This window comes from Enterobacter cloacae complex sp. GF14B, assembly GCF_004136805.1.
Lineage (GTDB): Bacteria > Pseudomonadota > Gammaproteobacteria > Enterobacterales > Enterobacteriaceae > Enterobacter > Enterobacter hormaechei_C.
The window spans coordinates 1-57,671 of sequence record NZ_QFRV01000016.1 but is presented as its reverse complement, the minus strand read 5'-3'; the positions used below and the strand labels follow the sequence as shown (position 1 = coordinate 57,671).

General features: G+C 56.4%; 48 protein-coding genes (1 of these 48 running past the window's edge). 19 read left to right on the top strand and 29 right to left on the bottom strand.

The window, feature by feature from the left end; translation table 11 throughout:
* A protein-coding gene (gene ilvA / locus DD606_RS08185; RefSeq protein WP_032660750.1) for a threonine ammonia-lyase, biosynthetic crosses the window boundary here: on the top strand, window positions 1-130 show its end. The gene continues 1,415 nt to the left of window position 1, outside the view; only the last 130 of its 1,545 coding nucleotides appear in the window; the start codon falls outside the window, past its left edge; the stop codon is at window positions 128-130.
* Here the strand turns inward: ilvA and ilvY are convergent.
* Window positions 127-1,017 (bottom strand): HTH-type transcriptional activator IlvY, encoded by an 891-nt coding sequence (gene ilvY, locus DD606_RS08180; RefSeq protein ID WP_022652050.1) that lies wholly within the window; start codon window positions 1,015-1,017, stop codon window positions 127-129. The two genes, ilvA and ilvY, sit on opposite strands and share 4 nt — an antisense overlap.
* Window positions 1,018-1,169: 152 nt before the next feature.
* On the opposite strand from ilvY, the gene ilvC reads away from it, so the two are divergent.
* Window positions 1,170-2,645, top strand: a complete 1,476-nt coding sequence (ilvC, locus tag DD606_RS08175; RefSeq protein ID WP_109948951.1) for a ketol-acid reductoisomerase — start codon at window positions 1,170-1,172, stop codon at window positions 2,643-2,645.
* Between the two features lie 38 nt (window positions 2,646-2,683).
* Here ilvC and trmL read toward each other — a convergent pair whose 3' ends face one another.
* The 5 genes from trmL to lldP all read right to left on the bottom strand — a co-directional run bounded on the left by trmL (window position 2,684) and on the right by lldP (window position 8,333).
* Window positions 2,684-3,157, bottom strand: coding sequence for a tRNA (uridine(34)/cytosine(34)/5-carboxymethylaminomethyluridine(34)-2'-O)-methyltransferase TrmL (gene trmL / locus DD606_RS08170; protein WP_003860178.1), 474 nt, complete (start codon window positions 3,155-3,157; stop codon window positions 2,684-2,686).
* A gap of 45 nt (window positions 3,158-3,202) precedes the next feature.
* A complete protein-coding gene (locus tag DD606_RS08165; protein WP_023315025.1) occupies window positions 3,203-4,543 on the bottom strand; it encodes an aromatic acid/H+ symport family MFS transporter in 1,341 nt (446 codons plus the stop codon).
* Window positions 4,544-4,723: 180 nt separating this feature from the next.
* Complete coding sequence (gene lldD / locus DD606_RS08160; RefSeq protein WP_006808631.1) at window positions 4,724-5,911, bottom strand: quinone-dependent L-lactate dehydrogenase; 1,188 nt, start codon at window positions 5,909-5,911, stop codon at window positions 4,724-4,726.
* Window positions 5,908-6,681: a transcriptional regulator LldR gene (gene lldR, locus DD606_RS08155; protein WP_006808630.1), complete on the bottom strand. Its 774-nt coding sequence runs from the start codon at window positions 6,679-6,681 to the stop codon at window positions 5,908-5,910. Before lldR ends, lldD begins: the two co-directional genes overlap by 4 nt.
* Window positions 6,678-8,333, bottom strand: a complete 1,656-nt coding sequence (gene lldP / locus DD606_RS08150) for an L-lactate permease (RefSeq protein ID WP_003860175.1) — start codon at window positions 8,331-8,333, stop codon at window positions 6,678-6,680. Before lldP ends, lldR begins: the two co-directional genes overlap by 4 nt.
* A 1,099-nt stretch (window positions 8,334-9,432) precedes the next feature.
* Here lldP and DD606_RS08145 point away from each other — a divergent pair.
* Genes DD606_RS08145 through DD606_RS08130 form a run of 4 tightly spaced genes read left to right on the top strand, consistent with a single transcriptional unit; the run spans window position 9,433 to window position 14,308 of the window.
* Entirely contained in the window at window positions 9,433-10,014 is a 582-nt protein-coding gene (locus DD606_RS08145; protein ID WP_003860173.1) for a fimbrial protein, read from the top strand.
* Between the two features lie 30 nt (window positions 10,015-10,044).
* Window positions 10,045-10,719: a molecular chaperone gene (locus DD606_RS08140; protein WP_129258507.1), complete on the top strand. Its 675-nt coding sequence runs from the start codon at window positions 10,045-10,047 to the stop codon at window positions 10,717-10,719.
* Between the two features lie 4 nt (window positions 10,720-10,723).
* Window positions 10,724-13,204, top strand: coding sequence for a fimbria/pilus outer membrane usher protein (locus DD606_RS08135; protein WP_129258505.1), 2,481 nt, complete (start codon window positions 10,724-10,726; stop codon window positions 13,202-13,204).
* A gap of 9 nt (window positions 13,205-13,213) precedes the next feature.
* On the top strand, window positions 13,214-14,308 hold the full coding sequence (locus tag DD606_RS08130) for a fimbrial protein (protein WP_129258503.1): 1,095 nt from the start codon (window positions 13,214-13,216) through the stop codon (window positions 14,306-14,308).
* Between the two features lie 32 nt (window positions 14,309-14,340).
* On the opposite strand, the gene DD606_RS08125 is transcribed toward DD606_RS08130, so the two are convergent.
* The 4 genes from DD606_RS08125 to DD606_RS08110 all read right to left on the bottom strand — a co-directional run bounded on the left by DD606_RS08125 (window position 14,341) and on the right by DD606_RS08110 (window position 18,506).
* Window positions 14,341-14,703, bottom strand: coding sequence for a YibL family ribosome-associated protein (locus tag DD606_RS08125; RefSeq protein WP_022652042.1), 363 nt, complete (start codon window positions 14,701-14,703; stop codon window positions 14,341-14,343).
* 58 nt (window positions 14,704-14,761) lie between these two features.
* A complete protein-coding gene (gene mtlR, locus DD606_RS08120) occupies window positions 14,762-15,352 on the bottom strand; it encodes a mannitol operon repressor MtlR (protein ID WP_015572766.1) in 591 nt (196 codons plus the stop codon).
* The gene (gene mtlD / locus DD606_RS08115; RefSeq protein ID WP_017382581.1) at window positions 15,349-16,497 is read right to left on the bottom strand and encodes a mannitol-1-phosphate 5-dehydrogenase; all 1,149 of its coding nucleotides are present in this window, start codon (window positions 16,495-16,497) and stop codon (window positions 15,349-15,351) included. Before mtlD ends, mtlR begins: the two co-directional genes overlap by 4 nt.
* 101 nt (window positions 16,498-16,598) lie before the next feature.
* Window positions 16,599-18,506 carry a PTS mannitol transporter subunit IICBA gene (locus DD606_RS08110; RefSeq protein ID WP_023315019.1) on the bottom strand — a complete coding sequence of 636 codons (1,908 nt, stop codon included), beginning with the start codon at window positions 18,504-18,506 and terminating at the stop codon, window positions 16,599-16,601.
* Window positions 18,507-18,942: 436 nt separating this feature from the next.
* On the opposite strand from DD606_RS08110, the gene DD606_RS08105 reads away from it, so the two are divergent.
* The 3 genes from DD606_RS08105 (at window position 18,943) to selB (ending at window position 22,875) form a co-directional block, all read left to right on the top strand.
* Window positions 18,943-19,551, top strand: a complete 609-nt coding sequence (locus tag DD606_RS08105) for a glutathione S-transferase (protein ID WP_015572763.1) — start codon at window positions 18,943-18,945, stop codon at window positions 19,549-19,551.
* Window positions 19,552-19,654: 103 nt separating this feature from the next.
* Window positions 19,655-21,040, top strand: a complete 1,386-nt coding sequence (selA, locus tag DD606_RS08100; RefSeq protein ID WP_022652040.1) for an L-seryl-tRNA(Sec) selenium transferase — start codon at window positions 19,655-19,657, stop codon at window positions 21,038-21,040.
* Window positions 21,037-22,875, top strand: coding sequence for a selenocysteine-specific translation elongation factor (gene selB, locus DD606_RS08095; RefSeq protein ID WP_058648337.1), 1,839 nt, complete (start codon window positions 21,037-21,039; stop codon window positions 22,873-22,875). Before selA ends, selB begins: the two co-directional genes overlap by 4 nt.
* A 3-nt stretch (window positions 22,876-22,878) precedes the next feature.
* Here selB and DD606_RS08090 read toward each other — a convergent pair whose 3' ends face one another.
* Window positions 22,879-23,763, bottom strand: coding sequence for an ROK family protein (locus DD606_RS08090; protein ID WP_003860164.1), 885 nt, complete (start codon window positions 23,761-23,763; stop codon window positions 22,879-22,881).
* 166 nt (window positions 23,764-23,929) lie between these two features.
* Here DD606_RS08090 and aldB point away from each other — a divergent pair, with 166 nt between their 5' ends.
* Entirely contained in the window at window positions 23,930-25,468 is a 1,539-nt protein-coding gene (gene aldB / locus DD606_RS08085) for an aldehyde dehydrogenase AldB (RefSeq protein ID WP_006808612.1), read from the top strand.
* A gap of 137 nt (window positions 25,469-25,605) precedes the next feature.
* On the opposite strand, the gene DD606_RS08080 is transcribed toward aldB, so the two are convergent.
* The gene (locus tag DD606_RS08080) at window positions 25,606-27,555 is read right to left on the bottom strand and encodes a glycoside hydrolase family 127 protein (RefSeq protein WP_129258501.1); all 1,950 of its coding nucleotides are present in this window, start codon (window positions 27,553-27,555) and stop codon (window positions 25,606-25,608) included.
* Between the two features lie 10 nt (window positions 27,556-27,565).
* Window positions 27,566-28,966, bottom strand: coding sequence for an MFS transporter (locus DD606_RS08075; protein WP_045331993.1), 1,401 nt, complete (start codon window positions 28,964-28,966; stop codon window positions 27,566-27,568).
* 226 nt (window positions 28,967-29,192) lie between these two features.
* On the opposite strand from DD606_RS08075, the gene DD606_RS08070 reads away from it, so the two are divergent.
* A complete protein-coding gene (locus DD606_RS08070; protein WP_022652035.1) occupies window positions 29,193-30,011 on the top strand; it encodes a helix-turn-helix domain-containing protein in 819 nt (272 codons plus the stop codon).
* On the opposite strand, the gene araD is transcribed toward DD606_RS08070, so the two are convergent.
* The 8 genes from araD to yiaK form a co-directional block, all read right to left on the bottom strand.
* Window positions 30,012-30,707 carry an L-ribulose-5-phosphate 4-epimerase gene (araD, locus tag DD606_RS08065; protein WP_017382588.1) on the bottom strand — a complete coding sequence of 232 codons (696 nt, stop codon included), beginning with the start codon at window positions 30,705-30,707 and terminating at the stop codon, window positions 30,012-30,014. It abuts the gene before it with no gap.
* Window positions 30,701-31,561: an L-ribulose-5-phosphate 3-epimerase gene (locus tag DD606_RS08060; RefSeq protein ID WP_022652034.1), complete on the bottom strand. Its 861-nt coding sequence runs from the start codon at window positions 31,559-31,561 to the stop codon at window positions 30,701-30,703. The genes araD and DD606_RS08060 overlap by 7 nt, the downstream gene beginning before the upstream one ends.
* A 2-nt stretch (window positions 31,562-31,563) precedes the next feature.
* Complete coding sequence (gene ulaD, locus DD606_RS08055; protein ID WP_022652033.1) at window positions 31,564-32,217, bottom strand: 3-keto-L-gulonate-6-phosphate decarboxylase UlaD; 654 nt, start codon at window positions 32,215-32,217, stop codon at window positions 31,564-31,566.
* Entirely contained in the window at window positions 32,214-33,719 is a 1,506-nt protein-coding gene (locus tag DD606_RS08050) for an FGGY-family carbohydrate kinase (RefSeq protein ID WP_045331999.1), read from the bottom strand. The genes ulaD and DD606_RS08050 overlap by 4 nt, the downstream gene beginning before the upstream one ends.
* A gap of 92 nt (window positions 33,720-33,811) precedes the next feature.
* Complete coding sequence (locus DD606_RS08045) at window positions 33,812-35,131, bottom strand: MFS transporter (protein ID WP_022652031.1); 1,320 nt, start codon at window positions 35,129-35,131, stop codon at window positions 33,812-33,814.
* 45 nt (window positions 35,132-35,176) lie between these two features.
* The gene (locus DD606_RS08040) at window positions 35,177-36,103 is read right to left on the bottom strand and encodes a DUF4862 family protein (RefSeq protein ID WP_022652030.1); all 927 of its coding nucleotides are present in this window, start codon (window positions 36,101-36,103) and stop codon (window positions 35,177-35,179) included.
* A 26-nt stretch (window positions 36,104-36,129) separates the two neighbouring features.
* A complete protein-coding gene (locus DD606_RS08035; RefSeq protein WP_015572753.1) occupies window positions 36,130-36,597 on the bottom strand; it encodes a YhcH/YjgK/YiaL family protein in 468 nt (155 codons plus the stop codon).
* Window positions 36,598-36,607: 10 nt separating this feature from the next.
* On the bottom strand, window positions 36,608-37,606 hold the full coding sequence (yiaK, locus tag DD606_RS08030; protein WP_045350933.1) for a 3-dehydro-L-gulonate 2-dehydrogenase: 999 nt from the start codon (window positions 37,604-37,606) through the stop codon (window positions 36,608-36,610).
* Between the two features lie 224 nt (window positions 37,607-37,830).
* Here yiaK and yiaJ point away from each other — a divergent pair, with 224 nt between their 5' ends.
* Window positions 37,831-38,649, top strand: coding sequence for an IclR family transcriptional regulator YiaJ (yiaJ, locus tag DD606_RS08025; protein ID WP_015572751.1), 819 nt, complete (start codon window positions 37,831-37,833; stop codon window positions 38,647-38,649).
* 3 nt (window positions 38,650-38,652) lie between these two features.
* Window positions 38,653-39,108, top strand: a complete 456-nt coding sequence (locus DD606_RS08020; RefSeq protein ID WP_023315013.1) for a 4Fe-4S dicluster domain-containing protein — start codon at window positions 38,653-38,655, stop codon at window positions 39,106-39,108.
* Between the two features lie 7 nt (window positions 39,109-39,115).
* Here the strand turns inward: DD606_RS08020 and avtA are convergent, their stop codons facing one another.
* Window positions 39,116-40,369, bottom strand: coding sequence for a valine--pyruvate transaminase (gene avtA / locus DD606_RS08015; RefSeq protein WP_015572749.1), 1,254 nt, complete (start codon window positions 40,367-40,369; stop codon window positions 39,116-39,118).
* Window positions 40,370-40,560: 191 nt separating this feature from the next.
* Window positions 40,561-42,591, bottom strand: coding sequence for an alpha-amylase (locus DD606_RS08010; RefSeq protein ID WP_022652026.1), 2,031 nt, complete (start codon window positions 42,589-42,591; stop codon window positions 40,561-40,563).
* Between the two features lie 314 nt (window positions 42,592-42,905).
* On the opposite strand from DD606_RS08010, the gene DD606_RS08005 reads away from it, so the two are divergent.
* A complete protein-coding gene (locus tag DD606_RS08005; protein WP_022652025.1) occupies window positions 42,906-43,730 on the top strand; it encodes a protein bax in 825 nt (274 codons plus the stop codon).
* Between the two features lie 35 nt (window positions 43,731-43,765).
* Here DD606_RS08005 and xylR read toward each other — a convergent pair whose 3' ends face one another.
* From xylR to xylF, 4 genes are all read right to left on the bottom strand, one after another.
* Window positions 43,766-44,944, bottom strand: coding sequence for a D-xylose utilization transcriptional activator XylR (gene xylR / locus DD606_RS08000; RefSeq protein ID WP_003860152.1), 1,179 nt, complete (start codon window positions 44,942-44,944; stop codon window positions 43,766-43,768).
* A gap of 33 nt (window positions 44,945-44,977) precedes the next feature.
* Window positions 44,978-46,159 (bottom strand): xylose ABC transporter permease XylH, encoded by a 1,182-nt coding sequence (xylH, locus tag DD606_RS07995; RefSeq protein ID WP_003860151.1) that lies wholly within the window; start codon window positions 46,157-46,159, stop codon window positions 44,978-44,980.
* A complete protein-coding gene (locus DD606_RS07990; protein ID WP_015572746.1) occupies window positions 46,137-47,678 on the bottom strand; it encodes a xylose ABC transporter ATP-binding protein in 1,542 nt (513 codons plus the stop codon). Before DD606_RS07990 ends, xylH begins: the two co-directional genes overlap by 23 nt.
* Before the next feature lie 72 nt (window positions 47,679-47,750).
* On the bottom strand, window positions 47,751-48,743 hold the full coding sequence (gene xylF / locus DD606_RS07985; RefSeq protein ID WP_006808602.1) for a D-xylose ABC transporter substrate-binding protein: 993 nt from the start codon (window positions 48,741-48,743) through the stop codon (window positions 47,751-47,753).
* Window positions 48,744-49,114: 371 nt separating this feature from the next.
* On the opposite strand from xylF, the gene xylA reads away from it, so the two are divergent.
* Both xylA and xylB read left to right on the top strand, forming a co-directional pair.
* Window positions 49,115-50,437 carry a xylose isomerase gene (xylA, locus tag DD606_RS07975; RefSeq protein WP_026080557.1) on the top strand — a complete coding sequence of 441 codons (1,323 nt, stop codon included), beginning with the start codon at window positions 49,115-49,117 and terminating at the stop codon, window positions 50,435-50,437.
* 59 nt (window positions 50,438-50,496) lie between these two features.
* Window positions 50,497-51,951, top strand: a complete 1,455-nt coding sequence (gene xylB / locus DD606_RS07970; protein ID WP_045337123.1) for a xylulokinase — start codon at window positions 50,497-50,499, stop codon at window positions 51,949-51,951.
* Between the two features lie 52 nt (window positions 51,952-52,003).
* Here xylB and DD606_RS07965 read toward each other — a convergent pair whose 3' ends face one another.
* Window positions 52,004-52,999 (bottom strand): acyltransferase, encoded by a 996-nt coding sequence (locus tag DD606_RS07965; RefSeq protein ID WP_045895513.1) that lies wholly within the window; start codon window positions 52,997-52,999, stop codon window positions 52,004-52,006.
* A 184-nt stretch (window positions 53,000-53,183) separates the two neighbouring features.
* On the opposite strand from DD606_RS07965, the gene DD606_RS07960 reads away from it, so the two are divergent.
* The 3 genes from DD606_RS07960 to glyS all read left to right on the top strand — a co-directional run bounded on the left by DD606_RS07960 (window position 53,184) and on the right by glyS (window position 56,640).
* Entirely contained in the window at window positions 53,184-53,489 is a 306-nt protein-coding gene (locus tag DD606_RS07960) for a YsaB family lipoprotein (protein WP_017693801.1), read from the top strand.
* Window positions 53,490-53,649: 160 nt separating this feature from the next.
* Complete coding sequence (glyQ, locus tag DD606_RS07955) at window positions 53,650-54,561, top strand: glycine--tRNA ligase subunit alpha (protein ID WP_003860141.1); 912 nt, start codon at window positions 53,650-53,652, stop codon at window positions 54,559-54,561.
* Between the two features lie 9 nt (window positions 54,562-54,570).
* Window positions 54,571-56,640, top strand: a complete 2,070-nt coding sequence (gene glyS, locus DD606_RS07950; RefSeq protein ID WP_129258499.1) for a glycine--tRNA ligase subunit beta — start codon at window positions 54,571-54,573, stop codon at window positions 56,638-56,640.
* A gap of 202 nt (window positions 56,641-56,842) precedes the next feature.
* On the opposite strand, the gene fadA is transcribed toward glyS, so the two are convergent.
* A partial coding sequence (gene fadA, locus DD606_RS07945) for an acetyl-CoA C-acyltransferase FadA (RefSeq protein WP_129258497.1) occupies window positions 56,843-57,671 on the bottom strand: 829 nt, incomplete at its 5' end.

Below are 57,671 nucleotides of genomic sequence, written 5' to 3'. Positions count from 1 at the left end.
CGGGCGCGTGCTGGCGGCGTTCGAACTGGGCGAGCACGAGCCGGATTTCGAAACGCGCCTGAACGAACTGGGCTATGAATGTCATGACGAAACCCATAACCCGGCTTTCAGGTTCTTTCTGGCTGGCTAGTGGTTCGGCAATATCGTCCAGAACGCATCAATAAGCGGCTCATGCAGCCGCTTTTTTTGTGCGCACACGCCCAGCTCAAACGGCGTCTTCTCGTCGCTGCGCTCCAGAATCATCACGCGGTTGCGCACCGGTTCCGGGCTGTTTTCCAGCACCACTTCCGGCAGCAGCGCCACGCCGCAGCCAAGCGCCACCATCGACACCATCGCCTCATGGCCGCTGACGGTAGCGTAAATCGACGGGTTGCTGATTTTCTGACGGCGGAACCACAGCTCGATGCGGCGGCGCACCGGCCCCTGATCGGCCATGATAAACGGCACCGTCGACCAGTCCGGTTTTTCTACCGAGACCTGGTTACGCACCGGGCAGGGCAGCGCCGGGGCAATCAGCACCACCGCCAGATTCTCCAGCATCGAGAACGCCACCGCCCCCGGCAGCGTTTCCGGTTTTCCGGCAATCGCCAGATCCGCTTCGCCCGTTACCACTTTTTCCATCGCGTCGGCGGCATCGCCGGTGGTGAGCTTAATTTCAACCGACGGATGTTCCGCGCGGAAGCGGTCAAGAATGGGGGGAAGATGGCTGTAGGCAGCGGTCACGGAACAGAAAATATGCAGCTCGCCGGAAAGCGACGGCCCCTGCTGGTCGATGGTGTGCCGCAGCTGCTGATACTGCAACAAGGTTTGCTGGGCAAAGATGCGCAGCTCTTCACCGGCTTCTGTGAGGGTGACGGTGCGGTTATCGCGCACGAACAACGGCTGGCCGAGGTCTTCCTCAAGGCGCTGGATCTGGCGCGACAGCGTGGAGGGGCTGACGTGCATCGCCCGGGCGCTGCGGCCAAAGTGACGGCTTTCCGCCAGGTGCAGGAACATTTTCAGATCGCGTAAATCCACCGATTCCACTCCCTCTTTTTACATTGCATAAATTGCAATGTGACGTTGTGAATATATCAATTTCCGCAATAAATTTCCTGTTGTAATGTGGGTACATTGTCGCTGAAAGGCGAACCGAACAATAAGACACACAACATCACGAGGTATCACCCATGGCTAACTACTTTAATACACTGAACTTGCGCCAGCAGCTGGCGCAGCTGGGCAAATGCCGCTTCATGGCGCGCGATGAATTTGCTGATGGCGCGAGCTACCTTCAGGGTAAAAAAGTGGTCATTGTCGGCTGTGGCGCACAGGGTCTGAACCAGGGCCTGAACATGCGTGACTCCGGGCTGGATATCTCCTACGCCCTGCGCAAAGAAGCGATTGCCGAGAAGCGCGCTTCATGGCGTAAAGCGACCGAAAACGGCTTCAAAGTGGGCACCTACGAAGAGCTGATCCCGCAGGCGGATCTGGTGGTTAACCTGACGCCGGACAAGCAGCACTCTGACGTTGTGCGTTCCGTACAGCCGCTGATGAAAGACGGCGCCGCGCTGGGTTACTCCCACGGCTTCAACATCGTTGAAGTGGGCGAGCAGATCCGTAAAGACATCACCGTGGTGATGGTGGCACCGAAGTGCCCGGGCACCGAAGTGCGCGAAGAGTACAAACGTGGCTTCGGCGTACCGACGCTGATCGCCGTTCACCCGGAAAACGATCCGAAAGGCGAGGGCATGGCGATTGCCAAAGCCTGGGCTGCGGCCACTGGCGGCCATCGTGCGGGCGTGCTGGAATCTTCCTTCGTTGCGGAAGTGAAATCTGACCTGATGGGCGAGCAGACTATCCTGTGCGGCATGCTCCAGGCTGGCTCTCTGCTGTGCTTCGACAAGCTGGTGGAAGAAGGCACCGATCCGGCATACGCGGAAAAACTGATTCAGTTCGGCTGGGAAACCATCACCGAAGCGCTGAAGCAGGGCGGCATTACGCTGATGATGGACCGTCTGTCCAACCCGGCAAAACTGCGCGCGTTCGCACTCTCTGAACAGCTGAAAACCATCATGGCTCCGCTGTTCCAGAAACATATGGACGACATCATCTCCGGCGAGTTCTCCTCCGGCATGATGGCAGACTGGGCGAACGACGATAAGAAACTGCTGACCTGGCGTGAAGAGACCGGTAAAACCGCGTTCGAAACCGCGCCACAGTATGAAGGTAAAATCGGCGAGCAGGAGTACTTCGATAAAGGCGTCCTGATGATCGCGATGGTGAAAGCAGGCGTTGAGCTGGCGTTCGAAACCATGGTGGATTCCGGCATCATTGAAGAGTCTGCGTACTACGAATCGCTGCACGAGCTGCCGCTGATCGCAAACACCATCGCCCGTAAGCGTCTGTATGAGATGAACGTGGTGATCTCCGATACCGCCGAGTACGGTAACTACCTGTTCTCTTACGCCTGCGTACCGCTGCTGAAAGAGTTCATGACCACCCTGCAAGCGGGCGATCTGGGCCAGGCGATTGCGGAAGGTGCGGTTGATAACGCGCAGCTGCGTGACGTTAACGAAGCGATCCGCAGCCACGAAATCGAGAAAGTGGGCCAGAAACTGCGTGGCTACATGACCGATATGAAACGTATCGCGGTAGCAGGCTAAACACGATGAATCGGGTGGCGCAAGCCACCCGAACTGTTTTAGCTACGCAGTATCGCGCCGGGATAACCCAGCTGGCGCCACGCCTCATACACCACCACCGACACCGCATTCGACAGGTTCATGCTGCGGCTGTCCGGCATCATCGGAATACGAATTTTCTGCTCGGCTGGCAGGGCATCCAGAATGGTGGCCGGCAGGCCGCGGGTTTCCGGACCAAACATCAGATAATCCCCGTCCTGATAGCTTACGGCGCTGTGCGCTGGCGTGCCTTTGGTGGTCAGGGCGAACATGCGCTGTGGTTTTTCGGATCCCAGAAACGCGGCGTAATCGTGATGACGAACGACGGCGGTAAACTCATGGTAGTCCAGCCCCGCGCGGCGCAGACGTTTGTCGTCCCACGTAAAGCCCATCGGCTCAATGATGTGCAGACGAAAACCGGTGTTGGCGCACAGGCGGATAATATTGCCGGTGTTCGGCGGAATTTCTGGTTCGAATAAGACGATGTTAAGCATGCTGCCCCCTTAATTGCGGGGGCAGAATAGCAGAAAAGAGAGGGACTAGGCGACGCCCGGCTCCTGCGCGCGGCTATACAGCATTTTGTAGACGGTTGCCGCCGCGGCCACGAGAGCAGGCACGCTGAGGATCATTAAAATACTGTCTGCCTGCCACTGCATGGAAAGAAGCTGGGCGCTGGTCATGGTGCCCGCCACGCCGCCGAAGCGGCCGATCCCCTGCATCCAGGCGATACCCGTCGCGCGGCACTCGGTAGGGTAAAAGGTGGCGGCCAGGGTCTGCATGCCCGACTGCGCGCCGTTCATCGCGATCCCCATCAGGAAAATTAACCCGCCAAACAGGGCGATATGGTTATGCTCAATGCCGAGTAAAAGAATCAGGCCCATCGTCAGCACGAAACCACACGCGACCACCTTGTGCGCTTCCCAGCGATCCATCATCCAGCCCGCGAGCAAAATGCCAGCGGTGCCGCCGAAGGTGAACAGCGAGGTGAGCCAGGCGGATTCCGCCAGCGCATACCCCATCCCCTGCATCAGCGTCGGCATCCAGCTCAGCAGGACGTAATAAATCACCAGTCCCATAAAGTAGGTGACCCACAGCATCAGGGTGCCGGGCAGCCAGGGCATGGAAAACAGCTGCGACACGCTGCCTTTTTTCGACGCGACTTTCTCCTCTGTCAGGAAAAAGCCCGTGACGCTATCCAGCGTGCTGCGGGCGAACCGGCTGGCGATGCGGCGAACCTGGGCGACGTCTTTCCCGCGCTGCACCAGAAACTTCACCGACTCCGGCAACAGCAGCGCCAGCAGCACCGTTAAAATCAGCGGCGCAATCGCGCCGGTCAGCAGCACGCTTCGCCAGCCATGGTGAGGGATAAGCCAGGACGAGATCGCCCCGCCGCCCGCCGCACCCAGCGGAAAGCCGCAGTACATGGTGTTAATTGCCATGGCGCGGCAGCGCTGGGGGGCAAACTCTGAGATCAGCGTGATGGCGTTAGGCATCGCGGCGCCCAGCCCGAGACCGGTCAGAAATCGCCATAGCGTCAGGGTATTCAGACTTTGCGCCCAGGCCGTGCCCAGGCTCGCCAGGCCGAAGAAGAGACATGAAAAGACCAGCACGCGCTTGCGTCCCATCCGGTCCGATACCGGACCTGCAATCAGGGCTCCCAGCGACAGCCCCAGCAGCGCCGCACTCAGCACCGGCCCCAGATCCTGTTTATGTATTCCCCACTCCGTCGACAGCGTAGGCGCAATGTAACCCATCGCTGCGGTATCAAACCCATCGATCGCCAGCACCAGAAAGCCCAGCACAATAAGAAGCCAGTGAAACCCTGAAAAAGGACTTTCATCGATCACCTGCTGAATATCCACCCGACCTGAATACGTCATACGTTCCCCTCCGATGTGATGTTGTTTTTGTGTTCTTGTATTTGCTTGTCTATACAATTGCGGAGGGGCGGGGTGTGTCAAATTTTCTTATCAAGAATGTTACGCAGGTGTTATTTTCGACAAAAAAAACGCCCGAGGGGAAAGTCGGGCGCGGAAGAAGGGGAGGCTAACCGGGGAAGATCAGGCCGCGTTTCCTTGGGAAAGAGGGGCCAGCGCCGCAGGCAGCTTACTGAGCTCCTGCACCAGAGAGTCTTTGCTGATTTCGCTAATCGACTTCGCCCCGGTCAGGGTCATCGCTACTTTCATCTCTTTCTCGATCAGGTTCAGCAGATTCGCCACGCCCGCCTGGCCGCTGGTGGCCAGCGCGTACAGGTAAGCACGGCCCAGCAGCACGCTGTCGGCGCCGAGCGCAATCATGCGCACCACGTCCAGCCCGTTACGGATGCCGCTATCGGCCAGGATCGCAATATCGCCTTTCACCGCATCGGCAATGGCCGGCAGGGCGCGGGCGGAGGAGAGCACCCCATCAAGCTGGCGGCCACCATGGTTAGAGACCACGATCCCATCGGCGCCAAAACGCACCGCGTCGCGGGCATCTTCCGGGTCGAGGATCCCTTTGATCACCATCGGGCCGTCCCAGAATTCGCGGATCCACTCCAGGTCTTTCCAGGAGATCGACGGATCGAAATTGTTCGCCAGCCAGCCAATGTAGTCCTCCAGCCCGGTCGGTTTACCCAGGTAGGCCGAAATATTGCCCAGATCGTGCGGACGGCCGTTCAACCCGACATCCCACGCCCACTGCGGGTGCGTCACCGCCTGCCAGTAACGGCGCAGGGCCGCGTTAGGGCCGCTCATGCCGGAGTGGGCGTCGCGGTAGCGCGCGCCGGGGGTCGGCATGTCGACGGTAAAGACCAGGGTTGAGCAGCCCGCCGCTTTGGCGCGCTCCAGCGCGTTGCGCATAAAACCGCGATCGCGCAGGACGTACAGCTGGAACCACATCGGGCGCTTGATGGTCGGGGCGACTTCTTCAATCGGGCAGACGGACACGGTGGAAAGGGTAAACGGAATGCCTTTGGCATCTGCGGCGGCGGCGGCCTGCACTTCACCGCGACGGGCATACATGCCACATAAACCGACAGGTGCGAGCGCTACCGGCATGGAGAGCGTCTCGTTAAACAGCTTCGTCTCAAGGCTCAGGTCAGACATATTTTTCAGCACGCGCTGGCGCAGGGCCACTTCCGACAGATCCTCCACGTTACGGCGCAGGGTATATTCGGCATACGCCCCGCCGTCGATATAGTGGAACAGGAACGGGGGCAAAATGCGCTGCGCCGCGGCGCGATAGTCACTGGCTGCTGAAATAATCATGCTTTGTTCTCCCTGGAAATATCACTCTCGCCAGGCAGACGGGTAATACGCGCCTGTCGGGCCTGATCTTCATCGAATCGTTTAATGGTGGTATGCACGAAGCCGAGATGCGCCATCATCGCCTTGCGCGCGGCCTCGGCATCTCCGGCCAGAATGGCGTTGAGCACCGCCTCGTGCTGTTCGGTCAGCTGGGCAAACACCGGCGGCACCAGATACATGCGCTGGCGGCTCTGCTTGACGGAGGATTGCAGCAGGTCGAAGAACCCGCGCATGGTTTGCAGCAGCACCACGTTGTGCGAGGCCTCGGCAATCGCCAGATGGAACCGCACGTCCGCCTGGGAGGCGATGTCCGGGTCGCTGCTTTGCGTGGCTTCAAAACAGGCTTTGAGCTTCTCTTTGTCGGCGTCGGTTGCCCGCATCGCCGCGTGCCACGCGGTGCTGGTTTCGATGGCGTGACGCGCTTCGAGGATGTCGAAGCTGTAGTCCGGGTCGTTTTCCATCAGCGTCTTCAGCGGCTGCACGATGTTTTGTTCGGACCAGTCGTCATGCTGCCAGCGCACGAAGGTGCCGCCGCCGCGACGGCTCAGCAGCACCCCTTCACTAACCAGCGTCGCCAGCGCCTCGCGCAGTGAGTTGCGCGACACGCCAAGCTGAGCGGCAAGCTGACGCTCGGCGGGCAATCTCATGCCCGCTTCCAGCTGTTGTTCTTCTATCAGCGCCCGTACGCGAGTGGCAATCTCGTCGGACAGGCGTCTGGGCATCACTATCATGGAATCATCCAGGTTAAGACATAGGCCTGCAATGTGGTGATCACGCCCACCATGCAGGTAAATATCAGGCTGTGTTTAACGGTAAAGCGGAACAGATCCGACTCTTTGCCTACCAGCCCCACCGCAGCACAGGCAATGGCGATGGACTGCGGCGAGATCATCTTCCCGGTCACGCCGCCGGTGGTGTTCGCGGCGACCAGCAGCACGTCCGAGACGCCAATCTGCTGCGCGGCCGTGGCCTGTAGGGCAGCAAACAGGGCGTTAGATGACGTATCTGAACCGGTCAGGAACACCCCCAGCCAGCCGAGGAACGGCGAGAAGAAGGTAAACGCGTGGCCGGTATGCGCCAGCGCTAACGCCAGCGTCGACGACAGGCCGGAGTAATTCGAAATAAACGCGAACGCCAGCACCATGCCGATGGAGTAAATCGGCAGCATCAGCTCTTTAATCGTCGCCGCAAAGGTCTGTACCGCGGCGGCAGGCTTCATGCGCAGCCACACAACGGAAAGGATAGCGGCAAACAGGATGGCCGTACCGGTGGCTGAGAACCAGTCGAACTTAAACACTGCCGCATACGGCGTGGCGTCGTGCACCACCGGCGGCATACGGGCGACCATTTTGTCGAGGAACGGCACGGAGATATTAATCACCATGTCGTACAGCGCGCCGCCCGGGGCGAACAGGGCTTTAAACGGCGGAATGCTCCACAGCGTCACGGTGGCGGTCAGGAACAGGAACGGTGACCACGCACGCACAATCTGTCCGGCGGTATAGCCGGTGCGCGCCAGCGTCTGATCCACGTGCGATGCGCCCATGTCAGCAAAGCGGAAGATACGTACCGGCTGCCAGCGTTTCAGGAACAGCGTCAGACAGACCAGCGACACCAGGGAAGAGATGATGTCCGGCAGTTCCGGGCCGAGGAAGTTGGAGCTGAGATACTGGGCAATGGCGAACGAACCGCCCGCTACCATCACCGCAGGCCAGGTCTCCTTCACGCCGCGCCAGCCGTCCATAATCGCCATGATCCAGAACAGCACGATAATGGTCAGGAACGGCAGCTGGCGGCCCACCATCTGGCCGATCTCGAAGCTGTCCAGCCCGGTCACCTGACCCGCCACCAGAATCGGAATGCCCATCGCGCCAAACGCCACCGGGGCGGTGTTCACAATCAGGCACAGGCCAGCGGCATACAGCGGATTAAAGCCCAGCCCGACCAGCAGAGCGGCGGTGATCGCCACCGGCGCGCCAAATCCTGCCGCCCCTTCAAGGAACGCCCCGAAGGAGAAACCGACAATCAGCATCTGTAAACGCTGGTCCGGTGTAATAGAGAGAATCGACGAGCGAATAATGTCGAACTGCCCGGTTTTCACCGAGATTTTGTAGACAAAGACAGCGGCGATGATGATCCACGCAATCGGCCACAGGCCGTAGAAGAAACCATACACCACAGAGGCCAGCGCGCGATCGACCGGCATTTTATAGAAGAACAGCGCCACCAGCAGGGCGATGGCAACGGTGTACGTTGCGGCAAGGTAGCCCTTCAGCTTGAGCTTTATCAGCGCAAAGAAGAAGAACAGGATCGGTAGCGATGCGATCAGGCTCGACAGCCAGATATTCCCGGCCGGATCGTAGTTTTGTTGCCAGAGGCTCATGCAGGTCTCCTGAGGACCACACAGGTGTTCGTCGGGTGAGTCTCTGCTCATCTCAGCGTCACACTTAGTGTAAAAGTGGTCCTTCCAATATTGTGATGTAGGGTTAATGGCAATAAATGGTTAACCAAGTGTTGCTATTCAGCAATGCTTTTGTGAAGTGGAGCATCGAAACTGTGAACGATGGATAGCTTTACGCATGATTGGTAGGACCAAAACCGCAAGTTCAACTCACCGCGTGCGTTGGGAGCGGTAGTCAGGTGGAGGGCATTACATTCGCCTTTTGAGCAGATACGGCGCGTAAAAGAAGTTGAATAAAATGGGTATGTGATAATATTGCGTGAATCAAATGAGGTTTGTTTGTTTTATTTATGTTTTTGAAAATCTGTATATGTGTGATCAGAGTGATATATTTCCTATAAATAAAAAATTTTTTTGGTTAAAAATGCGAAATCGAAGCTGTAGCAAAAAATTTTAATTAAGGTAAATTTCACATATAGATTTTAACAGTGTATTACAAACGATCAATTGCTGATCGATAAGGAAATATCCTGTTTAACCGTGATTTTTCAGGATAAAGTGAAAGAATTTTTTGCTGAAGTGACATTTTTTGGCTAATAATATTCTGAAATAAATTGATCAAACAATGATCAGTTAACTCTCTTGTAATTTAGTTGCGGTATTAAAAGCAGATTAATAATTATTAGGGCAATGGAAAGGGGTTAAATTTGTTAGCTGAGTGTTAATTTCAGAATGTTTACAAGCGCGGCGTATTACTTTTCAATACGTAGACGTTAAAAGGCATTTGATTTACTATTTATTCAGAAGCAACGTAACAGAAGATTTAAAATTTATTACTAACCACAACGTATTCAGTGTTATTTTCGGCCAGAAGTCATTCCTCAGTTGAAGGATATCTGTGTATGGCCTTCTGAAAATATACGGATTATCACCATGGGATGGACCCTGCTTTATTCTATAAGGTCGCGTCACCCATTCTGCTAAAACCCTTTCGGTGGCGTTTTTAAATCCTTATAGCGGTTATTGTACCTGGTACAACAAGTCTATATCTGTTTAATTTACAGAGGGGAAAGTGTTCCAAATGAAAATCAAAAATGTGGCGCTGGCGATTGCCGCGGCGGGGCTGCTGTTATCTTCTCAATCGGTACTGGCAAGCAGTGATTCTGGCGTTAATGCTTCTCTGGATACCGGTGCGGGTTCGCAAAGTACGGGCGGGGTGATCAATTTTACAGGGAAGATTACCCTTATTTCCTGTGATATTACTCCGGCCTCTAAAAACAAAACGGTAGACCTTGGGGCGTGGGCAAAAAGCTACTTTGACGATCACAACGAAACGACGCCGCGCGAGTTCAAAATCAACGTGGAAAACTGCCCGGAGACGGTTGAATCGGTTGCGGTACTGTTCGACGGAACCAAAGATACGGTGAATGACACACTGCTTCAGGTTACGCCAGGTGAAGGTATGGCGACGGGTGTCGGCGTGAAGCTTTATAACAGCGATCGCAGCACGGCGATTAAACCGGGTACGGTATCTGAAACAACCGCACCGGATGATGAAGGCAATGCTGAATTAACTTTCTATGCCGCACTTGACAAAGATGGCACAGAAATCAACGCCGGCGATGTTAACGCCGTATCCAACTTCCTGATGGTTTATAACTGATTTCACTGTCAGCCACCTCCAGAGATAATAATGATGAAACGTTTATCGTATATTATGCTCACTGCATTAATGGTTAGTTCTGCGTCAGTTTCCGCTGGCGTTGTAATGGGGGGAACACGGATCGTATACCCACAACACAGCAAGGAGGTGGCATTTTCTGTTTCTAATATGGAAAGTGCGGTTCCCTATCTTATTCAGTCGTGGGTTGAAGGGGATGGGCAGGGTAAAAATAACGCTGCGCCATTTATTGTCACGCCACCTCTGTTCAGACTTGATCCGGAGCAGACCAACACGCTGCGTATTCAATATACCGGCGCTCCGCTGCCCACAAATCGTGAATCTGTATTCTGGCTCGATATTAAAGCGATTGCGCCAAAGCCAAAAGAGAGCAGCAACGAATTACAAGTTAACGTTAAATCGAAATTTAAAATTTTCTACCGCCCGGACAATCTAAAAGGGGACGCTGCAACTGCCTGGCAGAAAATAACGTTTTCGCGGACGGGAAAAGGGCTTAAGGCCGCTAACCCGACGCCATACTACGTCTCTTTTTATCGGCTGACCGTTGGCGGGCATAAAATTGAGCAGCCGGGCATGATCGGTCCAGGGGAAACCCGTGAATGGCCTGTGTCCGCCTCCGGGGGCGTAAGCTGGTCGGCTATTAATGATTTTGGTGCCATCACCGCCACCCACACCCAGCCTCTTTAAGATCATGCCTTTTCGCCTGTTTCGTTACGCGCCGCTTTCAGTGTTGCTGCTTAGCTTCAGCCGTGCGGGGATGGCCGAGGATTACTTTGATCCCGCCGCGCTGGAGCTTTCCTCTATTGAACAGAAAACGGCGGATCTGCACTATTTCTCTGAAAAGGGCGGGCAGATGCCAGGCACCTGGCTCGTGACGCTGGAGATTAACGGACGCGAGGAGCGGCATCAGGAGATCACCTTCGTCAATGAGAAAGGCAGCCTGCAACCCGTTTTTAGCGTATCGCTGCTGGAAGCGCTTGGAGTAAATGTAGGGGCCATTCCTGCATTCTCCCGGTTGCAGGAGGGAGAAACGTTCACGCACCTCGAGGATTTTATTCCGGCAGCGCGAACCTCCTATGATTTCAACCAACAGCGCCTTTTTCTCAACCTGCCGCAGGCGGCGATGAAACACCGCAGCCGTGGCTACGTGCCGCAGTCGCAGTGGGACGATGGTATCCCGGCGGCATTTACTGATTACAGTCTGTCGGGCGGTCAGGCCCGTCATCAGAGCGGGGTCACGACATCCAGCTATCTGAGCCTGCGTAACGGCATCAATCTGGGGGCGTGGCGGTTGCGCAACACTTCGGCCTGGAGCCACAGCGACGCGGGTGGCAACCATTTTCAGTCGCAAAGTAGCTGGCTGAGCCGGGATATTCGCCGTCTTAACAGCCAGCTACGGATCGGCGATGCCTGGACCGCAGGCGACGTCTTCGATAGCGTGGCGTTTCGCGGGGTTCAGCTCTCGTCCAGCGAGAGCATGTTACCCGACAGCCAGCGCGGCTTCGCACCAACCATCCGCGGCGTTGCACACAGCTTCGCTAAAGTCTCCGTTTCGCAAAATGGCTATGTGATCTATGAAACCTGGGTGGCCGCCGGGCCATTTATCATTAACGATCTGTTCCCCGGCGCACAAAGCGGCGATCTACAGGTTACGGTCACGGAAAGTGACGGCTCAACGCGCGTCTTTACCCAACCCTATTCTGCGGTGCCGTTTATGCGACGCCAGGGCAGCCTGAAATACAGTCTCAATGCAGGACGATTTCACTCCGGTTCCGGCGATGCGCGTTCGCCTGAGTTTGTTGAAGGCGCTTTTTTCTACGGTCTGCTCTCCAGGATGACGGTGTATGGCGGCTTTCGTACGGCGAGCAACTACCAGGCCGGTGCAATTGGCATAGGCAGAGGGTTTGGCGCATTTGGCTCGCTGGGCATTGACGATACGCTGGCAAAAAGCCATTTACCCGACGGCAAAAACGCGATAGGGCAGGCGTGGCGCATTCAGTATCAGAAAGATTTCAGCGCTACCGGCACCGCCTTCAACCTGGCGAGTTATCGCTATGCCTCGCGCAATTACTATGAATTTAGTGAACTGAATCAGTCTGACAGCCAACAGCTGCAACTCAATAATCGCCGTAGCCGCTCGCAGGTCACCTTTTCACAGACGCTGGGTCAGTTCGGCAGCCTCAGCGTCTCGGCATGGATGCAGGATTACTGGCATACGTCCGGGCAGGATAAAACCATCCACATTGGCTGGTACACCAGCTGGCGGGGCATTTCCTGGGGCGCGGGATATGACTACACCGACTCAGCGCGTGAGCAGCATCCCGATCGTACCGTGTCGTTTAACGTCAATGTTCCGCTTGGTCACTGGTTACCGGACAGCTCGGTCAGTTACTTCATCAACCACAACAATCGTGGGATGACCACGCAGCAGGTGTCACTCAACGGCAGTGCGCTGGCGAATCGCAACCTTGATTACAGCGTTCAGCAGAGTAAGGCCAGCGAGGGACAAGCCGACAGTACCAGCCTGGCGCTGCAATACAACGGTGGCTACGGCAACGTCAGCCTCGGTTATGACCACAGCCGAAGCGGTAGCAACGCGAGCCTCGGGCTCGCCGGAGGCGTTATCGCCACGCAGTATGGCGTCACGCTTAGCCAGCCGCTGGGCGATACCGTCGCCCTGCTACGCGTGCCCGGCGCGGCGAACGTTGAGCCGGAGGGCTACAACGGGATCCATACCGACAGCCGCGGCTATGCGGTCATGCCAACGCTCTCGGCGTATCGCAAAAATACCGTCAGTCTTGATACGGCGACGCTGGGTGAGAACGTCGACGTTGAGCAGAGCGGTCTGACGCTCATTCCCACCAGCGGCGCGGTGGTGCTGGCCAATTACAAAACCCACATTGGTTATCGCGTTCTGTTTTCCCTGCGCTACCACGGCGAACCGTTGCCGTTTGGCGCGCAGGCTGAAGTGGTGGAGCAGAACCGCCATTCTGCAAACCGAAGCATGATCGCTGACGGCGGTCAGGCCTACCTGAGCGGGGTACCAGAGCGCGGCACCCTGCGCGTCAGCTGGTATCAGGACGGGGAGCAGCAGCAATGCCAGACACCTTTCAGACTGGGGAAAGCTCATATGGCCCCCGGTATCGCCACGCTATCCGTTGAGTGCCATTAGAGGAATATCATGCGTCGTTTTATTCACTGGTTTTTCTACCTGAGCCTTCTTTCGCTTTTTGGCATGCTGAGTTTTCATGCCCATGCTCAGACCTCATCTTGCCGCACCACGCGCGATCAGTGGGTCGTTCAGGTGCCCTACGCCATAGGGTATGCGCCCGGCACGGCGGACTGGACGCCGATATCTGCGCCGATACAGTCTACCGGGGCGGATTTCTACAGCTGTGATGGCGGGAATGATGCCTGGCGTAGTATCGGCTTTGTCGACGTGGATAACCCTGTCGGCAACGTGGTTGGTGAAGACGGTGCGTCACGTCACGTCTATAAAACTCAGATCGACGGCATCGGCTATGCGCTGGGGTTCCGGGAACAGCAGTACTGCGGCGCCGATGCGGTACGCTATATTGACGGCACAAGTCAGGTGAATGGCAATGAGTCCCGGCGCATTTGCGACGCATCGCAAAACCCCGCCTTTGCCAGCGCCTCAATGTATAAAATGCAGTTCTGGGTGGTGTTTTACAAAATTCCAACGACCAGCGCCATGCCTGACGATAACGCCAACTCCCAGGAGCAAAATGTCGGATCGCTGATATTGCAGGCGGGAGAAAATCAAGCCAGCGCCACCAACGTGGCGACACCGGTACAGATCCATCTCGCCAGCTTCACCGTCAGGCGTACCAGCTGTTCAGTGGGCTCTCGCAGCATTCTTGTTCCCATGGGGAGCGTGAGCCAGCGTGAATTTCATGGCATAGGCTCCCGCGCCGGAGGCGGACGCTTCAGCATTCCGGTGACCTGCGAAAATAACACGGCGGTGAAGATGGGTTTCTTTGGCGATACCACGCCGGGCAACGATCGGGCGCTGGCGTTGACGAAGCAGGAGGATAGCGCCAGCGGTGTCGGGATCGAACTGCTTTACGGTGACAATACCGGTTCGGTTCAGGGGCAGGTGGTACCGTGGAACACCCCGCAGGTATCAGCGCTTGGGCAAGTAGGGGATAACCAGACGCAAACCTTCTGGTTTGATGCGCATTACATTCAGACGGAAGCGAACGTGACGGCGGGAAAAGCGGATGCGATGGCCACGTTTAACCTGATTTACAACTGAGTTTCCCCTGCCGCAGCGGCAGGGGAGGACGATCAGAACGCGGTCTTACAAAAACCCGTCATCTCTTTCAGGCCCATTTCGCGACCAAGCTCAGTCATCGGGTGCACCACCACCAGGCCACGGACGCTTTTCTTCAGCTTGCCCATGTCGGCCTGCTCTTTTTTGGTGATCGCGCGGCGATGCGGCATGTTCATCAGCTTCTGCGCTTCTTTACTCAGCTTCTGGCCTTTCACTTCGCGCAGGCGTTCAATTTCCGCCTCCAGCTTCACGGACTCTTTTTCCAGCTCGGCATATTTCTCGGCGGAATCAACAAGGGAGAGGCCGGCCATCTGATGGCGGATCATATCCAGACGGTCGCTCAGGCGTTTAATTTCGTTCTTTTCGACTTCTTTCATGACAAATAACTCTGAAAACGGGGAATTTACAGGGAAGGATACACCAATGTGTGCGGGCTTACTTCTGAAACGCTTTTTTTAAGCTGATTTTAGAAATCAGCTCAGTCAGGGAAAGCACCATGGTGGAGCGGACAACCTGTTGATAACGCAGCTTTTGCATCGCGTACAGCTCTGGGTCGCTGTTATCAAACTGAGGTGCGGGAGGGAGCGCGGATACGCAGTGCAGTTCGCCGAAGGGCCCCAGTATCTCATCATCGGTAAAGGTGTACTCATTGCCGTCATGATTGAGCTCTTCGCGCAGCGCCATTAACAGCTCGGCGTCTTCATACTCCTGACGGTTCAGCACGCCGAGACCGTAAATCAGCTTCAGCCGTACCGATAAATCGCCCAGCGGTCCGTCTCCGTCCAGTAACGGTTCTACAGCGTACTTTACCGCGTAGTCGTCTTTGCGAAACACCTGAAGCACCAGAATGTTTACCGCCTCGGTTAACAGCTCGACGGCGGCAATCAGGAAACTTCGTACGGTTTTGCCAGCATTCAGACGCTCAAGCACACGATTTTCAAAGGCCTGGGTTTGTTCCATTATTGCCTGCATATCTGACAATCTGTTATTCGGGCGCAGGCTCACCTGCGCCGGACTCTGCATCATTTGGTTGCGTTGTATGCGCTGACCGCCTCCGCAACTACGTCACTGTTGGCATCCAGACCGGAGATCTGCGCCAGCGCAGCCTGCGCGCCTTTGTCATCAATCAGCTGAGCCAGCTCAATTGCCTGCGGGTCCTGCTCGCTGCGGTAGTGCATTGCGGCAGCGATTCCCTTCACCAGGTTAGCGTGCGGCAGGCCGTATTCCAGCGTGCCCAGCAGCGGTTTAATCAGGCGATCGCCCGCGCTCAGTTTACGCAGCGGCTGACGACCCACGCGCTCAACGTCATCTTTCAGATACGGGTTTTCAAAACGACCGAGGATTTTCTGGATGTATGCTGCGTGTTTATCAGCATCAAAACCGTAGCGTTTGATCAGCACCGCGCCGCTCTCTTCCATTGCCCCTTTGACCACCGCACGGATGTTCTCATCGAGGATCGCGTCACGAATGGTCTGATGACCGGCCAATTTTCCGAGGTACGCGGTTATAGCATGCCCGGTGTTCAGCGTGAAGAGTTTACGTTCGACAAATGCCATCAGGTTATCGGTTAATTCCATTCCCGGAATGGTCGGCAGCGCGCCCTTAAACTGGGTTTTATCAACGATCCACTCGCTGAAGGTTTCCACGGTCACTTCCAGCGGGTCGTTGGTGGCGGATGCTGACGGCGGAACGATGCGATCCACGGCGGAATCAACAAAACCTACGTGCGCTTCAACCCAGGCTTTATCTTCGTCGGCGACGGCCGCAAGAACGTGGCCTTTCAGCTGCGTGGTGCCGCGCACCATGTTTTCACAGGCGATGATGTTCAGCGGCGTTTCAACGCCCTGTGCTTTACGCTTCGCCAGGCCTTTCGCGACCGCCGGGGCGATACGCTCAAGCACTACCGGACCCACGGCTGTGGTGACCAGATCAACGCTGGCAATAAGATCGATAACATCGTCGCCAATGCTGCTTACCGCGTTGACGCCAGAGACCGTTTCAACCTGTTCGTTTTCACCCACCACGTGAACCTGATAGCTATGACGGGCATTCAGGGCATCCAGAACCACCTGATTCACATCGGCGAATGTCAGGGTAATGCCCGCGTCTGCCAGCAGTTTACCGATAAAGCCACGACCAATATTACCTGCGCCAAAATGTAATGCTTTCATAGTGTTAACCTTCATCAATGTTTTTACCCGAGAGGGCTGGGGTGAGGAACGTTTTCCCCTCACCCTAGCCCTCTCCCCGGGGGGGAGAGGGAGGAGTACCGTTATTTGTTAAGCAGGGCCAGAACTTCTTCAACGCTGGTGGTGTTGGCCAGACGCTCAATAACCGTTTCGTCATCCAGCGCGTTGGTCAGGCTGGTAATCACCTGGATATGCTCGTTGTTGCGAGCGGCGATACCAATCACCAGACGGGCGATGTCGTCCTCTTCTTCACCGAAGCGCACGCCATCAGGATACTGACAGAACACCACGCCGGTTTTCAGCACGCGGTCTTTGGCTTCCACCGTACCGTGTGGAACCGCGATGGATTCACCCAGGTAGGTTGGGGTCAGCTTTTCACGCTCCAGCATCGCCTCAACGTATTCCGGCTGAACGTAGCCACCTTTCACCAGTTGCTCACCGGCGAAGCGAATGGCCTCTTCTTTATTGGTCGCCGTGCGGCCAAGGAAGATGTTTTCTGCGCCCAGTTTGAACAGATGCGCGTTGCTCTCGTCGAAGCTGTCTTGCAGGCTGGTACGTACTTTCACTTCGTTATCTTCATGGCGCTGCGCCGCCACCAGACGTTCGGTCAGGCTCGTGTACAGGCCGCTGTCGAGGAAGTTGGTCAGGGAAATGTGCTGCGCCTGCGGTACCTGACGCATAGCGCGTTCGGTCAGATCGCGGTGCGTGATCACCAGGTCAACGTCCGGCGGCAGGCTGTTAATCGCGCTGTTGGTGACGGAGATGTTGGTCAGACCCGCATCCTGCACTTTCTTACGCAGCACGCCCGCACCCATTGCGCTGGAGCCCATACCGGCATCACAGGCCACGATGATTTTACGAACGTGGCTCAGGTCGTTAGAGACATCGCCTGCCGCCAGCGGCGTTGCGCCTTTGGATTCGGCTTTCATGTCATGCATACGACGGGTTGCCGCTTCGATATCGTCGTCTTCTTTCACCTTGCTGGTTTTCAGCAGGATAGCGGAGGCCACGAAGGAGACCGCCATGGCCGCACAGATCGCCGCGATGTTCGCGAAGTAGGCGCCTTTCGGGGTCATCGCCAGCACCGCCAGGATAGAGCCCGGAGAAGCAGGAGACACCAGACCACCGCCCAGTACGCTCAGGGTGAACACGCCGGTCATACCGCCAAGGATAACGGCCAGGATCAGACGTGGGTTCATCAGTACATACGGGAAGTAAATTTCGTGAATACCGCCCAGGAAGTGAATGATCGCCGCGCCGCCAGCAGACTGTTTCGCGCTGCCGCGACCAAAGAACATGTATGCCAGCAGAACGCCCATACCCGGACCCGGGTTCGCTTCAATCAGGAAGAAGATGGACTTGCCGAGATCGTGTGACTGCTGAATCCCCAGCGGTGAGAAGATACCATGGTTGATGGCGTTGTTCAGGAACAGGATTTTCGCCGGTTCAACGAAGATTGACGCCAGCGGCAGCATGTCATGCGCCACCATGAAGTTAACGCCCGCCGCCAGCAGCTTGGAGAGCACTTCAACCGCAGGGCCAATGCCGAGGAACGCCAGAATCGCGAGGATCATCCCGATGATGCCCGCAGAGAAGTTGTTCACCAGCATTTCGAAGCCGGATTTGATCTTGCCATCAACCCAGACGTCAAATTTCTTGATCGCCCAGCCGCCCAGAGGACCGGCAATCATCGCACCGAGGAACATCGGCATATCCGCACCGACGATCACCCCCATGGTTGTGATGGCACCCACGACGCCACCACGGTCACCGCCCACCAGACGACCACCGGTATAACCGATGAGCAGCGGCAGCAGGTACGTAATCATTGGGCCAACAAGTTTCGCCAGCGTTTCGTTAGGCAACCACCCTGTCGGAATAAATAATGCGGTGATAATACCCCACGCGATAAACGCGCCGATATTAGGCATCACCATGTTGCTGAGGAAACGACCAAAGCTTTGCACTTTGATCTTGAAATCGGATGACATAAAACACCCCTTCTTATGTTTACGCTTAGGCTTGTGGCCCGAGGTTTATCGTTAATGTGCGGCGGCAGAGGTAGCCGGGCCCTGTTCTGATGCTGTGAAATCTGGCACTGAATCGTTCAACTGTCCAGACAGCGAAATTTTGTGTGATCTGAATCACATGAATGTAGGGGGTGAGGACATTAATGAAGTGATCGCGATCACATAATGAGTGTGTAAAAAAAATACATCGTTCAGAATTACGCCAAGATGGGCGGGTTTTTGTGATTAATATCACAATGTTAAGTTGGCTGTTTGTTTTCAGATTGTGATTTGATTCACAAAATATTTTTATGCAGATTTCTCCCGTATCCCCTCAAGACAGGAATGCGATACGCACACCTGCCTTTTTCCACGGCTTGATCCATACTGACCTCTTTGTGGGCATTAAGGATAAGCAATGAAACTCATCGGCAGTTATACAAGTCCTTTCGTGCGTAAGATTTCGATTCTCCTGCTGGAGAAAGGGATTGAATTTGAATTCGTAAATGAACAACCCTACAACGCAGAGAACGGCGTTGCGCAGTACAACCCGCTGGGGAAAGTCCCGGCGCTGGTAACGGACGAGGGCGACTACTGGTTTGATTCCCCGATCATTGCGGAGTACATCGAGCTGCTTGGCGTTGCGCCGGCCATGCTGCCGGCGGATCCAAAAGCAGCGCTGGCGATGAAGCAAATTGAAGCCCTGGCGGATGGCATTATGGATGCGGCATTAACGTCCGTACGCGAGCAGGCAAGGCCCGCCGCCCAGCAGTCAGAAAATGAGCTGCTGCGCCAGCGCGAAAAAATCAGCCGCAGCCTGGATATGTGCGAACAGCTGATCCGCGACGGGAAAATTCAGAGCGATAGCCTGAATCTGGCGACGATCGCCATCGCCTGCGCCATCGGCTACCTCAATTTCCGCCGCGTCTCGCCGGGCTGGTGCGTGGATCGTCCGCTGCTGGTCAAACTGGCGGAGACGCTCTTCCAGCGCGAAAGTTTCGCCCGGACTGAACCACCAAAGGCTTGATGCGGGTTATAACACTTCCTGGCGGGAGGCGGTACAATCCCCCCACATGTTAACTCCCTCTCCCGTCGGGAGGGGGGAAGATATTTACTCGCCAGGCGCATTCATGACTACTCATCATTCCCTCTACAGCCAGATCCCCGCTACCGATCGTCTGCTTCGTGACCCGCGCATCACTGCGGTGCTGGAGCAGTTTGGCCATACTGCAACGGTCGACATGCTACGCCAGCTTCAGGACGATGCGCGTCGCCATATTCAGGCTGAGAACGCGCTACCCGGCTGGTGCGAGGCATGGGCGCAGGAAGTTGAAAGGAGGCTGAGCAAGCACGCGCAAAGCGCGTTGCGCCCGGTTATTAACCTGACAGGCACGGTTCTGCACACCAATCTGGGCCGGGCACAGCAGGCAGAAGAGGCAATAGAGGCCGTCACCCGGGCCATGCGCTCGCCGGTGACGCTGGAGTACGATCTGGACGGCGCCGGGCGCGGACATCGCGATCGCGCACTGGCGGATCTTCTCTGCCAGATCACCGGCGCGGAAGATGCCTGCATTGTGAATAACAACGCGGCGGCGGTGCTGTTAATGCTGGCGGCCACCGCAAGCGGAAAAGAGGTTGTCGTCTCTCGCGGCGAGCTGGTGGAGATCGGCGGGGCGTTTCGTATTCCGGATGTCATGCGCCAGGCGGGCTGCACGCTGCATGAAGTGGGCACAACCAACCGTACCCATGCAAAAGATTATCGCGCGGCGGTGAATGAAAACACCGCCCTGCTGATGAAAGTGCATACCAGCAATTACCACATTGAGGGTTTTACCAAAACGGTGGAAGAGGCTGAACTGGCCGCCATCGGGCGCGAGCTAAACGTGCCGGTGATTGCCGATCTTGGCAGTGGGTCGCTGGTGGATATGCGCCAGTATGGTCTGCCAAAAGAGCCAATGGTGCAGGAAATGGTTGCCGCGGGCGTAAGCCTGGTCAGTTTCTCTGGCGATAAACTGCTGGGCGGGCCGCAGGCGGGTATTATCGTCGGCAGGCGCGAGCTGATTGCGCAGCTACAGCAGCATCCGCTGAAGCGCGCCCTGCGTGCCGATAAAATGACGCTGGCCGCGCTGGAAGCCACGCTGCGGCTCTATCTCCACCCGGAGAAACTGGCTGACCGCCTGCCCACGTTGCGTTTGCTGAGCCGTGACGCGGCCTCTGTTCGCGCGCAGGCGGAAGCGCTACTGCCGCAGGTTGCTCCTCATTACCCTGAGTTTGAAGTTCGTATCGAGCCTTGCCTGTCGCAAATTGGCAGCGGCTCGCTGCCGGTGGACAGGTTACCGAGCGAAGCGCTGACGTTCACCCCGCGCGACGGACGCGGAAGCCAGCTTGAGGCGCTGTCGGCGCGCTGGCGCGCATTACCGACGCCGGTGATTGGCCGGATCGGTGACGGGCGCATGTGGCTGGATTTACGCTGTCTGGAAGATGAAGTGCGGTTTCTGGAGATGATGTTGAAATGATTATTGCCACCGCCGGTCACGTTGACCACGGCAAAACCACGTTATTGCAGGCCATTACGGGCGTGAATGCCGATCGCCTGCCGGAAGAGAAAAAGCGCGGCATGACCATTGACCTGGGTTACGCCTACTGGCCGCAGCCCGACGGTCGCGTGCTGGGCTTTATCGACGTGCCCGGCCACGAGAAGTTTCTTTCCAATATGCTCGCGGGCGTGGGCGGGATCGATCACGCTCTGCTGGTGGTCGCGTGCGATGACGGGGTGATGGCGCAAACGCGCGAGCATCTGGCGATCCTCCAGCTGACGGGAAACCCGCAGTTGACCGTCGCCCTCACCAAAGCGGACCGTGTGGATGAGGCGCGTATCGACGAGGTGCGTCAAGAGGTGCTGGCGGCGCTGAGTGAATACGGTTTTAAGGATGTCGCACTGTTTGTCACCGTAGCGACAGAAGGCCGCGGTATCGATGCTCTTCGCAACCATTTGCAGCAGATCCCGTCTCGTGAACAGGCCAGCCATCACCGCTTCCGTCTGGCGATCGACAGGGCGTTTACCGTGAAAGGGGCTGGGCTGGTGGTGACCGGTACCGCGCTGAGCGGGGAAGTGAACGTGGGCGATACCCTGTGGCTCACGGGCGTGAACAAACCGATGCGCGTGCGCGGGCTTCATGCGCAAAACCAGCCGGTGGAACAGGCCCACGCCGGGCAGCGTATCGCGCTGAATATTGCCGGTGATGCCGAAAAAGACCAGCTTAACCGCGGCGACTGGTTGCTGGCCGACGCGCCGCCGGAGCCCTCTGAACGGATTATCGTTTCTCTCCAGACCCATACGCCGCTGACCCAGTGGCAGCCGCTGCATATCCACCACGCGGCCAGCCACATCACCGGACGCGTGTCGCTGCTGGAAAACGATCTCGCCGAACTGGTGTTCGACTCCCCGCTCTGGCTGGCGAATAACGACCGCCTGGTTCTGCGCGATATTTCGGCGCGGGAAACGCTGGCGGGCGCGCGCGTGGTCATGCTGGATCCGCCCCGTCGCGGCAAACGTAAGCCCGAGTATTTACAGTGGCTGGCCGCGCTGGCCCAGACCCGCGATGATAAGTCTGCGTTAGATATCCACCTTGAGCGTGGCGCGGTGGATCTGGCGGCGTTCGCCTGGGCGCGCCAGCTCAGCGGCGAAGGATTGCGTCTTCTGACGCAGGAGCCAGGTTTTATTCAGGCCGGGAACAGCCTGCTGAACGCGCCGGTGGCGGCGCGCTGGCAGCGCAAAGTGCTGAGCACGCTGGCGACCTACCATGAACAGCATCAGGATGAGCCCGGCCCGGGCCGTGAACGTCTGCGGCGCATGGCGTTGCCCATGGAAGACGACGCGCTGGTGCTGTTGCTGATTGAAAACATGCGTGAAAGCGGCGTTATTGCAAGTCATCACGGCTGGCTACACCTGCCGGAACACAAGGCCGGTTTTACCGCTGAGCAGGACGCGGTCTGGCAAAAAGTGGCGGCGCTGTTTGGCGATGAACCGTGGTGGGTGCGCGATCTGGCGCGTGAAACCAATACCGATGAGCAGCTGATGCGTCAGGTACTGCGCCATGCGGCACAGCAGGGGATGATTGTGGCGATCGTGAAAGATCGTTATTACCGCAACGATCGGATCGTAGCGTTTGCGAACCTGATCCGGGAGCTGGATCAGGCGCGCGGATCAACCTGCGCCGCAGACTTCCGCGATCGGCTGAATGTGGGACGCAAACTGGCGATTCAGATCCTGGAGTATTTCAACCGCATCGGGTTTACGCGTCGTCGTGGCAATGACCATGTGCTACGCGACGCGCAGTTATTTCCGTAAGCGTTAAGCGCTGCGCGCCTGCTTCTGCTTAGCCAGCCAGACCGCGCCCAGCCTTCCCGCCTGGTTACCCAGCTCGCAGGGAAGGATGGGCACCCGGAGCGCCTCCCACTCCTCGAATCGCTGTAGGTATTTATCCAGCAGGAGATAGATTTTCTCCTGCTCGCTAATGCCGCCGCCAATCAGCACCGCCTGCGGATCAAACATGGAGATCACGCTGTAGATGCCGCGCGAGAGGAAATGCGCCCACTCTTCTATGGCCTCACGCAGATGCACGTCGCTGTCCATGCGTTTAAACAGCTCCTCACCGTCAGGCATCTCATCTTCCGACACGGCCAGCGCGCGGCGGCAGGCTTTCATCAGGCCGCTGGCTGACGCCACTTCGTGCATCGGCTCGCCGTTGTTGCCAACGGGCAGCACGCCAAACTCACCCGCCCGGTAGTGCGACCCACGGTAGAGATCGCCCTCCATGACGATACCGCCGCCGATGCCGGTGCCGATGGTGATGCAGACAAAATGCTCATAGTCCTTGCCGGCGCCCTGCCAGCGTTCGCCCAGCGCCGCGCAGTTGGCGTCATTTTCGGTTGTTACGGGGAGATCGGTCAGCTGTGCGAAAAGCTCGCACAGGTTTTCACCGTCAAGGTAATCCAGCGCCCCGGCCTTGGCCGCTTCGCCGGTATGGTGATTGATGTGGCCCGGAAAACTCACGCCGATGCCGACGATCTCATGCTCCTGGCGGTACTTATCCACCACCGCTTTCCACTTCTGTTTGAAGGTGCTTTCATCGTCAGGCGTATCATATTCATCGGATGTCAGTTCTTCGCCGTTTTCGTTAATCACGCCGTGTTTGATGTGGGTTCCGCCCACGTCAAAGCCGATAAATAGCTGCATTGCATCGTTCCTCATGAGCCCCTGAGCTATTAAGTATGGCTCTGGCGGCAGAAACGAAACGTAAAGTACGGTAATCCGTGATACGGCTCGTAAACCCGTTACCGACTGGCGAGAAAACCACCAGCCGGAACTACCCTTGTTGTACACCTACTGCAAGGAGACGGTCATGACAAACAATCCTCCCTCATCGCGTATCCAGCCAGGCGAGTATGGTTTTCCCCTTAAGCTGAAGCCCCGCTATGACAACTTTATCGGCGGCGACTGGGTGGCGCCCGTCGACGGTGAATACTATTCCAACCTGACGCCCGTTACCGGCCAGCCGCTGTGTGAAATTGCCAGTTCGGGCAAGCGGGATATAGATTTAGCGCTGGATGCGGCGCATAAGGCGAAAGATAAGTGGGGACAAACGTCCGTTCAGGACAGAGCGGCCATTTTGTTCAAAATCGCCGATCGGATGGAGCAGAATCTGGAGCTGCTGGCGACCGCAGAAACGTGGGACAACGGCAAGCCGATCCGGGAAACCATGGCGGCGGACGTGCCGCTGGCGATTGACCATTTCCGCTATTTTGCGTCCTGCATTCGTGCCCAGGAGGGGGGAATAAGTGAAGTTGACAAAGATACCGTGGCGTATCACTTCCACGAGCCGCTCGGCGTGGTGGGGCAAATTATTCCGTGGAACTTCCCGCTGCTGATGGCGAGCTGGAAAATGGCGCCCGCGCTGGCGGCGGGTAACTGCGTTGTGCTGAAACCCGCTCGCTTAACGCCGCTTTCGGTACTGCTGCTGATGGAGGTGATTGGCGACCTGTTGCCGCCGGGGGTCATTAACGTGGTCAACGGGGCCGGGGGAGAGATCGGCGAATATCTGGCTACCTCAAAACGTATCGCCAAAGTGGCGTTCACCGGCTCAACGGAAGTGGGCCAGCAGATCATGCAGTACGCGACCCAGAACATCATTCCGGTCACGCTCGAGCTGGGCGGCAAATCGCCGAACATCTTCTTTGCCGACGTGATGGACGAAGAGGACGCCTTCTTCGACAAAGCGCTGGAAGGGTTTGCGCTGTTCGCGTTTAACCAGGGCGAAGTCTGCACCTGTCCGAGCCGCGCGCTGGTGCAGGAATCCATTTATGAGCGCTTTATGGAGCGGGCGATCCGGCGCGTGGAGTCGATTCGCAGCGGTAATCCGCTGGATAACGTTACCCAGATGGGGGCGCAGGTATCGCATGGCCAGCTGGAAACCATCCTCAACTATATTGATATCGGTAAAAAAGAGGGGGCCGATGTGTTGACCGGCGGTCGTCGTAAGGTGCTGGGCGGCGATTTGCAGGAGGGCTACTACCTTGAGCCGACTATCCTGTTCGGTAAGAACAACATGCGCGTTTTTCAGGAGGAAATTTTTGGACCGGTGCTGGCCGTCACCACGTTTAAAACCATGGACGAGGCGCTGGAGCTCGCCAACGACACGCAGTATGGCCTGGGGGCGGGCGTCTGGAGCCGTAACGGTAATCTGGCCTATAAAATGGGCCGGGGCATTCAGGCCGGACGCGTATGGACAAACTGCTATCACGCCTATCCGGCTCATGCGGCGTTTGGCGGCTACAAGCAGTCGGGCATCGGGCGTGAAACCCATAAGATGATGCTGGAGCACTACCAGCAAACAAAATGTCTGTTGGTCAGCTACTCTGATAAACCGCTGGGGTTGTTTTAATCTCCGGGCTCAGGCCGTCCCGGGTGGCGTGGCCTGAGCCGGGTTAAAGCCGGGTGGCGGCTTCGCCTTACCCGGCCTACTTTTTACTCCCTCTCCCGTGGGAGAGGGCTGGGGTGAGGGCAACAGGCCGCAGTTATTCAGCTTTCATCCACCCATATCCGCATTTCCCCTTCCCCCCGGTTTGCCCAGCTGAACCACGGAATAAAGGTCAGCGTCCGGGGCTGACGTTCTACCGGTGAGTGGTCGTACTGCCACAGGGCATCAGTGTCCTTCGCCTGACACCCGATCCCTTCCGCCTGAATCAGCATCTTGTGCGCGAAAATGCCTTTGCCTTCAAATACCCGAAACGCGCTGTCCTGGGGCAAAGAAAGGTTATGCAGATTTGCGCCGTTATCGGCTTCTTCCAGGCAGTAAATCAGCGGCCCACGCTGCAATGCGACTTTCCCCGCCTGCTGGCGCACCTGCGGGTTGCCGTACACGCGGCGGACCGGCATCGGTAACGTCAGCGTCAGCGTGTCGCCTTCCTGCCAGCTGCGGTTGAGGTATAAGTATCCACGGGAGACCTCGCCTGTAATGGCCTGACCATTGAGCGAAACAGCCGGTTCCGCACACCAGTCCGGCAGCCTCAGGGCCAGCGTGTGAGTCACCGGAACTGGTGAGGTAATCTCGATTTTCACCTGCTCATGCCACGGATAGTTCCCGCTAATCCGCAGCTGGAGGATGTTATCCCCAACCGGAATGGCGACGTCGTTCCCCACGTACAGGTTGATCAACAGCGCGTCCGGGCGAACGGTATAAATGTAGTGCCCCAGCGAGGTCAGCACGCGCGCAATATTCGGCGGGCAACAGGCGCAGCCGAACCAGCGCTGGCGCACCGGTTTGACGTGGTCATAGATATGGTTAAAGGCCAGGGTTTTCGGGTGCACTTCCAGCGGATTCACATAAAAGAAATGCTTACCGTCCAGCGCCATGCCGCCCAGCACCGTGTTGTACAGCGCGCGCTCCATCACGTCGGCGTAGTGGCCGTCCGCCTCCATCTCCAGCATCCGGCGGGCAAACATCATCAGGCCGATGGAGGCGCAGCTTTCGGCGTAGACCGTATCGTTGGGCAGATCGTAATCGCTGCTGAACGCCTCGCCGCTGCTTTGGGAGCCAATCCCGCCGGTGATGTACAGCTGGCGCTGTGCCATGTTGTTCCACAGCCGCAGGCAATCCTGACGTTTCCCCTCGTCGTTGCTCAGGCGCGCCAGATGCGCCATGCCCGCCATCAGATAGACAAAACGCACGGCGTGGCCGATGGCCGTTTGTTGTGCGGCAAGGGGCAGATGCGCCTGGCTGTAGGCTTTGTCCTTGACCATCCACGCCGGGCCATAGGTGTTCCAGTATGACGTTCTGCCGTGCTTCTCGTATTCGATATCGTAGAAGTGAGGCTGCGCGCCGCGTTCCTCAATAAAGTATTTCACCAGATTGAGATAGCGTGGCTCCTGCGTGACGTCGTACAGCCGCATCAGCGCCAGCTCGATTTCCGGGTGGCCCGGATAGCCGTGCAGCTGGTTTTCGCCCGGGCCAAACACGCTGTCGATATGATCCGCCAGCCTGCACACCACGTCCAGCAGGCGGCGCTTTCCGGTTCCCTGGAAATACGCCACACCCGCTTCAATCATATGCCCGGCGCAGTACAGTTCGTGGCATTCGGCCAGATTGGTCCAGCGCTCGGCCGGTGCTTTCACCGTGAAATAGGTATTGAGATAGCCATCTTCACACTGCGCCGCTGCGACCAGCTCGATCACCTCGTCGGCGGTTTTTTCCAGTTCAGCATCCGGCTTCTGGCACAGCGACCACGCCACGGCTTCGAGCCATTTCGCCACGTCGCTGTCCTGAAAGACCATCCCGTAGAACTCCCCCTGTTCCAGACCGGCCGCGATGCGGAAGTTGGCGATGGCGTGGCTGGGTTCGGCCTCTGCCACGCGATCGTTAAGCGCATCCCACTGGTAGGGGATCACCACATCGCGGACCAGCCGTTGGTACTGACCAAGAAACGGGTCGTTGATTTTCAGCTGATGCAGGTCGGCTTCCATTATGGTCATATCGTTCTCCTCAGGACTGTACATGACGCTGGCGCAAATCGGTGGCAATGCGCGACATCACGGGATTGTTAAGCCTGCACCAGCGGATAGCGACCGCCAGCAGCAGGTGGAAAAGGGCAGGGAGCAGCGTCTCCATGGCGGTGATGCCCTGCAATGAGGCGGGCGTCTGGTTACCCGCGCCTGGCTGATAGGCCACGGCAATAAACACCAGGCTGATGATCCCGGCGCTGGATGCCCACGCGAGCTTGATGAAAAACAGATTGAAGGCGAAGTTCATCCCCGAGGAGCGCACGCCGGTTTTCCATTCGCCGTAATCATCGGCAAAGGCCATCAGTGAGAAGTGCAGCGGCAGGGTGAAGCCCAGGATCACGCCGTTACTTAAAATCACGATCAGCCAGAGCGTCTGGTGCGCCGGGCCACCCGGCAGGAACCACATTCCCACCGCAAGCGCAGCAAGTACCAGGTTGGTGTAGTAGTAGAGTTTGACGGTATCAATCCGCCGCGACAGCGGGCTGACGATCACCGCGCCCAGAATGGCAGCAAAGGTCACCATGGTGAAAAACAGCGAGGTGTACGCCGTGCTGCCCTGAAGCACGTAGGTGATGAAATACATGTATCCGCCGCCGCGAATGTTGAAGACGTTGATCAGCAGAAACGACATCACCAGCATCAGCAGCAGCTGATCGTTTTTCCGCAGGCCAGCCAGGTGCTCGCGCAGGGTGAATTTACCCATCAGCGCAAGCGGGACGCGCTCGCGCACCCAGAAGAAGCAGCACAGGAACATCACCACGGCGATGGCGCACAGCACGCCAACGCCCAACTGATAACCCCGGGCGGTATTGCCCTGTCCCAGCTCTGACACCAGCCACGGCAGGCCAACGGAGACCAGAAAGCCCGCCACGCCGCACAGTACGAAGCGCCAGGACTGGCAGGATATAACCTCGTTGTGGCGGGTGGTCATGGTGTTGATCAGCGCGCAATACGGCACGTTGATGGCGGTATAGCCCACTGAAAGCAACAGATAGGTGCCGAACGCCCAGGCGATTTTCACGCCCATGCTGGCGTCCGGGACGGTGAAGGTCAGCACGCCGACGATCCCGATAGGAAGCGCGACCCACAGCTGCCACGGACGAAAACGCCCCCAGCGGCTCTGCGTGCGGTCGGCAATCACGCCCATCACCGGATCGGAAATCGCGTCAAATACCCGAAGGGCAATAAACAGCGTGCCCACCAGCGCGGGCGTCAGGCCAAATACATCGGTATAGAAAAAGGTCAGGAAGTTCATGATCAGGCAGGTAATTACCGTGCCGCCCGCGTCGCCCAGGCCGTAGCCAATTTTCTCGCGGACTGACAGCCGTTCATCGGCTGCCTGTTTTGCAACTTCTGCGTCTGTAATCGGTGTGGAGGTCATGGGGTAACTCCTCGATAAACGATTTTTTTATCGTATTTGTGCAAGGTACCCCATTTATTCTGCATTCAACGGGCAGACCAACAAGGGAAGGGAAAAGTATAAAAAGGTGACAATTCCGACCTGATGATAAAACTGTGAGTTTGATCGAGCCGTTCTGCTGATATTTATTAATAATCAAGGGATAAAGACAATATTAGCCACCATAAAAGCGGAAAAATGAATATCCATGCTTGAATTATCCATAGCACTTCCGATCAGGGTTCAAAATGGCGGGTTATTTATCTCCCGGGGCGTGGGCCGTCATCCCGCACGAAAATTATCTTCGTGGGAGATAATTTTTGTCGAAAAAGGGACATTAACGATCCAGGAGGAAAATACGCTGTTTGAGGTAAACGCTGGCGAGAGTTTATTACTTTGGCCGAAGCGACGGCATGTCGGCGTGGAAGATTTTCCGGACGATCTCAAATTTTACTGGCTGCATTTTGAGGTGGATGAACGCTTGCCGGTGTTGCCAGGCGCGACGCCGCTGTCGATTGAGCAACACTGTAGCGTGCGGGATCCGCAATATGTTATTGCGTTATTCCGTCAGTTTTTAAGCGAGCAGGAAAAATTACAGCGTAGCCAGGCGCTGGAGATAATTTTGCTGTTAATTTTGCAGCAGATATCGCTCTCGCCGGGATATGAAGATAAAGCGGATGATGCGGGCGCAGCAATGGCGTGGAAGGCCAAGCAGCTTATCCGCACGCACTTTCATTTGCCCCTGTCCACTTCACAGCTGGCGAAAGAGCTGCACTGCAACGCCGATTATCTGGGGCGAGTATTTCGCCGGACGTTTCATTTAACCCTGACGGAGGCAATTCACCGCCAGCGCGTCAGGGCCGCTGAAAAACTGCTGCTGAACGATGCGGCCTCATTAACTGAAGTGGCCGCCCGGTGCGGTTTTAATGACGTGGGTTATTTCCGGCAAATATTCTCGAAACATACCGGGTTAACGCCCGCCGTCTGGAAACGGCGGTACTGTAAAGAGCATATTAATTCTGGATGATCACTGGCCGTAATAGGCATTTGCGCCATGCTTGCGCAGGTAATGCTTATCCAGCAATTCCTGCTGCATAACCGGAAGCTGTGGTGCAAGCTGGCGTGAGAAAAGCCCCATATAGGCGCACTCTTCCAGCACCACGGCATTGTGTACCGCATCGGCAGCGTCTTTGCCCCAGGCAAACGGGCCGTGAGAATGAACCAGCACCGCCGGGACCTGCATCGGGCTTATGTCGCGCTCCTCGAAGGTTTTGATAATGACTTCCCCCGTCTGGTATTCATATTCACCCGCGATTTCAGCCGGGGTCATCAGCCGCGTGCAGGGGATCGCACCGTAGAAATAGTCCGCGTGCGTTGTGCCCCACGCGGGTAAATCCTGCCCCGCCTGCGACCAGATGGTGGCGTGGCGGGAATGGGTATGCACAATGCCGCCAATTTCCGGGTAACGACGATACAGCGCGAGATGGGTCGGGGTGTCGGAGGAGGGTTTTTTACTCCCCTCGACCACTTTACCCGTGGCGATATTTACCACCACCATATCTTCTGCGGTCATCACGTCGTACTCCACGCCGGATGGTTTGATCACCATCATGCCGCTGTCACGGTCAACAGCGCTGACGTTGCCCCAGGTGAACGTCACCAGCTGGTGGGCGGGCAGGGCGAGATTTGCCGCCAGCACCTCGGCTTTGAGTTGTTCTAACATGTCATGCCTCCTTCCTGCATTCGGGCTTCAATCCAGCGGCGCGCCTGGATGATCTCCAGCACCGGCTCTTTGGCTTTCTCGGTCCACATTTCAATCAGAAATGCGCCGCGATAGTTAAGTTGATTCAGCGTGTTAAACACGCCAACGAAATCGACGCAGCCCTCGCCAAACGGCACGTCGCGGAACTGGCCGGGGCTTTTTTCGGTTACGGGCCGGGTATCTTTCAGGTGGATAGCGGCGATGCGGTCAATGCCCAGCGTCAGCTCGGCGGTGACGTCGTTGCCCCACGCGCTCAGGTTGCCGACGTCCGGGTAAACGCTGAACCACGGCGAGGCGAGCATGTCGTCCCACTTTTTCCACTTGCTGATGGAGTTCATAAACGCGGTGTCCATGATCTCTACCGCCAGCATTACCTGTGCGGCGGCAGCCTGCTCCACGGCCCACGCCAGCCCTTCGGCAAAGCGCTGTTGCGTGCCCTCGTCATGCTCCTCGTAGTACACGTCATAACCCGCAAGCTGGATGGTGCGAATACCCAAATCACGGGCCAGCCGGATGGCTTTGGTCATGATCTCGCGGGCACGTTCGCGCACGATTTCTTCGCGGCTGCCAAACGGGAAGCGACGGTGGGCAGACAAGCACATCGACGGGATCGCCACGCCGGTCTCCAGCATCGCTTCCACCAGAGAGGCGCGCTGCGTGGTACTCCATTCAAGGCGCGATAAACGCTCGTCGGTCTCATCCACCGACATCTCCACAAAATCGAAGCCGCAGCTTTTTGCCAGAACCAGGCGCTCCGGCCAGGAGAGATCTTTTGGCAGCGCTTTTTCGTAAATGCCTAACGGATGCTGACGCATGGTTACTCTCCCCAGATGTCGCGGATTTGCGAATGGAATGCCTGTGCCACCTGCGGCGGATTATCGGCGCCTGCCAGCGCGCGCCCGGCAATGAAGGCTTTGACGTTGATCTGCTTAAACAGCGGCAGGTCAGCGGGGGTGATACCGCCAGTGATGGAAAGCTGTAGCCCGATATCGGACAGCGCCTTCATTTTGCTGAGATCCGCCTCGCCCCACTGCTGGCCGCTGGCCTGTGCGTCGCGCCCGCGGTGGTATATCGCCTGCTTCACCCCGATGCGGTGCCACGCGCGCGCGTCGTCCAGCGTCCAGTTGCCAAACAGCTCCATCTGGATCTCGCCGCCGCCGCGCAGTGCGACCTCGTGGCCACGTTCAACGGTGGCCAGCGGGGCGGCACAGATGATGGTCATCCAGTTTGCGCCTGCGCCAAACGCCTGTTCAGCCAGCGTTTCTCCGGCATCGGCGACTTTCCAGTCCGCCACGATAATTTTATCCGGACACTGCGCACGCAGGGCGCGAACGGCGTTTAGCCCTTCGGTCAGGCACAGAATGGTGCCAGCTTCGACGATGTCGACGTGCTCGGAAAGCGTCGCGACATCGCGCTGCGCGGCCTGAAGCGAGGTGTGGTCGAGCGCCAGCTGCAATAATGGTCGGCTCATAGGTCGTACTCCTTAACGCGGGCGTGATAGCCCTGTAATGCTGAAATCAGTAGCTGGTAACGGTGATATTTGCGCTGGTAGGCGGCATGGGCACGCATGTCAGGTTCAATCATCCGGATGTCATGCCTGAGGGCGCGCTGAGCGGCGTAAAAATCAGGATAGAGACCTGTACCGACGAGCGCGGCCAGCGCCGCACCGGAACAGCCGGTCTCTTCCACCTGCGGGAGTTCAATCGCCAGGCCGCTGACGTCCGCGAGCATCTGCATCCACACGTCCGAATGGGTTGGGCCGCCCGTCACGCGCAGGGCCTGCACGTGGGGAAAGCGTTCGAGCATACGGTTGAGGTGGGTCATGTGGCTGAATACCACCCCTTCATAAACCGCCTGGAGGAGGTGCGCGCGGGTATGCAGCGCCTGCAAACCATAGAAACCGCTGGTCATCTCCAGCCCGGCGTTGCTGCCGTAGAGGAAAGGCAGGAAGAACACATCGCTTTCAGCTTTTGGCAGGCTGGCCACGGCGTGGTTAATCTCATCAAATGACATATCGCCCCATTGGGCCGTCAGCCATTCCAGGTTGCCGGACGACGTGGGGCTGGCTTCATGAACGATGAACTGCTGCGGATGGACGTAGCGGCCATAGACGTAGGGGAACGGCTCGTTGTCGCGGATGCCGTGGGCAATCCCACTGGTCACGGCCCAGGTCCCCATTACGGCATTCAGCGTATGTTCGTCATGCAGCCCGGCGCAGATCGCGGTGGAAACCACATCAAACAGTCCACCAACGACGGGAGTACCCGCCGTGAGACCGGTCAGTGCGGCTGCCTGAGCGGTGATTTCCCCGCAAATTTCTGCTGAACCGATAATGGACGGCAGGGCACCGTCAATGTCGCTGATGCCGAGCCAGCGCGTGAGCTGCGGATCGTACTGCCCGGTATTCATGTTGTAGAGATTGGATTCCGAGATGTTGCTCTCTTCGCAGCCTTTGACCCCGGTCAGACACCAGCGCAGGTAATCGTGCGCCATCATCACGCTGCCAATTTGCTGATACCGCTGCGGCTCGTTCTCTTTAACCCAGCGCAGGAGCGAGGCCGGATGCCCCGTCCACAGCGTCTGGCGAGTATGCGGATAGAGCTTTTCGGGTATACCGTCCTGCTGCCAGCGTTGCACGATCTCCAGCGCACGGCGATCGGAGGAGAGTATGGCGTTACCCAGGGGGCGATCCTGTTTATCGAGCAAAAACAGCCCCTTCCCCTGGGCTGAAATGCCAACGCCTTTGATCTGACCGCCGTCAGCGCCTGAATTTTTGAGCAGCAGGGCGACCGTTATGTGGCAGTGCTGCCAGAGCTGGTGCATATCCCGCTCGGCGTAGCCGGCGCGTGGGCTGAGCGTGGCCACTGAGCGGCGTTCAATACAGACTTCTTTGCCCTGACTGTTGTATAAACCGGCTTTCAGATAAGTACCGCCACAATCGATACCCAGCCAGAAGGGCTCTTTTTCACTCATCTTCTTCTCGCTTAATTGCCGGGTGCTTCGCTTACCCGGCCTACGGTTCGGTTTTCTCCCTCTCCCCGTGGGAGAGGGCTAGGGTGAGGGCATCAGGCCGCACGTTTATGTGGAGTCACCGTGGGATTAGGCTCTGCTCCGGCATCGCATTTCGCCGGTAACAGCAGGGCCAGCAGCGATGCCAGCGCCAGCGAAACCGCCAGGCAGTAAACGCCTGCGTCTTTGCTGTACAGGGTGATCAGTACGCCTACCGCATAAGGACCGCAGAACCCGCCGAGGTTGCCCAGGGCATTGATCACGCCGCGAGCGCCACCCGCCATCTCAGCGCTGAACAGACGCGCCGGGATAGTCCAGAACACGCCCGCTGCGGATTGCAGGAAGAAGCCACAGCCCACCAGCGCGGCATAGGCCAGCCAGGTGTGCTCTTTCAGCGCCACGGAGAGGAACATGCAGAGCGCAAAGCCAATCAATGGCAGGGAGACAAACAGCTTGCGCTTGCCGGTGCGGTCAGAGAGTGAAGAGAACAGGAACATGCCGGCAATGGCGCCGATGTAAGGCAGAATGGCGAGCATTCCCACCTGGCCGATGCTGGTGTGCGTCAGTTCTTTCAGAATGGTGGGCAGCCAGAGGGTGTAACCGTAAATGCCGGTCTGGTAGAAGAAGTTGAGGGCGATCAGCTGCCACATGGTTTTGTCAGACAGCACCGCGCTGAGCGAGGCGTTTTTCACCTCTTTACCCGCAATGGCCTGCTGCTCTGCCGCCAGCGTTTGTACCAGGTAGTTTTTCTCGGCCTCAGAGATCCAGCGCGCTTCCTGAGGCCGGTCGTAGACGGTGAACGCCCACAGCACCAGCACAACAACGGACATCAGACCTTCAATAATGAACAGCCAGCGCCAGTCGAGAGCGGTAATAATCCAGCCCGACAGCGGGGCGGTGATGATCCCGGCGATGGGCACGAACATGATCACAATCGCGTTGGCGCGGCCGCGCTCGGCATCCGGGAACCAGTTACTGATCATCGTGAGCACAACGGGCAGCATCCCGCCTTCCGCCACACCGAGTAAGAAGCGCAGCACCAGCAGCTGATACTGGTTGGTCACAAGCCCGGTCAGAACCGAGATCACCGCCCAGGCAACCAGCGACCAGCCGATAAACTTCTTACCGCTGCCGTGCACGGCAATTTTTCCGCCGGGAACTTGCAGGAACAAATAGCCGATAAAAAAGATCCCCCCCGCCAGGCCCGCCATCGTGGCGGAAATGCCCAGCTCTTCATCCATACCGCCGGGCATCGCAAAAGCTATATTTACGCGGTCCATATAGGAAATAATGCAGGCGATAAGAATAGGGGGAATGATCCTTAGCCAGCGTTGACGCGGAATGTCCGCGTGTAGAGCATTAGAAGAAATATTCATAGTTAATATCTCAGTGAAGGTAACCGGAAAATGTATTCTTTATTTTTATTGTGATGCTTTATTCATAGCGCTAATGCCGTCGCGCAAAATAGCGATGCGATGGCTGACGTCAGCATTAGCATTTATTTCCAGTAATTTAATACCGGAGAATTTCAATGTTGCGGCGCTCGCCGCAGTAAACAGCGCTTTTACATGTTCAATGGACATGAGACTGTCGGCGCAGAACGAAGAAAACGGCGCGTGCAGATCCTGCCATTCTCCATACTCACCGTGAGGGGTCGTGCCCGAAAACATCAGCGCCCCCAGTTTCCCGGCAGCGAGTGCCGCCTGAACATGTTCCAGCGGAAGGGCGGTGTTGCGACCTTCAATAGCCGAACGTGCCCAGTTGATACAGACGCTGATATCGGTCTCTTTCACTACCTCCAGCACCTGCTCTAAGGGCAAGAACCCTTTACGCGGCGCCGGGCCATTCATCGCATCACAGTGTTCCAGCACCAGATCGCAGCCCCAGTCCCAGCTCGCGATTTCCCGTACCGAGCGGGAGAATGCTTCTGTCGCTTGCTCGACAGATTCATTACCCGCCTGCGGTGCGGCCTGCATTTCCAGAGCGACCACTTTCCCGGGAAAGCGGGTGTTAACGGCATCAATCTTTTGATGCAGATGGCGGTAATATTCAATGCACGCTTTACGCTGTTCTTCGTCCGCGGACGCCAGGCCAAACGCGCCGTTGCTGCCGCGGCGGCGCATGGTTTCCATAACGGCTGTGACAACGATCTGCCAGTTGCCCGGCGTATGACGAAACAGCCATTCATCACCAAACGGATGGAGATTTTCAAGGCAAGGTTGTTCCAGCCCGCGAATATTTGGCGTGTCGGAAAGTTCCCGCCAGAAGGTGTATTCTTCCTGCTCCCCTTTCTGGTGAAACGAGGGTGCGCAGGGGTACGCACCAATAATAAAACCGGTGTTGGTCATTTCGCATTCCTGTATTTATCAGAAAATTAATCTAATTCGCTGATGGCCACTTTCACCACAATTTTACGAATTGCGGATCCCTTGTTTTTAATACAGGCAGGACGGTGAACATCCTGCGGGAAAAATATGGCGTAACTGCCAGGTATCATTTCGATAAACGACTCGTGTTCACTGTCGTGATAAAAAATAATATCCCGTTGCTCCAGCAATGATTCGCTGATTTTGTTATTCCCGGTATCAATAGCAATACCGATTTTTTCTTCACCCCAGGCCAGAAACTGGATATCCAGATAGCGGCGATGGACTTCAGGGCGGTTCTCGTGCTGCTCCTTTGTGGTGAGGTCGAGAACCTGGGCAAAAATGTTGCGGCCTTCAATTTCGATCACGCCCGGTGCCAGGGTGGTGAAATCCGTGGTACGCAGAAAATTAAGCGCCTTTTCTATCGCCAGTGGCAGGCGACATGGATTTGGCTGTGCAATATGTCCGAATATCATGACCCACTCCTTACAGAGACTGGATTTTCGCCCACACGCTGTCGTCGATGGTGATGCCGTCCCGGCGGTTTTCTTCCAGCAGGCGAGTAAATTCATGTCCAGGCAGACGGACGGCGACATTTTCATCAGCGCGTTCTGCGGTGGTGATGAAGTCCATGATGCGCTGTAGTTTGGCATCGCGGGTTGGACCGTCGATCAGGCGATCCACTTCGACGGCGATAAAGATCTGCGATACGCCGTATTCGTCGCTGTTGTCCTGGGTCACTTCCGCAACGGACGCGCCGTCAGAGAGCAGGGTGGCGATCATGTCGAGCACAATCGACAAGCCGGAACCTTTCCAGTAGCCCATGGGCAGAATGCGACGGTTTTTCTCAATCACGCCCGGCTCTCTGGTCAGATTGCCTTCATCGTCAAAGCCGCCGTCGACCGGTAATTCGCGTCCGGCCAGGCGATTCACCTCCAGCATGCCGTAGGAGAACATCGACATCGACATATCGACCATGGTGATTGGATTCGACGGGATAGCGACGATCAGCGGGTTTGTGCCGATGCAGCATTCTTTTGATCCCCACGCGGGCATCACGGCAATAGAGTTGGTCCAGCAGATGCCGATATAGCCTTTCTCCGCCGCCTGCCAGCCGTAGCTGCCGCCGCGCATCCAGTGGTTCGCGTTACGCAGCGCCACCAGGCCGATCCCGTGATCGGACGCCAGCTCGGTAGCACGGTCCATCATCTTCTTCGCCGTCAGGTTGCCGATGGAACGCTGCGCATCCCACTGTTCGATGGCGCCTAATGTCGTTACGCGTTTCGGCTGGGCGTCAGGGATGATGTCGCCTGCGTCAAGCTGCTGAATAAATCGCGGGAAGCGGTTGACGCCGTGTGAATAAACGCCGGACTCCGTGGTGCGGGCGAACATCTCGGCGCAGGCGTCAGCGGTATCCGCTTTTACACCGCGATCGAGCAGAACCCGATTGAACGCCGCTTTCAACTCTTGGAAGGTCACTTTCATCCCTGTTCTCCTGTTTTTTTAGGGGCAAGTGCGAGTGCTTTTTTATCACTAAATTTCACTATGCGAAATCTGATTTCAAATATAACGATCAAATTTTGTCAGATCAACGACATTCACGTTTTTCAAAATCGATTAAAATCAAATGGTTGTGTTTTTCCTGTTGAGATCGTGAACTAAACCACACTTTGCGCTACCATCAGGGCGCAATAAACAGGAGCTATTTGATGAGCATAAAAGAGAGCGAAATGACGCAAGAAAAAGAGAGGCCAGCAGGTAGCCAGAGCTTGTTTCGCGGCCTGATGCTGATTGAAATCCTCAGTAACTATCCGAACGGGTGTCCGCTTGCGCATTTATCAGAACTGGCGGGGCTGAATAAAAGTACCGTGCACCGGTTATTGCAGGGGTTGCAGTCGTGCGGGTACGTGACGCCAGCGCCGGCGGCAGGGAGCTATCGTCTGACCACCAAATTTATCGCCGTCGGGCAAAAGGCGCTTTCATCTCTCAATATTATTCACGTGGCGGCGCCGCACCTCGAGGCGCTGAACATTGCCACCGGCGAAACGGTCAACTTCTCCAGCCGTGAAGATGATCACGCGATCCTGATTTATAAGCTTGAGCCGACAACCGGTATGCTGCGCACGCGCGCATATATCGGCCAGCATATGCCGCTCTATTGTTCTGCAATGGGCAAAATCTATATGGCGTTTGGTCATCAGGATTACGTGGCGAGCTACTGGGAAAGCCACCAGGAACAGATCCAACCTTTGACCCGCAACACCATCACCGAACTGAGCGCGATGTATGATGAGCTGGCGGAAATTCGCGATCACAGTATGGCGATGGATAAAGAAGAGAACGAGCTGGGTGTGTCATGTATCGCCGTGCCGGTCTTTGATATTCACGGGCGCGTACCCTATGCCATCTCCATTTCGCTGTCGACGTCGCGCATGAAGCAGGTGGGTGAGAAAAACTTGCTAAAACCGCTGCGTGACACGGCGGAAGCTATCTCGAAAGAACTGGGGTTTAACGTGCGCGAGGCGTAACTGATGAACCAATTTATCCTGGCGGATCCTGAAAAATGTATCGGGTGTCGTACCTGTGAGGTAGCGTGCATGATGTCGCATCAAAGCAGCGCCACGCCAGTAGCGTTTACGTCACGGATCCGCGTGGTTAAGGGGGGAACCTTCACTACGGCGGTGGGCTGCCACCAGTGTGAAGATGCGCCCTGCGCGAATGTCTGCCCGACGGGGGCCATTCACCACGCTGCGGGAGCCTGGCTCGTTAAGCAATCGCGCTGTATCGGCTGCAAAAGCTGTATGGTGGCGTGCCCGTTCGGGGCAATGCAGGTTCGGGTCGTGGAAGATCGCGTTCAGGCGCTGAAATGTGATTTGTGCGCGCATCGCGAGAGCGGTCCCGCCTGCGTCGAAGCCTGTCCCACCCACGCGCTGCGCTGCATAGACCCCGCCAGATTACGCGCGGAACGGCTGCGTAATCTGGCCTGAGGTTTTATTAACCGGCCTCGCGCCAGGCGTTCTCAATCTCTTCGGCGAGAATTTTCACACCCGCTTCGATTTTTTCCGGGTCCGGGACGTAGTTCATGCGCATGCACTGGTGCGTGTGCGGCCACGGCTTATCCAGCCCCGGGAAGAAGTAATCCCCTGGCACCATCAGTACGCCACGTTTTTTCAGACGCTGATAAAGCAGCTCTGTCGTAATGGGCAGATCCTTAAACCACAGCCACAGGAAAATTGCCCCTTCCGGTTTATGGATCAGGCAGCGTTCTTCCGGTAAGTAGCGGCGAAGGATGGCTATAGTTTCCTGAACGCGCTGAGAGTAAAACGGCTTAATCACCTCATTCGACAGGCGCAGCAGGTCGTTACGCCTGATCATCTCACACATCATCGCCGGGCCGATGCCGCCAGGCGAAAGGCTGATAATGCCGTTCATGTTGGTAATGGCGGTGATGATTTTCTCGTTAGCAATGATAATGCCGCAACGGCTGCCCGGCAGGCCCAGCTTGGAGAGGCTCATGCAGAGGATGATATTCGGGTTCCATAGCGGACGCGCTTCGCTGAAGATGATCCCCGGGAACGGTACGCCATAGGCGTTATCGATCACCAGCGGGATGCCGTGCTGATTCGCCAGCGCATCCAGCTTCATCAGCTCGTCGTCGGTGATCACGTTGCCCGTCGGGTTGGTGGGACGTGATACGCAGATCATGCCCGTCTCTTCACCGATATGCAGATGTTCAAAATCGACGTGATATTTGAACTGGCCCTCTGGCAGCAACTCGATATTCGGACGTGCGGAAACAAACAGGTCTTCTTCGAGGCCGGCATCGGCATAGCCAATATACTCCGGTGCCAGCGGGAACAGCACTTTTTTCGTGGTGCCGTCGGCGCGGCGTCCGGCGAACAGATTGAATAAGTAGAAAAACGCGCTCTGACTGCCGTTTGTCAGTGCAATATTCTGTGGTTCGATATCCCAACCCAGCGCTTCCCGCAGCATTGCCGCCAGAAGCGTCAGTAGTTCTGTTTTACCCTGAGGGCCGTCGTAATTACATAGCGCATCGGTTGCTTTACCGTTTTCCAGCATCTCTGCCAGCAGCGTCTGGAAGTAGGTGTTCATCTCCGGAATTTGAGCCGGGTTTCCGCCGCCAAGCATGATAGCGCCTGGGGTGCGCAGCCCGTCGTTGAGGTCCTCCATCAGGCGGGTAATGCCTGAATGGCGGGTAAATTTGTCGCCGAAAAGTGAAAACGTCATAGCAGGTGATCTGTCGGGCTTAATATGAAAGGCAGTAACCATAACGCCAGCACCGTGTTGGTGCAAATCGGCGGATGTGGTCGGATTTGTTGTTTTATGTGGCGGGTTTGTATTTGTGTGGTGAATTGTTCTGGTGAATGCCCCTCACCCCAGGCCTCTCCCCTTTGGGGAGAGGGTTAGGGTGAGGGGGTCTATTGATTACCCGCCCACACCACCATCACCTTATCGCCCTTGTGCTCGCGCACAAAGCCGTAGCCTTCTTTCATCGACAGCGTTGTTTGCTTGCCTTCACCCACCGCCGGATGACGGGCGCGGAACTGCCCCAGAAGCTGCCAGTGGGCGACAGTTAACGCCTGTTTACCCGTGACGTCCTGCCAGTTCATATCCGAACGGGTTCCCTGTAGCGGATCGGAGCCCGTCGGGCCGAAAGGACGCTCTGATTCATCGCCGTAATAGATCTGCACGCTTCCCGGTGCCAGCAGCAGTAACTCAGCGGCGCGCTGGCCTCCTTCACGGAACAGACGCGTATCATGGGAGGAGAGATAGCTCAGCACATTAAAACTTTGCAGCTTTTCTGCCATTTGCTGCCAGGTCAAATCCATATCGGCCAGGCAGTCCACCGCTTTTGCCGCCTGCTCCTGATAGTCAAAATTGATCATCGCATCGAAGCCGTGGCGGTAATAATCGCTCTGCATCACGCCGTGGCCCCAGGATTCACCGGTCATCCAGAATGGCGCATCGTCGAGTTTTTTGTCCGGGTTGGCGGCTTTCCACGCGGCCAGCGCCTGGCTGGCCTGGTTTTTCAGTTGCAGCCAGGCTTCAGGCTCAACGTGCTTAGCGGTATCGACCCGGAAACCGTCGATGCCGTAGTCACGTACCCACTGGCTAAGCCAGTGAGTCAGGTAATCTCGCGGCGTGAAATTCGTCATCACTTTCGCGTTGGTGTCGGGCTTGTGTTGATAAAAGTTCGGCAAACCTGACGGGATCTTAGATTCCGTTTTCAGATCAGGCAGGAAGGCCAGCGACATGGTCAGATCGTCAAAGCCCGGGTTGTCGTAATCACCGATATCGGTACGGATCCATTTTTTACCCCACCATTTTTCCCATGCGGCTTTGTCACTGAAGTTGATGTAATCGTTGAAGCTGTGCCAGCTTTGACCCGCGCCTGGCTTCCAGTCAGTCCAGCGCTCGCCGAGGGTTTTTTTCAGCTCATCGCCCTGCAAATAGAGCGCGCCAAACTGATACTCCTGCATATCTGCAAGCGTCGCATAACCCGCGTGGTTCATGACAATGTCAAACAGGACGCGGATACCGCGCCTGTGCGCGTCGTCGACAAGCTGGCGTAAATCATCTTCGTTGCCCATGTTGGCGTCGAGTTTCGTCCAGTCCTGAGTGTAATAGCCGTGATAGGCGTAGTGGGGGAAATCCCCCTTGGTGCCGCCGCCCACCCAGCCGTGGATCTGTTCCAGCGGCGAGCTTATCCAGAGCGCATTCACGCCCAGCTGCTGAAGGTAATCCAGTTTGCTGGTAAGCCCTTTCAGATCGCCGCCGTGGAAAGTACCAATCTCCTGCATACCGTCTTTATGACGGCCATAGCTGTTGTCGTTGGTGGGGTCGCCATTCACGAAGCGATCGGTCAGCACGAAATAGACGGTGGCGTTTTGCCAGCTGAACGGCGCGGGTTTGTCCGTCTCGGCGCGCTCAAGCAGCAGCAGGCCATTGCTGTTGGCGGCTGGCTGAAGAGTCACTTTGCCATTTTGAACGGTCGCGGTCTGTTTACTGTAAAAATCACGCACCACCGTGCCTTCCGGGAAGGTGTTAACGACGTCGATCGTCAGCGGTTTGCCGTCCCACTTCGGGCACTGGCGGGTGACGTTTGCGACAGGCTGTGGCGCCGCACTTTGCACCGTCAACATCAGCGTCGGCGTTCCCGAGCGCGTATCAATACGCATCTGATAAACGCCGTCACGGAATAACCGCCACTGCGGTGGGGTGCCTTCGCACGGTTTGAGCGACAGCATCTCGTTGAGCTTAATGGCACCTGTCGGCTGCCAGCACGCGTTGTCAAGACTCAACGTCAGCGGGCGGGTACCCTTCGCAAGCGTTGCCTGGCTGGTAAAGACGCCGGTACCTTCAGCGCTAAACGCGTTAAATCCCGGCGATGACCAGTCGGCATGCGCGAATGCGGGTAACATCAGAACAGCTAATGCAGTGCGTTTCATTCCATTTTCCTGTCGCGGCATTTTTGACCAGTGTGCCATTCGGCTCAGGGGAAAAACTCCTCCTCTACGGCTTTCTGCAAGGAGGACGCGAAGGGATGAGTGATCCCGCGCAAAATTAGGCAGTTATCTGCGATATCGCGCACATTTTTCCAGCGTTGATGCTTTAATGAGCATGTTCCGGATGACTTAGTTTCGGAATTGGACTATTTATAGACGTGCTCTTGAAGACTATTTTTGGTACGATTTGAGATTCCGCTCTCAAATTTTTGAAGAAAATAAGGTGTTGGAATGTTTATATCCGACCAGGAGACCTAATGATATCGACTCCCATTCGACGATATGGGGCCGCGATACTCATGTTACTCACCATGGCATTTTCAGGTGAGGTGCTTGCAAAGACGCACACGGATACAACGAGTAAGAAAGCCCACGTAATAAAGACGACAAGCAGTAAGGTTAGCAGTAAACAAGAGTATTCTCGCAATAGTGCAAAGAGTAGTTCACTTCCTGATTTGCGAAAATACCCTTCCGGGACACCAAGGAAAAAAGCGTTTCTCCGGACGGTAATGCCTTACATTAAAAGCCAAAATGCCGCGATTACTGCGGATCGTAACTGGCTGATCTCCAAACAGTACGACAGCCGCTGGTCGCCGTCTGAGCGCACTCGCCTGAAAGATATCGCCAAACGCTATAAAGTGAAGTGGAGCGGGAACACGCGTCGCGTGCCTTGGAACTCACTGTTAGAACGTGTGGACATCATTCCAGGCAGTATGGTCGCGACAATGGCCGCCGCCGAAAGCGGTTGGGGCACCTCGAAGCTGGCGCGCAACAACAACAATCTGTTTGGCATGAAATGCGTAAAAGGTCGTTGTACTAACGCGCCCGGCAAGGTGAAGGGCTATTCACAGTTTGAATCGGTGAAAGATTCCGTGAATGCCTACGTGGTGAACCTGAACACCCACCCGGCCTATTCCTCGTTCCGTAAGTCACGCGCTCAGCTGCGTAAGGCGGATCAGGAAGTGACGGCCACGGCGATGATCCATAAGCTGAAAGGTTATTCCACTCAGGGACAGCGTTATAACAATTACCTGTTCTCCATGTACCAGGATAACCAGCGTCTGATTGCCGCACATATGTAATGAAAAACGCCTTCCACTGGAAGGCGTTCTTTTTTCTAGAGCAGGACTTCACTGTACCGTTCCCGGTACTCCTTCGGCGTGGTGTCATACTCTTTCCTGAACACCGAATAGAAATACTGAAGCGACGGATAGCCACACATCTGTGAAATCTCGTTGATCGACAGCGAGGTGGAGATCAGCAGACTGCGCGCTTTCTCCAGCTTTTCCGCATGGATCACGGCGTGGATCGTCTCACCCACTTCCTCTTTAAACCGCTTCTCCAGATTCGAACGTGATATGCCGACCGAATCGAGCACCTGATCGACCTTAATCCCTTTGCAGGCATGATTGCGAATGTAGTGCATCGCCTGAATCACGGCCGGATCGTTTAATGAGCGGTAGTCAGTTGAGCGACGTTCGACCACGCGAACGGGAGGAACCAGCAGACGCTGGAGCGGCAGGGATTCGTTGTCTAACAGTCTGTGCAGCAGCTTTGCGGCCTGATAGCCCATCTGACGGGTACCCTGAGCCACGGATGAGAGCGCCACGCGCGACAGATAGCGCGTAAGCTCTTCGTTATCAATACCAATCACGCACAGCTTTTCAGGCACCGGAATATGCAAATGTTCGCACACCTGTAATACGTGGCGGGCGCGGGCGTCCGTCACGGCGATAATCCCTGTCTGGGGCGGCAGCGTTTGCAGCCAGTCAGCCAGACGATTTTGTGCGTGCTGCCAGTTTTCTGGCGCGGTTTCCAGCCCCTGATAAACGACGCCGCGATACTTCTCCTGGGCAACCAGCTGGCAGAAGGCATACTCACGCTCCATCGCCCAGCGCTTTCCGCTCGTGGCGGGCAATCCGTAAAACGCAAAACGATGGACGCCTTTCTCCTTTAAATGGAGGAAGGCGGTCTCGACCAGAGCATGGTTATCCGTGGCGATGTAGTGAACGGGAGGATAATGTTCCGGTGTATGATAAGAGCCGCCAACGCCCACGATAGGCACGTCAACGCCACTCAGCAACTGTTCAATCACGGGGTCGTCAAAGTCAGCGATGACCCCGTCGCCCAGCCAGTCTTTGATGTTCTCCAGACGGGTACGGAAATCTTCTTCGATGAAAATATCCCATTCGGATTGCGACGCCTGCAAATATTCGCCAACCCCTTCAACCACCTGCCGGTCATAGGCTTTGTTGGCATTGAATAACAACGTAATGCGGTGACGCTTTTCAAACATGGCTTATTTCCCAAATTAGTCACGATACTGTTATCAGGCGCGCCGCTTGGTGGCAGAGTCCATCCAGACTGCCAGCAAAAGAATGGCACCCTTGACGATATACTGCCAAAACGTCGGCACGTCCATCATACTCATCCCGTTATCCAGCGAAGCCATAATAAATGCGCCCATCACCGCCCCCGCCACGCTGCCAATGCCCCCGGCGAGGCTGGTCCCGCCAATCACGCAGGCGGCGATGGCGTCCAGCTCGGCAATATTACCGGCAGAGGGGGAGCCCGCCCCCAAACGTGAGCTGAGGATCAGCCCCGCGATGGCCACCATCAGGCCGTTGATGGCAAAGACGGCGAGTTTGGTGCGTTCTACGTTAATGCCGGACAAACGCGCGGCTTCGAGATTGCCACCGATGGCATAAATACGGCGACCGAATGCGGTACGCGTGGCCATAAACATCCCACCTAACAGCAACAGCGCCAGCAGCAGAACGGGCGTTGGGACGCCGCGATAATCGTTTAACAGCCAGATGGCGCCCAGTACAATCACCGCAGTAAGCGCCTGACGGCCGACAACCGAGGTTGAAGCAGGCGAGGCCAGCCCCAGCGCCTGGCGACGCATGCGTCCTCGCCATTGCCACGCGACAAACGCCATCAGCCCAACCACGCCGATCGTAAAACCGACGCCATCAGAGAGGTAGCTTTGGCCAATCTGGGACATCGAGGCGCTGGTCGGGGAGACGGTAGTGCCGTTGGTGATCCCAATCAGAATGCCGCGGAAGGCCAGCATCCCCGCTAAGGTGACGATAAACGACGGGACCTTACGGTAGGCCACCCACCAGCCATTCCACGCCCCCAGCAGCAGACCCAGTACCAGCGTGACCGCAATCGTCAGCGGCAGCGGCCAGCCGAGCCAGACGTCAAAAATTGCCGCCACGCCGCCGAGCAGACCCATCATCGACCCTACTGACAGGTCAATTTCCGCTGAGATAATCACAAAGACCATCCCCACCGCCAGGATCCCGGTGATGGCGGTCTGACGCAGCAGGTTAGAAACGTTACGTGCGCTCAAATAGGAGCCATCGGTCATCCAGGTAAAGAACAACATGATCACGATAATGGCGGCAATCATTACAAAAACTTGCAGATTCAGCGATTTAAGTCCTGCGAACGCACCGGGCGTCGGAACAGCGACTTTGATATCAGACGGGTTGCTTTTCGACATGGCGTTCGCTCCTTAAGGCAGCTTCCATCACCTGCTCTTGCGTCAGGTTCTGGTTGTTCAGGTTGGCTTTGAGTTTCCCTTCATGCATGACCAGCACGCGGTCGCTCAGCCCCAGCACTTCAGGCAATTCGGACGAGATAACAATGACGGCAATCCCTTGCTGCACAAGCTGGTTGATCAGCTTGTAGATTTCATACTTCGCGCCGATATCGATCCCGCGCGTGGGTTCGTCCAGAATTAAAATGCGCGGATTAAGCAACAGGCAGCGCGCCAGAATCGCTTTCTGCTGGTTGCCGCCGCTCAGGCGACCTATCGCCAGTTCCGGCGAGGAGGTTTTCACCTTGAGCCTGGCAAGTGACTGAAGAATACACTGCTGTTCTGCGGCATCATCCAGGCTGCTCAGCGCGCCGGAAAACTGGCTGAGCGCCGCCAGCGTGATATTTTTTCCCACCGCCATGACCGGCACGATGCCGTCTTTTTTGCGGTCTTCGGGCACCATAGCAATGCCTTTGGCAATGGCCTGCTGGCAGTTGTCGATTTTTACCGGCTGACCGTCGATATAAATTTTGCCTTCCCAGCGCCCCGGCCAGACGCCAAACAGACACTGCACGGCCTCGGTTCTTCCGGCACCCACTAAACCCGCAATACCGAGAATTTCGCCGCGGTGCAGCGAGAAGGAGAGGTTATCCACGCGCTTGATGTGGCGGTTAACGGGATGCCACGCCGTCAGGTTTTCCACGCGCAGGAGTTCTTCGCCTATGGTGTGTGGTTCGTTGGGATACAGTGCGGTGAGTTCGCGACCCACCATCATGGTGATGATGTCATCTTCGCTCATGCCTTCTGCTTCACGCGTGCCAATGTGCTGCCCGTCGCGGATGACGCAGATGGTGTCGGAAATAGCTTTCACCTCATTGAGCTTGTGCGAAATATAGATGCAGGCGATACCGTGGTTTTGCAGGTCGCGGATGATATTGAGCAGAACGGCGGTTTCCTGTTCGGTGAGTGAGGCGGTTGGCTCGTCGAGGATCAGCAGGCGTACCTGCTTGTTCAGCGCCTTGGCGATCTCCACCAGCTGCTGCTGGCCCAAACCTAAGTCGCCCACGCGCGTATCCGGTGAGATAGCCAGGCTCACCTGGGCCAGCAGTTTTTCGCAGCGCAGCGTCATGGTGTCGTAATCCAGTACGCCGTGGCGTGAGAGTTCGGCGCCGAGAAAAATATTTTCCAGCACGGTAAGGTGCTTCACCAGCGCCAGCTCCTGGTGAATAATAGCGATGCCTTTACGTTCGGTATCGCGAATGTGCGTGGCCTGGAGCACCTCGCCGGCAAAGACGATTTCGCCCTCGTAGCTGCCGTGCGGATAGATCCCGCACAACACTTTCATCAGCGTGGATTTTCCCGAGCCATTTTCGCCGCACAGCGACATCACTTCGCCGGGATTCAGCCGCAGGCTTACGTTATCGACTGCTTTCACCGCCCCGAAGGCTTTGGTGATGCTTTTCATTTCAAGTAAATAAGACATAACTGCTCCGCATGGCCCGACAGATGTACAGGGCAGGTCGATGCGCCCCTGCCGGGCAGGGGCTGCGCTGGATTACAGTTCACTCTTCTTATGGAAACCGTCTTTCACCACGGTGGCGTCAATATTCTCTTTGTTGACTTCGATAGGGGTAAGCAGGCGAGCAGGTACGTCTTTCAGGCCGTTATTTAACGTCGCGTCTGCTTTAGGTTGCTGGCCATTGCCCAGCTCAACGGCAATTTCGGCGGCCGTATTGGCAAGCTCGGTAATGGGCTTATACACCGTCATGGTCTGGGTACCCGCGATGATGCGTTTTACACCCGCAAGGTCGGCGTCCTGTCCGGAAATAGCGACTTTCCCGGCCAGACCCTGCGCGCTCAGCGCCTGAATGGCGCCACCCGCAGTGGCATCGTTAGAGGCCACCACCGCATCGATTTTGTTGTTATTTGCAGTCAACGCGTTTTCCATAATTTTCAGCGCGTTTTCCGGTAACCAGCCGTCAGCCCACTGGTCGCCGACGACTTTAATTTTGCCCTCGTCGATATACGGCTTCAGCACTTTCATTTGTCCCTGGCGGAACAGTTTGGCGTTGTTATCCACGGGCGAGCCGCCCATCAGGAAATAATTCCCCTGAGGCACTTTTGCGACCAGGCTTTTAGCCTGTAATTCGCCCACCTTTTCATTGTCGAACGAAATATAATAATCAATGTCGGCATTATTAATCATGCGGTCATAAGCCAGGACTTTTATGCCTTCCTGTTTCGCTTCTTTCACCACGTTGCTTAATACCTGGCCGTTATACGGGATAATGACCAGCACATCGACGCCACGGTTGATCATATTCTCGATTTGCGACATTTGCGTCTCTTCGTTGCCGTTAGCGGACTGAACGAACACCTCCGCGCCGAGAGATTCCGCTTTTTTAACAAAGATATCGCGATCTTTTTGCCAGCGCTCCAGGCGTAAGTCATCAATCGCCATGCCGATTTTGACCTCTTTGGCGTGGCCGGCAAAGCTTGCAAGCAGGAGAGTAGTGCAGAGCGTTAGGGTCAGGTTCTTTATCTTCATAATTATTAGGCCTTTTTGTAGGGGTATGTGTAGCTGAGATAAAAGAAACATTCACTGCTGAGACGCAGCAAATTTTTAACGTGGAAAGGCCTGCTGGCAATTACAGATTTTTATCTTCTCATTACGATATTTGGTTTATTTCTGAATTTATGACCGCGATCGGATTTTAAAAAGCGTAACCTATTAATTACATTTGATTCTGGAATGCGCGCCGAAAAATAGTTTGTCTGCACATTATTTTGCGAGCCAGCGCACAATTGCGCATTCTCTCAATAGCAGTGTGAAATAACGTAATTGAGCAACCTCCAATGTCTATTCACTATTACTCCAGAAGCAAGACCACGCCGCATACCCTGATTATGGAGCTCAATATGCAAGCTTATTTCGACCAACTCGATCGCGTTCGTTTCGAAGGCACGAAAACGACCAATCCTTTAGCATTTCGTCACTACAACCCGGATGAGCTGGTGCTGGGTAAGCGCATGGAAGATCACTTGCGCTTTGCCGCCTGCTACTGGCACACCTTCTGCTGGAACGGTGCCGATATGTTCGGCGTGGGCTCTTTTGACCGTCCATGGCAACAGCCGGGCGAGGCCATTGAGCTGGCGAAGCGTAAAGCCGACGTCGCGTTCGAGTTCTTCCATAAGCTGAACGTGCCGTACTACTGTTTCCACGATGTGGATGTGTCGCCGGAAGGGGCATCGCTGAAAGAGTATCTGAACAACTTCGCGCAGATGGTCGACGTACTGGCTGAAAAACAGCAGCAAAGTGGCGTCAAGCTGCTCTGGGGTACGGCTAACTGCTTTACCAACCCTCGCTATGGCGCGGGCGCGGCAACCAACCCGGATCCGGAAGTCTTCAGCTGGGCGGCAACCCAGGTCGTGACTGCGATGAACGCCACGCATCAGCTGGGCGGTGAGAACTATGTACTCTGGGGCGGTCGTGAAGGATATGAAACGCTGCTGAATACCGACCTGCGTCAGGAGCGTGAGCAGATTGGTCGCTTTATGCAGATGGTGGTGGACCACAAACACAAAATCGGTTTCCGCGGCACGCTGCTGATTGAGCCAAAACCACAGGAGCCAACCAAGCATCAGTATGATTATGATGTCGCCACCGTGTATGGCTTCCTGAAGCAGTTTGGTCTGGAAAAAGAGATCAAAGTGAATATTGAGGCTAACCACGCTACCCTGGCGGGCCACTCGTTCCATCACGAAATTGCCTCTGCGATTGCGCTGGGCATCTTCGGCTCTGTCGATGCTAACCGTGGCGATCCACAGCTGGGCTGGGATACCGACCAGTTCCCGAACAGCGTGGAAGAGAATGCGCTGGTGATGTACGAGATCATCAAAGCGGGCGGTTTCACCACCGGCGGCCTGAACTTCGACGCCAAAGTGCGTCGCCAGAGCACCGACAAATACGATCTGTTCTACGGGCATATTGGCGCGATGGACACCATGGCGCTGGCGCTGAAAGTGGCAGCCCGTATGATTGAAGACGGTGAGCTGGATAAGCGCGTGGCGAAGCGCTACAGCGGCTGGAACAGTGAGCTGGGCCAGCAAATTTTGAAAGGTCAGTTATCGCTTGCGGAGATCGCGAAGTACGCTGAACAGCATCAGCTTGCGCCGCAGCATCAGAGCGGCCATCAGGAGCTGCTGGAAAACCTGGTCAATCACTACCTGTTCGATAAATAACAGCATTCATGCCCGGTAAGCGCTGCGCCACCGGGCATTTCTGTCAAAGGAGTCACCACATGTATATCGGGATCGATCTTGGCACGTCGGGGGTGAAAGCCATCCTGTTAAGCGAGCAGGGCGATGTGTTAGCCACGCAGACTGAAAAGTTGCAGGTTTCACGCCCGCATCCGCTTTGGTCGGAACAAGATCCGGAGCAGTGGTGGCAGGCGACGGACCGCGCGATGACAGCCTTAGGCGAGCAGCACAGCCTGCGCGACGTTAAAGCGCTGGGCATCGCCGGACAAATGCATGGCGCAACGTTGCTGGATAGCCAGCATCGCGTTCTGCGCCCGGCTATTCTCTGGAACGATGGCCGCTGTGCGGAAGAGTGCGCGATCCTTGAGGAACGTGTGCCTGCGTCCCGCGAGATTACGGGCAACCTGATGATGCCCGGTTTTACCGCGCCAAAACTCCTGTGGGTGCAGCGCCATGAGCCTGATATTTTTCGCCAGGTGGCGAAGGTTCTGTTGCCGAAAGACTACCTGCGTTTTCGCATGACGGGGGATTTTGCCAGCGACATGTCTGACGCCGCGGGCACGATGTGGCTCGACGTGGCGAAACGGGACTGGAGCGAGGCGATGCTGGATGCCTGCCAGCTGACGCGCGATCATATGCCTGCGCTGTTTGAAGGCAGCGAAATCACGGGCGCTTTGCAGCCTTCTGTTGCTGAACGCTGGAATATGCCAGCCGTACCTGTCGTCGCTGGCGGCGGCGATAATGCGGCGGGGGCGGTCGGCGTGGGGATGGTCGAGGCAGGACAGGCCATGCTCTCGCTCGGCACTTCCGGTGTCTATTTTGCCGTCAGTGACGGGTATCGTAGCAATCCTGGAAGCGCCGTACACAGCTTCTGCCACGCGTTGCCGGGTAAATGGCATTTAATGTCGGTGATGCTGAGCGCGGCTTCCTGCCTCGACTGGGCGGCAAAACTAACCGGAATGGCGGACGTCCCGGCGCTTATCGCAGCGGCACAGCAGGCGGATGATAATGCCGGTGCGGTCTGGTTTTTACCGTACCTTTCCGGCGAGCGGACGCCTCATAACAACCCGGAAGCGAAAGGGGTGTTCTTCGGTCTTACCCATCAGCACGGCCCGGCAGAGCTGGCGCGCGCGGTGCTTGAAGGCGTTGGCTATGCTCTGGCGGACGGAATGGATGTCGTGCATGACTGTGGACTGACGCCATCCAGCATTACGTTAATTGGCGGCGGTGCGCGAAGCAGCTACTGGCGGCAAATGCTTTCCGATATCAGCGGGTTGCAGCTGGACTATCGTACGGGAGGCGATGTCGGCCCGGCGCTCGGTGCGGCACGGCTGGCGCAAATTGCGCTGAACCGGGATAAACCACTGCCCCAGCTTTTGCCCCAGCTGCCGCTTGAACAGCAGCATCGTCCTGATGCGAAAAATCATGCTCGCTACGCTGAAAGACGAGACGTTTTCCGCAAAATCTATCAGCAGCTTTTACCGCTAATGTCATAAACAGGAGCCGGGTGGCGCTAACGCTTACCCGGCCTGCCAGCCTTCAACCGGGTTAGCTCACAAACCGGCGCGTATCGATTCTTTGCAGCAACATTGACAGCAGCAGGCTGACAACCAGCGTAACGGTAAATATCCAGACAATATCCAGCACCGGCCAGCTTTTAAGCTCAACGCCTCGGGTGCGCAGGGCGTGGATCACCAGCGCGTGAAAACCGTAAATGCCCAGCGAGTGGCGAGAGATAAACCCCAGCACCGGAAGCGGGCGGGCATTCAGGGTGTTTTTAACCAGCGTCAGCAGAGAGATTGCGCAGATAAAGACCATCGGGCCGCAGTACAGATACCAGGTATCGGCAAAGTTGCCGCGCCATTGCAGCTCATGCAGCGTCCCGCGAGAGATAATAAACACACCGACGAGAAACGCGGCCGCGCATAGCCAGTTTATTCCTCGCTTTTGCGTCTCCATCATGCCAATGGCGCGCCCCAGCATGCCGTACAGCACGTAATAAAACGTATCCCCGGTGATATAGAGGTTAACGGGCAGCCATTCAAAGCCATCAATTTTCTGTGAGACGGTATTCGGGTTGGCCATGATCCCGATGACCACCATCAGCGCCAGCAGCATTTTACCGTTGACGTTTTTTACCTGAATTAACGGTGAAACAAGATAAATAACGATTATCGCGAAGAAAAACCATAGATGATAGAACACCGGTTTTTGCAACAAGTTGAGCAGGGAACGTTCAGCGTTAATTGAAGTGAACAGGACGATATAGAGCAGCGAAATCGCGCTGTAAAACAGCAGACAGGAGACAATACGGATGAAATGTCTCGGCTGTGCACTACGCTCGCCAAAAAAGAGAAAACCGGAAATCATAAAGAACAGCGGGACGCTCACGCGGGAGGCCGAGTTCAGAACATTGGCGACATCCCAGTTAACAGGGCTGATACTGTGCGCGTTCGTGACATACCAGGTCGTTGTGTGGATCATCACCACCATCAGACAGGCTATTCCCCGCAGGTTATCAATCCAGTTAATTTTTGACTGCATCAGTTCCTCTGTATTCCTGATAAAGAAAGTGTGACTGCGATTGCGTAAAACTTTTCCCTTGGAAAATTCTGAGTTTAGCCAGGCTAACTTGTAGGGAGCTGGCGAGATTCGCAGAATGACGGACTTTAATCTATAAACGTGTTGCTACTAAAAATAACAGCCACTGACCAGGGCGGTAATAAAAATGATGATGAAGCGTGGGGTGTCACTCTTTCTGCTGCTCTTATTAACAGGATGCAGTGCTTCTGAGGAGATACCTGTCCAAAAAGCGCAGCAGGGGAAAATGAGCCCGGAGCGTTCCCTGAATATGGAACAGCTGTGCAGGGATCAGGCGGCTCACCGCTATAATTCTGAAGCACAGAAAATTCATATAAACGGCTTCGAGCGCTTTCAGGGCAGCTATGAACTGAAAGGCTATACGGCGCGTAAAGAGGGCTTTGTCTGCTCTTTTGATGCAGACGGCCAGTTTTTACATCTCTCAATGCGCTAAATTGCTCGGATAAGCAGCAACCAGAGCCTTCGCAGGTTCTGGCTGTAGGGCTTATTCCCCAATTTTCCCTAAACAACCCCGTTTCGTACTGTATATCTTGCAGCCAGCGGGTATACTGATCCCTTCCATTTAAAACCACACGTATCCAGCACGAAATACTATGCAAAAGTTTGATACCAAGACCTTCCAGGGCCTGATCCTGACCTTACAGGATTACTGGGCTCGTCAGGGCTGCACCATTGTTCAACCTTTGGACATGGAAGTTGGCGCAGGCACCTCACACCCGATGACTAGCCTGCGCGCGTTAGGGCCAGAGCCAATGGCGACCGCCTATGTGCAGCCATCCCGTCGTCCGACCGATGGCCGTTATGGCGAAAACCCGAACCGTTTGCAGCACTACTATCAGTTCCAGGTGGTGATTAAGCCATCACCCGACAACATTCAGGAACTGTACCTCGGGTCACTGAAAGAGCTGGGTATGGATCCAACCATTCACGACATTCGTTTCGTGGAAGATAACTGGGAAAACCCAACGCTGGGTGCCTGGGGTCTGGGTTGGGAAGTGTGGCTGAACGGCATGGAAGTGACCCAGTTCACATACTTCCAGCAGGTTGGTGGTCTGGAATGTAAACCGATTACCGGCGAAATCACCTATGGTCTGGAACGTCTGGCCATGTACATTCAGGGCGTAGACAGCGTTTACGACCTGGTCTGGAGCGACGGCCCGCTGGGTAAAACCACCTACGGCGACGTGTTCCATCAGAACGAAGTGGAGCAATCCACCTATAACTTCGAATACGCGGACGTGGACTTCCTGTTCACCTGCTTCGAGCAGTACGAGAAAGAAGCCCAGCAGCTGCTGGCGCTGGAGACTCCGCTGCCGCTGCCTGCCTACGAGCGTATTCTGAAGGCTGCCCACAGCTTCAACCTGCTGGATGCCCGCAAAGCGATCTCCGTGACTGAACGTCAGCGCTACATTCTGCGTATTCGTACCCTGACCAAAGCCGTTGCAGAAGCTTACTACGCGTCCCGTGAAGCCCTTGGCTTCCCGATGTGCAACCGAAACAAATAAGAGGCGGCCATGTCTGAGAAAACTTTCCTGGTGGAAATCGGCACTGAAGAGCTGCCACCAAAAGCCCTGCGCAGCCTGGCTGAATCTTTTGCTGCGAACGTCACTGCTGAGCTGGATAACGCTGGCCTGGCGCACGGTAAAATTGAGTGGTTTGCTGCGCCGCGTCGTCTGGCGCTGAAAGTGGCAAACCTGGCGGCGTCCCAGCCGGATCGCGAAGTTGAAAAACGTGGCCCGGCCATTGCTCAGGCGTTCGACGCGGAAGGCAAGCCGAGCAAAGCGGCAGAAGGCTGGGCGCGCGGCTGCGGCATCACCGTTGATCAGGCCGAGCGTCTGACCACCGACAAAGGTGAATGGCTGCTGTATCGTGCCCATGTGAAAGGCGAAAGCGCCGAAGCGCTGCTGCCTGACATGATCGCGACCTCGCTGGCAAAATTGCCAATCCCTAAGCTGATGCGCTGGGGCGCGTCCGACGTTCACTTTGTGCGTCCGGTTCACACCGTGACCCTGCTGCTGGGCGATACCGTTATCCCGGCGACCATTCTGGGCGTGGCGTCCGATCGCGTGATCCGCGGCCATCGCTTTATGGGCGAGCCGGAGTTCACCATCGACAATGCCGACCAGTATCCACAGATCCTGCTGGAACGCGGTAAAGTGATTGCCGACTACGAACAGCGTAAAGCCAAAATTAAAGCGGACGCAGAAGAAGCGGCGCGCAAGATTGGCGGAAACGCTGACCTGAGCGACAGCCTGCTGGAAGAGGTGACCTCGCTGGTCGAATGGCCGGTTGTACTGACCGCGAAATTCGAAGAGAAATTCCTGGCCGTTCCGGCAGAAGCGCTGGTTTACACCATGAAGGGTGACCAGAAGTACTTCCCGGTTTACGCCAACGACGGCAAGCTGCTGCCAAACTTCATCTTCGTGGCGAACATCGAATCGAAAGATCCGAGCCAGATTATCTCCGGTAACGAGAAAGTGGTGCGTCCGCGTCTGGCGGATGCCGAGTTCTTCTTCAACACAGACCGTAAAAAACGTCTGGAAGATAACCTGCCGCGTCTGCAAACTGTACTGTTCCAGCAGCAGCTGGGTACGCTGCGCGACAAAACCGACCGTATCGCGGAGCTGTCCGGCTGGATTGCCCGTGAAATTGGCGCCGACGTTAACCACGCTACCCGTGCGGGCCTGCTCTCCAAGTGCGACCTGATGACCAACATGGTGTTCGAATTTACCGACACCCAGGGCGTGATGGGTATGCACTACGCGCGTCACGATGGCGAAGCGGAAGACGTGGCGGTTGCCCTGAACGAGCAGTATCAGCCGCGCTTTGCGGGTGACGAACTGCCGTCCAACCCGGTGGCCTGCGCCGTAGCGATTGCCGATAAGATGGACACCCTGGCGGGTATCTTCGGTATCGGCCAGCATCCGAAAGGCGACAAAGACCCGTTTGCGCTGCGTCGTGCTGCGCTGGGCGTGCTGCGAATCATCGTTGAGAAGAACCTGAACCTCGATCTGCAAACGCTAACCGAAGAAGCGGTACGTCTGTACGGCGATAAGCTGACCAACGCGAAGGTTGTGGATGATGTTATCGACTTTATGCTCGGTCGTTTCCGCGCGTGGTATCAGGACGAAGGTTACTCCGTTGATACCATTCAGGCGGTGCTGGCGCGTCGTCCGACCCGTCCGGCAGATTTCGATGCGCGTATGAAAGCGGTATCCCACTTCCGTACGCTGGAAGCGGCGTCTGCGCTGGCCGCGGCCAACAAGCGCGTATCCAACATCCTCGCGAAATCCGACGAGACGCTGAACGATCGCGTAAACGCTGCAACCCTGAAAGAGCCGGAAGAGATTTCTCTGGCGATGCAGGTTGTGGTGCTGCGCGACAAGCTGGAGCCGTATTTCGCGGAAGGTCGCTACCAGGAAGCGCTGGTGGAGCTGGCGGAGCTGCGTGACGTCATCGACGCCTTCTTCGAGAAGGTGATGGTGAACGTGGAAGATAAAGAGCTGCGGATTAACCGTCTCTCGATGCTTGAGAAACTGCGTGAGCTGTTCCTGCGCGTGGCGGATATTTCGCTGCTGCAATAACGTAAAAAACCCGCCCCTGACAGGCGGGAAGAACGGCAACTAAACTGTCTCTCTTCGCCAATGGCGCCATAACTGCGTTGGCTGCGCTCGTTCACCCGAATCACTTACTAATGTAAGCTCATCGGGATTCGCTCGCTTGCCGCCTTGTTCTGACGTCATTGGCTTTGAGATACTTTTCCTTATTTACACTCTCTCAATTAATTTACACCCTCTCAAACACTGTCGCGATCCCCTGACCCAACCCGATACACATCGTTGCCAGACCAAACTGGGCATCTTTGCGTTCCATCAGGTTAATCAGCGTGGTACTGATACGCGCCCCGGAACAGCCCAGCGGGTGTCCGAGGGCGATCGCGCCGCCGTTGAGGTTAATCTTCTCGTCGATCTGATCCATCAACCCCAGATCCTTAATGCACGGCAGGATCTGCGCGGCGAACGCTTCGTTCATCTCAAAGAGGTCGATATCACTTGCGCTCAGCCCCGCTTTTTTCAGCGCCAGTTTTGACGCCGGAACCGGGCCGTAGCCCATGATGGATGGATCGCAGCCCACGACCGCCATCGAACGCACGCGGGCGCGTGGCGTCAGGCCTAATTCGCGGGCGCGGCTTTCGCTCATCACCAGCATCGCGGCGGCACCGTCGGACAGGGCAGACGAGGTGCCCGCCGTTACCGTACCGGTGACCGGATCAAACGCCGGACGCAGGGTGGAAAGCGCTTCAACGGTGGTTTCCGGGCGGATGACTTCGTCATAGCTGAACTGCTTCAGTACGCCGTCTGCGTCGTGACCGCCGGTCGGGATGATCTCATTCTTAAAGGCACCAGACTGCGTGGCGGCCCAGGCGCGGGCATGCGAGCGAGCGGCAAAGGCATCCTGCATCTCACGGCTGATGCCGTGCAGACGGGAGAGCATCTCGGCGGTTAGGCCCATCATACCGGCGGCTTTCGCCACGTTGCGGCTCATACCTGGATGGAAATCGACCCCGTGGCTCATCGGCACGTGGCCCATGTGCTCCACGCCGCCCACCAGACAG

Coding starts and splice junctions, on each gene's coding strand:
- ilvC (WP_109948951.1), top strand. CDS start 1,170: ATGGCTAACTACTTTAATACACTGAACTTGCGCCAGCAGCTGGCGCAG.
- trmL (WP_003860178.1), bottom strand. CDS start 3,157: ATGCTTAACATCGTCTTATTCGAACCAGAAATTCCGCCGAACACCGGC.
- DD606_RS08165 (WP_023315025.1), bottom strand. CDS start 4,543: ATGACGTATTCAGGTCGGGTGGATATTCAGCAGGTGATCGATGAAAGT.
- lldD (WP_006808631.1), bottom strand. CDS start 5,911: ATGATTATTTCAGCAGCCAGTGACTATCGCGCCGCGGCGCAGCGCATT.
- lldR (WP_006808630.1), bottom strand. CDS start 6,681: ATGATAGTGATGCCCAGACGCCTGTCCGACGAGATTGCCACTCGCGTA.
- lldP (WP_003860175.1), bottom strand. CDS start 8,333: ATGAGCCTCTGGCAACAAAACTACGATCCGGCCGGGAATATCTGGCTG.
- DD606_RS08145 (WP_003860173.1), top strand. CDS start 9,433: ATGAAAATCAAAAATGTGGCGCTGGCGATTGCCGCGGCGGGGCTGCTG.
- DD606_RS08140 (WP_129258507.1), top strand. CDS start 10,045: ATGATGAAACGTTTATCGTATATTATGCTCACTGCATTAATGGTTAGT.
- DD606_RS08135 (WP_129258505.1), top strand. CDS start 10,724: ATGCCTTTTCGCCTGTTTCGTTACGCGCCGCTTTCAGTGTTGCTGCTT.
- DD606_RS08130 (WP_129258503.1), top strand. CDS start 13,214: ATGCGTCGTTTTATTCACTGGTTTTTCTACCTGAGCCTTCTTTCGCTT.
- DD606_RS08125 (WP_022652042.1), bottom strand. CDS start 14,703: ATGAAAGAAGTCGAAAAGAACGAAATTAAACGCCTGAGCGACCGTCTG.
- mtlR (WP_015572766.1), bottom strand. CDS start 15,352: ATGATGCAGAGTCCGGCGCAGGTGAGCCTGCGCCCGAATAACAGATTG.
- mtlD (WP_017382581.1), bottom strand. CDS start 16,497: ATGAAAGCATTACATTTTGGCGCAGGTAATATTGGTCGTGGCTTTATC.
- DD606_RS08110 (WP_023315019.1), bottom strand. CDS start 18,506: ATGTCATCCGATTTCAAGATCAAAGTGCAAAGCTTTGGTCGTTTCCTC.
- DD606_RS08105 (WP_015572763.1), top strand. CDS start 18,943: ATGAAACTCATCGGCAGTTATACAAGTCCTTTCGTGCGTAAGATTTCG.
- selA (WP_022652040.1), top strand. CDS start 19,655: ATGACTACTCATCATTCCCTCTACAGCCAGATCCCCGCTACCGATCGT.
- selB (WP_058648337.1), top strand. CDS start 21,037: ATGATTATTGCCACCGCCGGTCACGTTGACCACGGCAAAACCACGTTA.
- DD606_RS08090 (WP_003860164.1), bottom strand. CDS start 23,763: ATGCAGCTATTTATCGGCTTTGACGTGGGCGGAACCCACATCAAACAC.
- aldB (WP_006808612.1), top strand. CDS start 23,930: ATGACAAACAATCCTCCCTCATCGCGTATCCAGCCAGGCGAGTATGGT.
- DD606_RS08080 (WP_129258501.1), bottom strand. CDS start 27,555: ATGACCATAATGGAAGCCGACCTGCATCAGCTGAAAATCAACGACCCG.
- DD606_RS08075 (WP_045331993.1), bottom strand. CDS start 28,966: ATGACCTCCACACCGATTACAGACGCAGAAGTTGCAAAACAGGCAGCC.
- DD606_RS08070 (WP_022652035.1), top strand. CDS start 29,193: ATGCTTGAATTATCCATAGCACTTCCGATCAGGGTTCAAAATGGCGGG.
- araD (WP_017382588.1), bottom strand. CDS start 30,707: ATGTTAGAACAACTCAAAGCCGAGGTGCTGGCGGCAAATCTCGCCCTG.
- DD606_RS08060 (WP_022652034.1), bottom strand. CDS start 31,561: ATGCGTCAGCATCCGTTAGGCATTTACGAAAAAGCGCTGCCAAAAGAT.
- ulaD (WP_022652033.1), bottom strand. CDS start 32,217: ATGAGCCGACCATTATTGCAGCTGGCGCTCGACCACACCTCGCTTCAG.
- DD606_RS08050 (WP_045331999.1), bottom strand. CDS start 33,719: ATGAGTGAAAAAGAGCCCTTCTGGCTGGGTATCGATTGTGGCGGTACT.
- DD606_RS08045 (WP_022652031.1), bottom strand. CDS start 35,131: ATGAATATTTCTTCTAATGCTCTACACGCGGACATTCCGCGTCAACGC.
- DD606_RS08040 (WP_022652030.1), bottom strand. CDS start 36,103: ATGACCAACACCGGTTTTATTATTGGTGCGTACCCCTGCGCACCCTCG.
- DD606_RS08035 (WP_015572753.1), bottom strand. CDS start 36,597: ATGATATTCGGACATATTGCACAGCCAAATCCATGTCGCCTGCCACTG.
- yiaK (WP_045350933.1), bottom strand. CDS start 37,606: ATGAAAGTGACCTTCCAAGAGTTGAAAGCGGCGTTCAATCGGGTTCTG.
- yiaJ (WP_015572751.1), top strand. CDS start 37,831: ATGAGCATAAAAGAGAGCGAAATGACGCAAGAAAAAGAGAGGCCAGCA.
- DD606_RS08020 (WP_023315013.1), top strand. CDS start 38,653: ATGAACCAATTTATCCTGGCGGATCCTGAAAAATGTATCGGGTGTCGT.
- avtA (WP_015572749.1), bottom strand. CDS start 40,369: ATGACGTTTTCACTTTTCGGCGACAAATTTACCCGCCATTCAGGCATT.
- DD606_RS08010 (WP_022652026.1), bottom strand. CDS start 42,591: ATGAAACGCACTGCATTAGCTGTTCTGATGTTACCCGCATTCGCGCAT.
- DD606_RS08005 (WP_022652025.1), top strand. CDS start 42,906: ATGATATCGACTCCCATTCGACGATATGGGGCCGCGATACTCATGTTA.
- xylR (WP_003860152.1), bottom strand. CDS start 44,944: ATGTTTGAAAAGCGTCACCGCATTACGTTGTTATTCAATGCCAACAAA.
- xylH (WP_003860151.1), bottom strand. CDS start 46,159: ATGTCGAAAAGCAACCCGTCTGATATCAAAGTCGCTGTTCCGACGCCC.
- DD606_RS07990 (WP_015572746.1), bottom strand. CDS start 47,678: ATGTCTTATTTACTTGAAATGAAAAGCATCACCAAAGCCTTCGGGGCG.
- xylF (WP_006808602.1), bottom strand. CDS start 48,743: ATGAAGATAAAGAACCTGACCCTAACGCTCTGCACTACTCTCCTGCTT.
- xylA (WP_026080557.1), top strand. CDS start 49,115: ATGCAAGCTTATTTCGACCAACTCGATCGCGTTCGTTTCGAAGGCACG.
- xylB (WP_045337123.1), top strand. CDS start 50,497: ATGTATATCGGGATCGATCTTGGCACGTCGGGGGTGAAAGCCATCCTG.
- DD606_RS07965 (WP_045895513.1), bottom strand. CDS start 52,999: ATGCAGTCAAAAATTAACTGGATTGATAACCTGCGGGGAATAGCCTGT.
- DD606_RS07960 (WP_017693801.1), top strand. CDS start 53,184: ATGATGATGAAGCGTGGGGTGTCACTCTTTCTGCTGCTCTTATTAACA.
- glyQ (WP_003860141.1), top strand. CDS start 53,650: ATGCAAAAGTTTGATACCAAGACCTTCCAGGGCCTGATCCTGACCTTA.
- glyS (WP_129258499.1), top strand. CDS start 54,571: ATGTCTGAGAAAACTTTCCTGGTGGAAATCGGCACTGAAGAGCTGCCA.